The 44,576-nt window shown below is 73.4% G+C and carries 40 protein-coding genes and 2 pseudogenes; 22 read left to right on the plus strand and 20 right to left on the minus strand.

Annotated elements, in window-relative coordinates:
* A pseudogene (locus tag ACWEQL_RS18165) lies at positions 1–118 on the minus strand (acyl-CoA dehydrogenase); the annotation flags it as partial.
* Positions 119–343: 225 nt separating this feature from the next.
* On the opposite strand from ACWEQL_RS18165, the gene ACWEQL_RS18170 reads away from it, so the two are divergent.
* Entirely contained in the window at positions 344–1,681 is a 1,338-nt protein-coding gene (locus ACWEQL_RS18170) for a UDP-glucose dehydrogenase family protein (RefSeq protein WP_452151269.1), read from the plus strand.
* Positions 1,682–1,737: 56 nt separating this feature from the next.
* Positions 1,738–2,151 (plus strand): CoA-binding protein, encoded by a 414-nt coding sequence (locus ACWEQL_RS18175; protein WP_452151270.1) that lies wholly within the window; start codon positions 1,738–1,740, stop codon positions 2,149–2,151.
* Positions 2,152–2,171: 20 nt separating this feature from the next.
* Here the strand turns inward: ACWEQL_RS18175 and ACWEQL_RS18180 are convergent, their stop codons facing one another.
* From ACWEQL_RS18180 to ACWEQL_RS18190, 3 genes are read right to left on the minus strand one after another with little or no spacing between them, the layout of a single operon-like run.
* Positions 2,172–3,383: a dipeptidase gene (locus tag ACWEQL_RS18180; protein ID WP_452151271.1), complete on the minus strand. Its 1,212-nt coding sequence runs from the start codon at positions 3,381–3,383 to the stop codon at positions 2,172–2,174.
* 23 nt (positions 3,384–3,406) lie between these two features.
* Positions 3,407–3,931: a 5-(carboxyamino)imidazole ribonucleotide mutase gene (gene purE / locus ACWEQL_RS18185; RefSeq protein ID WP_452151272.1), complete on the minus strand. Its 525-nt coding sequence runs from the start codon at positions 3,929–3,931 to the stop codon at positions 3,407–3,409.
* Complete coding sequence (locus tag ACWEQL_RS18190) at positions 3,928–5,067, minus strand: 5-(carboxyamino)imidazole ribonucleotide synthase (RefSeq protein ID WP_452151305.1); 1,140 nt, start codon at positions 5,065–5,067, stop codon at positions 3,928–3,930. The genes purE and ACWEQL_RS18190 overlap by 4 nt, the downstream gene beginning before the upstream one ends.
* A gap of 246 nt (positions 5,068–5,313) precedes the next feature.
* Here ACWEQL_RS18190 and ACWEQL_RS18195 point away from each other — a divergent pair, with 246 nt between their 5' ends.
* The gene (locus ACWEQL_RS18195) at positions 5,314–5,859 is read left to right on the plus strand and encodes a GtrA family protein (protein ID WP_452151273.1); all 546 of its coding nucleotides are present in this window, start codon (positions 5,314–5,316) and stop codon (positions 5,857–5,859) included.
* 104 nt (positions 5,860–5,963) lie between these two features.
* The gene (locus ACWEQL_RS18200; protein ID WP_452151274.1) at positions 5,964–6,659 is read left to right on the plus strand and encodes an ester cyclase; all 696 of its coding nucleotides are present in this window, start codon (positions 5,964–5,966) and stop codon (positions 6,657–6,659) included.
* 47 nt (positions 6,660–6,706) lie between these two features.
* Here the strand turns inward: ACWEQL_RS18200 and ACWEQL_RS18205 are convergent, their stop codons facing one another.
* Positions 6,707–7,951, minus strand: a complete 1,245-nt coding sequence (locus ACWEQL_RS18205; RefSeq protein ID WP_452151275.1) for an ATP-binding protein — start codon at positions 7,949–7,951, stop codon at positions 6,707–6,709.
* A 67-nt stretch (positions 7,952–8,018) separates the two neighbouring features.
* The gene (locus ACWEQL_RS18210; RefSeq protein ID WP_452151276.1) at positions 8,019–8,693 is read right to left on the minus strand and encodes a response regulator transcription factor; all 675 of its coding nucleotides are present in this window, start codon (positions 8,691–8,693) and stop codon (positions 8,019–8,021) included.
* Positions 8,694–9,031: 338 nt separating this feature from the next.
* Here ACWEQL_RS18210 and ACWEQL_RS18215 point away from each other — a divergent pair, with 338 nt between their 5' ends.
* A complete protein-coding gene (locus tag ACWEQL_RS18215; RefSeq protein WP_452151277.1) occupies positions 9,032–10,540 on the plus strand; it encodes a peptide MFS transporter in 1,509 nt (502 codons plus the stop codon).
* Positions 10,541–10,640: 100 nt separating this feature from the next.
* Here the strand turns inward: ACWEQL_RS18215 and hutI are convergent, their stop codons facing one another.
* The 4 genes from hutI to hutU form a co-directional block, all read right to left on the minus strand.
* Entirely contained in the window at positions 10,641–11,810 is a 1,170-nt protein-coding gene (gene hutI, locus ACWEQL_RS18220) for an imidazolonepropionase (protein WP_452151306.1), read from the minus strand.
* A gap of 146 nt (positions 11,811–11,956) precedes the next feature.
* Entirely contained in the window at positions 11,957–13,306 is a 1,350-nt protein-coding gene (locus tag ACWEQL_RS18225) for a formimidoylglutamate deiminase (protein WP_452151278.1), read from the minus strand.
* The gene (locus ACWEQL_RS18230; protein WP_452151307.1) at positions 13,297–14,481 is read right to left on the minus strand and encodes an allantoate amidohydrolase; all 1,185 of its coding nucleotides are present in this window, start codon (positions 14,479–14,481) and stop codon (positions 13,297–13,299) included. The genes ACWEQL_RS18225 and ACWEQL_RS18230 overlap by 10 nt, the downstream gene beginning before the upstream one ends.
* A gap of 29 nt (positions 14,482–14,510) precedes the next feature.
* Positions 14,511–16,178, minus strand: coding sequence for a urocanate hydratase (gene hutU, locus ACWEQL_RS18235; protein ID WP_452151279.1), 1,668 nt, complete (start codon positions 16,176–16,178; stop codon positions 14,511–14,513).
* A 183-nt stretch (positions 16,179–16,361) separates the two neighbouring features.
* On the opposite strand from hutU, the gene ACWEQL_RS18240 reads away from it, so the two are divergent.
* Positions 16,362–16,937, plus strand: a complete 576-nt coding sequence (locus ACWEQL_RS18240; protein ID WP_452151280.1) for a Uma2 family endonuclease — start codon at positions 16,362–16,364, stop codon at positions 16,935–16,937.
* A gap of 7 nt (positions 16,938–16,944) precedes the next feature.
* On the opposite strand, the gene ACWEQL_RS18245 is transcribed toward ACWEQL_RS18240, so the two are convergent.
* Together ACWEQL_RS18245 and ACWEQL_RS18250 are read right to left on the minus strand one after the other, a co-directional pair.
* Positions 16,945–17,274, minus strand: coding sequence for a hypothetical protein (locus ACWEQL_RS18245; RefSeq protein ID WP_452151281.1), 330 nt, complete (start codon positions 17,272–17,274; stop codon positions 16,945–16,947).
* 88 nt (positions 17,275–17,362) lie between these two features.
* A complete protein-coding gene (locus ACWEQL_RS18250) occupies positions 17,363–18,247 on the minus strand; it encodes a MurR/RpiR family transcriptional regulator (RefSeq protein ID WP_452151282.1) in 885 nt (294 codons plus the stop codon).
* A 252-nt stretch (positions 18,248–18,499) separates the two neighbouring features.
* Here ACWEQL_RS18250 and ACWEQL_RS18255 point away from each other — a divergent pair, with 252 nt between their 5' ends.
* Positions 18,500–18,922, plus strand: a complete 423-nt coding sequence (locus tag ACWEQL_RS18255) for a hypothetical protein (RefSeq protein WP_452151283.1) — start codon at positions 18,500–18,502, stop codon at positions 18,920–18,922.
* Positions 18,923–18,956: 34 nt separating this feature from the next.
* Here ACWEQL_RS18255 and hutH read toward each other — a convergent pair whose 3' ends face one another.
* On the minus strand, positions 18,957–20,540 hold the full coding sequence (hutH, locus tag ACWEQL_RS18260; RefSeq protein ID WP_452151284.1) for a histidine ammonia-lyase: 1,584 nt from the start codon (positions 20,538–20,540) through the stop codon (positions 18,957–18,959).
* A gap of 180 nt (positions 20,541–20,720) precedes the next feature.
* On the opposite strand from hutH, the gene fdhD reads away from it, so the two are divergent.
* On the plus strand, positions 20,721–21,551 hold the full coding sequence (fdhD, locus tag ACWEQL_RS18265; protein ID WP_452151285.1) for a formate dehydrogenase accessory sulfurtransferase FdhD: 831 nt from the start codon (positions 20,721–20,723) through the stop codon (positions 21,549–21,551).
* A 69-nt stretch (positions 21,552–21,620) separates the two neighbouring features.
* Here the strand turns inward: fdhD and ACWEQL_RS18270 are convergent, their stop codons facing one another.
* The 4 genes and pseudogenes from ACWEQL_RS18270 to ACWEQL_RS18285 form a co-directional block, all read right to left on the minus strand.
* Positions 21,621–21,968: a hypothetical protein gene (locus ACWEQL_RS18270; protein WP_452151286.1), complete on the minus strand. Its 348-nt coding sequence runs from the start codon at positions 21,966–21,968 to the stop codon at positions 21,621–21,623.
* Between the two features lie 956 nt (positions 21,969–22,924).
* Positions 22,925–24,058 (minus strand): annotated as a pseudogene (locus ACWEQL_RS18275) (diguanylate cyclase domain-containing protein); the annotation flags it as partial.
* 448 nt (positions 24,059–24,506) lie between these two features.
* Complete coding sequence (locus ACWEQL_RS18280; protein WP_452151287.1) at positions 24,507–25,625, minus strand: adenylate/guanylate cyclase domain-containing protein; 1,119 nt, start codon at positions 25,623–25,625, stop codon at positions 24,507–24,509.
* Between the two features lie 221 nt (positions 25,626–25,846).
* Positions 25,847–26,746 carry a biotin--[acetyl-CoA-carboxylase] ligase gene (locus ACWEQL_RS18285; RefSeq protein WP_452151288.1) on the minus strand — a complete coding sequence of 300 codons (900 nt, stop codon included), beginning with the start codon at positions 26,744–26,746 and terminating at the stop codon, positions 25,847–25,849.
* 245 nt (positions 26,747–26,991) lie between these two features.
* Here ACWEQL_RS18285 and ACWEQL_RS18290 point away from each other — a divergent pair, with 245 nt between their 5' ends.
* From ACWEQL_RS18290 to ACWEQL_RS18315, 6 genes are all read left to right on the plus strand, one after another.
* A complete protein-coding gene (locus ACWEQL_RS18290) occupies positions 26,992–28,602 on the plus strand; it encodes an acyl-CoA carboxylase subunit beta (RefSeq protein WP_452151289.1) in 1,611 nt (536 codons plus the stop codon).
* 37 nt (positions 28,603–28,639) lie between these two features.
* Complete coding sequence (locus tag ACWEQL_RS18295) at positions 28,640–28,861, plus strand: acyl-CoA carboxylase subunit epsilon (protein WP_452151290.1); 222 nt, start codon at positions 28,640–28,642, stop codon at positions 28,859–28,861.
* A gap of 145 nt (positions 28,862–29,006) precedes the next feature.
* Complete coding sequence (gene mmpB, locus ACWEQL_RS18300; RefSeq protein ID WP_452151291.1) at positions 29,007–29,147, plus strand: morphogenic membrane protein MmpB; 141 nt, start codon at positions 29,007–29,009, stop codon at positions 29,145–29,147.
* A gap of 34 nt (positions 29,148–29,181) precedes the next feature.
* Positions 29,182–29,781, plus strand: coding sequence for a nucleoside triphosphate pyrophosphatase (locus ACWEQL_RS18305; protein WP_452151292.1), 600 nt, complete (start codon positions 29,182–29,184; stop codon positions 29,779–29,781).
* A gap of 112 nt (positions 29,782–29,893) precedes the next feature.
* Complete coding sequence (locus ACWEQL_RS18310; protein WP_452151293.1) at positions 29,894–30,634, plus strand: hypothetical protein; 741 nt, start codon at positions 29,894–29,896, stop codon at positions 30,632–30,634.
* A 306-nt stretch (positions 30,635–30,940) separates the two neighbouring features.
* A complete protein-coding gene (locus tag ACWEQL_RS18315; protein ID WP_452151294.1) occupies positions 30,941–32,716 on the plus strand; it encodes an acetyl/propionyl/methylcrotonyl-CoA carboxylase subunit alpha in 1,776 nt (591 codons plus the stop codon).
* A gap of 100 nt (positions 32,717–32,816) precedes the next feature.
* On the opposite strand, the gene ACWEQL_RS18320 is transcribed toward ACWEQL_RS18315, so the two are convergent.
* Together ACWEQL_RS18320 and ACWEQL_RS18325 are read right to left on the minus strand one after the other, a co-directional pair.
* Positions 32,817–33,755, minus strand: coding sequence for a DeoR/GlpR family DNA-binding transcription regulator (locus tag ACWEQL_RS18320; RefSeq protein ID WP_452151308.1), 939 nt, complete (start codon positions 33,753–33,755; stop codon positions 32,817–32,819).
* 236 nt (positions 33,756–33,991) lie between these two features.
* Positions 33,992–35,446 carry an NAD(P)H-quinone dehydrogenase gene (locus tag ACWEQL_RS18325; RefSeq protein ID WP_452151295.1) on the minus strand — a complete coding sequence of 485 codons (1,455 nt, stop codon included), beginning with the start codon at positions 35,444–35,446 and terminating at the stop codon, positions 33,992–33,994.
* Between the two features lie 108 nt (positions 35,447–35,554).
* Between ACWEQL_RS18325 and ACWEQL_RS18330 the strand changes: the two genes are divergently transcribed.
* The 3 genes from ACWEQL_RS18330 (at position 35,555) to ACWEQL_RS18340 (ending at position 38,881) form a co-directional block, all read left to right on the plus strand.
* Positions 35,555–35,992 (plus strand): gamma-glutamylcyclotransferase, encoded by a 438-nt coding sequence (locus tag ACWEQL_RS18330; protein ID WP_452151296.1) that lies wholly within the window; start codon positions 35,555–35,557, stop codon positions 35,990–35,992.
* A gap of 221 nt (positions 35,993–36,213) precedes the next feature.
* Positions 36,214–37,035, plus strand: a complete 822-nt coding sequence (locus ACWEQL_RS18335; protein ID WP_452151297.1) for a purine-nucleoside phosphorylase — start codon at positions 36,214–36,216, stop codon at positions 37,033–37,035.
* A gap of 151 nt (positions 37,036–37,186) precedes the next feature.
* Complete coding sequence (locus tag ACWEQL_RS18340; RefSeq protein WP_452151298.1) at positions 37,187–38,881, plus strand: phospho-sugar mutase; 1,695 nt, start codon at positions 37,187–37,189, stop codon at positions 38,879–38,881.
* Between the two features lie 98 nt (positions 38,882–38,979).
* On the opposite strand, the gene ACWEQL_RS18345 is transcribed toward ACWEQL_RS18340, so the two are convergent.
* Entirely contained in the window at positions 38,980–39,657 is a 678-nt protein-coding gene (locus ACWEQL_RS18345) for a PH domain-containing protein (protein ID WP_452151299.1), read from the minus strand.
* A 219-nt stretch (positions 39,658–39,876) separates the two neighbouring features.
* On the opposite strand from ACWEQL_RS18345, the gene deoC reads away from it, so the two are divergent.
* The 5 genes from deoC to ACWEQL_RS18370 all read left to right on the plus strand — a co-directional run.
* Complete coding sequence (gene deoC, locus ACWEQL_RS18350; RefSeq protein ID WP_452151300.1) at positions 39,877–40,863, plus strand: deoxyribose-phosphate aldolase; 987 nt, start codon at positions 39,877–39,879, stop codon at positions 40,861–40,863.
* Between the two features lie 5 nt (positions 40,864–40,868).
* The gene (locus ACWEQL_RS18355; protein WP_452151301.1) at positions 40,869–42,368 is read left to right on the plus strand and encodes an aldehyde dehydrogenase family protein; all 1,500 of its coding nucleotides are present in this window, start codon (positions 40,869–40,871) and stop codon (positions 42,366–42,368) included.
* Positions 42,361–43,266, plus strand: a complete 906-nt coding sequence (locus tag ACWEQL_RS18360; RefSeq protein WP_452151302.1) for an aldehyde dehydrogenase family protein — start codon at positions 42,361–42,363, stop codon at positions 43,264–43,266. The genes ACWEQL_RS18355 and ACWEQL_RS18360 overlap by 8 nt, the downstream gene beginning before the upstream one ends.
* Positions 43,267–43,531: 265 nt before the next feature.
* Entirely contained in the window at positions 43,532–43,951 is a 420-nt protein-coding gene (locus ACWEQL_RS18365) for a hypothetical protein (RefSeq protein ID WP_452151303.1), read from the plus strand.
* A gap of 41 nt (positions 43,952–43,992) precedes the next feature.
* Positions 43,993–44,576: ATP-binding protein (locus tag ACWEQL_RS18370; protein WP_452151304.1), on the plus strand; the 584-nt coding region annotated here is incomplete at its 3' end.

Consider the following 44,576-nt stretch of genomic DNA (forward strand, 5'->3'; position numbering starts at 1 on the left):
CCGCCGCGAACGGCGCGATCTTCGCCTCGGCCAGCGAACGCACCGCCTCCCGGAGCATCTCGTGCTCCTCGGAGATCCGGAAGAGATCGAAGTCCGCCGCCCCTGCGCTGCCCGCCATGTCCGCCTGCCTCGTTCGCGTGGTGAAGAGAGATGGGATCCAAGATCGGTTAATGACCGTTCAGTAGATCCTAGGGACTCCGGCCCGGCGGTGCCTAGGCTCGTCGGCCCCGCGACCTCGCATGTCGCCCGCCGCGGTCGTGACGGGATCGCGCCGACGGGCACCCCGCGCGGCCGGATAGCATCGGGTCCCGGCCACCGTCGACATCCACCTGAAGGGGAACCCGTGACCCTGCGCATCTCCGTGATCGGTACCGGTTACCTCGGCGCCACCCACGCCGCCGCGATGGCCGAGTTCGGCTTCGAGGTGCTCGGGCTGGACATCGACCCCGAGAAGATCGCCACCCTGACCGCCGGCCGGATCCCGATGTACGAACCGGGCCTGTCGGAGCTGCTGCTCAAGCACGTGGCGGGCCACGAAGGGTCCACCGGACGGCTGCGCTTCACCACCTCGATCGAGGAGGTGGCCGAGTTCGCCGACGTGCACTTCGTCTGCGTCAACACCCCGCAGCGCAAGGGCGAGTTCGCGGCCGACATGAGCTACGTCGACGCGGCCTTCGACGCGTTGGCCCCGCACCTGACCCGTCCGGTGCTGGTGGTCGGCAAGTCCACCGTCCCGGTCGGCTCGGCGGGCCGGCTGGCCGAGCGGCTGGCCGCGCTGGCGCCCGTCGGCGAGGACGCCGAGCTCGCCTGGAACCCGGAGTTCCTGCGCGAGGGCTTCGCCGTCCAGGACACCCTGCGCCCGGACCGGATCGTGGCGGGCCTGCACAGCGAGCGCGCCGAGCGGCTGCTGCGCGAGGTGTACGCGGAGCCGATCGCGGCCGGGGTGCCCTTCGTGGTCACCGACTACGCGACCTCCGAGCTGGTGAAGACCGCCGCCAACTCCTTCCTGGCCACCAAGATCTCCTTCATCAACGCGATGGCGGAGGTCTGCGAGGCCGCCGGCGCCGACGTGACCCGGCTGAGCGAGGCGCTGGCGTACGACGAGCGGATCGGCGGCAAGTTCCTCAACTCCGGTCTCGGCTTCGGCGGCGGCTGCCTGCCCAAGGACATCCGCGCCTTCATGGCCCGGGCCGGGGAGCTGGGCGCCGACCAGGCGCTGACCTTCCTGCGGGAGGTCGACTCGATCAACATGCGGCGCCGCTCCCGGATGGTCGAGCTGGCCCGCGAGCAGTGCGACGGCGGCTTCCTGGGCCGCCGGGTGGCCGTGCTCGGCGCGGCCTTCAAGCCCAACTCGGACGACATCCGGGACTCCCCCGCGCTCAACGTCGCCGCCCAGATCCAGCTCCAGGGCGCCCAGGTCACGGTGTACGACCCCAAGGCGATGGACAACGCCCGCAAGATGTTCCCGGGCCTGTCCTACGCGGAGTCCGCGATGGAGGCCGCCGAGGGCGCGCACGTCGTCCTGCACCTGACCGAGTGGCAGGAGTTCCGCGCGCTGGACCCGGCCGAGCTGGGCGCGGTGGTCGCCGAGCGCCGGCTGCTCGACGGCCGCAACGTGCTGGACGCCGACGCCTGGCGCGCGGCCGGCTGGACGTACCGCGCCCTGGGCCGCCCCAGCTGAGGCCTCCCGGGGGCCCGTCGGGGAATCCCCGGCGGCGGACCGTCGTTCCATCCGGCATGACGAGCTATGGCGACGAGGCGACGGTCCGCGACATCCTCACGGGCTCCGGGGACACCTGGGCCGTGGTCGGCCTCTCCAACAACACCGCCCGGGCCGCGTACGGCGTCGCCCGGGTGCTCCAGCGCTTCGGCAAGCGGATCGTGCCGGTCCACCCGAAGGCCGAGACGGTGCTCGGCGAGCAGGGCTACCGCTCGCTGGCCGAGATCCCGTTCGAGGTCGACGTCGTCGACGTGTTCGTGAACTCCGCGCTGGCCGGCGCCGTGGCCGACGAGGCGGTGGGGATCGGCGCCAAGGCCGTCTGGTTCCAGCTGGGCGTGATCGACGAGGCCGCGTACGGGCGGACCCGGGCCGCCGGGGTCTCGATCGTCATGGACAGGTGCCCGGCGATCGAGATCCCCCTGCTGGACTGAGCGGCGCCGGCCCGGGCCGGTCAGGCGCCGTCCAGCTCCGCGATGGTGGCGATGGACGGCCGCCGGGTGCGGCGCAGTCCGGCGGCGACCGTCTCGGCGTCGCGCAGCACGCGCACCGCGTTGTGCCAGGTGAGCTTGGCGAGGTCGGCCGGCGACCAGTTGCGGCGCAGCAGCTCGGCGATCAGGTTGGGGTAGCCGGAGACGTCGTCCAGGCCGGCCGGCAGGAAGGCGGTGCCGTCGAAGTCGCCGCCGATGCCGATGTGGTCGACGCCGGCCACCTCCCGCATGTGGTCGAGGTGGTCGGCGACGGTGGCGGCGGTGGCGACCGGGCGCGGGTTGGCCGCCTCGAAGGCGCGCTGGCAGTCCATCCCGGCGGGCGTGGTGTCGAGGTGGTCGAAGCCGTGGGCGCGCATGTTCTCGTCCGCCGCGACGGTCCACTCGATGGCCGCAGGCAGGATGAACTTGGGCACGAAGGTGGCCATCGCGATGCCGCCGTTGTCGGGCAGCTGGGCGAGGACGTCGTCGGGGATGTTGCGGGGGTGGTCGCAGACGGCGCGCGCGGAGGAGTGCGAGAAGATCACCGGCGCCTCGGTGACCCGCAGCGCGTCGCGCATGGTGTCGGCGGAGACGTGCGAGAGGTCGACCAGCATGCCGAGCCGGTTCATCTCCCGGACGACCTCCTCGCCGAAGCGGGTGAGGCCGTTGGCGCGGGGCTTGTCGGTGGCGGAGTCGGCCCACGGCACGTTGTCGTTGTGGGTGAGCGTCAGGTACCGCACGCCGAGCGCGTACAGGGCGCGCAGGGTGGCGAGCGAGCAGTCGATGGAGTGCCCGCCCTCGGCGCCCATCAGGGAGGCGATCCGTCCGTCGGCGCGGGCCGCCTCCAGCTCGTCGGCGGTCAGCGCGAGCCGCAGCCGTTCGGGGAAGCGGTCGGCGAGGGCGTGGACGAAGTCGACCTGCTCCAGGGTGGCGCTGACCGCGTGGTCGCCCGCCAGCCTGGCCGGGACGTAGACGGACCAGAACTGCGCACCGACCCCGCCCGCGGCGAGGCGGACGAGGTCGGTGTGCAGCCGGTCGCGCTGGTCGGCGGCCAGGTCGAGCGCGTCGAGGTCGTACCCGGCCTGCTCCCGCATCGCCCAGGGGAGGTCGTTGTGACCGTCCAGCACGGGGGTGTCGCGGAGCACGGCCCGGGCGCGGTCGAGCAGGGCGGCGGAGTCCAACAGCTCAGATGTCATACGAGCTGTTCTATCCGATTTGACTACTTTCCAAAGCCGAACGAGGAGGAACCCGCCACCTTGGCCCGCAGCTTCTTGCCCTTCTCGGTGGCCTGGCTGTTCAGCTCGGCCTGGAAGTCGGTCATCCGCTCCGCCAGCTCCGGGTCGAACGCCGCCAGCATCCGCACGGCCAGCAGACCGGCGTTGCGGGCGCCCGCGACCGAGACGGTCGCCACCGGCACGCCGGCCGGCATCTGCACGATCGACAGCAGGCTGTCCATGCCGTCCAGGTAGCGCAGCGGCACCGGCACGCCGATGACCGGCAGCGGGGTCACCGAGGCGAGCATGCCCGGCAGGTGGGCGGCGCCGCCGGCACCCGCGATGATCGCCTTCAGCCCGCGCCGGTGCGCGTCCTCGCCGTACGCGACCATCTCGCGCGGCATCCGGTGGGCGGAGACGACGTCCACCTCGTAGGGGATCTCGAACTCGTCGAGTGCCTGGGCGGCGGCCTCCATGACGGGCCAGTCGGAGTCCGAGCCCATCACGATGCCAATGAGCGGAGTCGTCATTCGGTGATCGTTCCTCGCAGGTAGGCGGCCGCGTGGCGGGCGCGCTCGCGGACGTCGTCGAGGTCGTCCCCGAAGACGTTGACGTGACCGACCTTGCGGCCGGGCTTGACGTCCTTCCCGTACATGTGGATCTTCAGGCCCGGGTCGCGGGCCATGCAGTGCAGGAAGGCGTGGTACATGTCCGGGTAGTCGCCGCCGAGGACGTTGACCATGACGGTCCACCGGGCGCGCGGCCGGGGGTCGCCGAGCGGCAGGTCGAGGACGGCCCGCAGGTGGTTCTCGAACTGCGAGGTGACCGCGCCGTCCTGGCTCCAGTGCCCGGAGTTGTGCGGACGCATGGCCAGCTCGTTGACCAGGATCCGGCCGTCCCGGGTCTGGAACAGCTCGACCGCCAGGTGGCCGGTGATGTCCAGCTCGCCGGCGATCCGCAGGGCGAGCTGCTGGGCCTCGTCGGACAGCGCCGGGTCGAGGTCGGGCGCGGGCGCGGTGACCTCGGCGCAGACCCCGTTCTCCTGGACGCTCTCCACCACCGGGTAGGCGACGGCCTGGCCGCTGGGCGAACGCACCACGTTGGCGGCCAGCTCGCGGACGAAGTCGACCTTCTCCTCGGCCAGGACGGGCACGCCGGCGAGGAACGGCGCCTGCGCCTGCCCCTCGTCGTCGACCACCCAGACGCCCTTGCCGTCGTATCCGCCGCGGACCGTCTTGAGGACCACCGGGTACCCGGAGCCCTCGTTCGCGAAGGCCGTCACGTCGGCCGGGTCGGCGACGATGCGGTGGCGCGGGCAGGGCACGCCGATGGAGTCGAGCTTCGCCCGCATCACGCCCTTGTCCTGGGCGTTGACCAGGGCCTCCGGGCCGGGGCGGACGGCGATGCCGTCGGCCTGCAGGGCCCGAAGGTGCTCGGTCGGCACGTGCTCGTGATCGAAGGTGATCACGTCGCAGCCGGCCGCGAAACGGCGCAGGGTGTCGAGGTCGCGGTAGTCACCGAGGACGACGTCGGACACCACCTGCGCGGCGGAATCCTGGGGCGTGTCGGCGAGGAGTTTGAACCTGACCCCGAGCGGGATGCCCGCCTGGTGTGCCATGCGGGCCAGCTGCCCGCCGCCGATCATGCCCACCACTGGAAAATTCACATTGCCCGGGGAAGTCACCCCGCCAGGATATCCGGGCCGGTGGGAGGCCCGGGAACCGCTCCGCCCGGCGGCGCGGCCCGACCGGCGGTTGGCGGCCCGGGGCTGAGCCGAACGGAGGAAACGGGTAGCCTGGATGGCCAGGTCCTCGTACGCGTGATCCGATCATGTGCGTGCACGCAGGGCTGAAGGGCCGCAGCGCGATCGCCGCGGCCCTTTCGTCCGGCGGGCAGATGGAGGCAGCACGGCATGGCGAACGGCATGGCGACGACCGCCACCGAGAAACCCTCGCTGGTCCAGCGGGTGCGCGAGATCCGCGGCGAGGTACTGAAGTTCGCCCTGGTCGGCCTCAGCGGGGTCGCGGTCAACTTCGCCGTCTTCTGGCTCTGCATCAACGGCCTCGGCCTGGCCTCGCTGCGTTCCAACGTGGTCGCCACCCTGGTCGCCATCACCACCAACTACCTCGGCTACCGCTACTGGCTGTACAAGGACCGCGACGCCGCCTCCCGCAGGCGGGAGATCACCCTGTTCCTGGTGTTCAGCGGCGCCGGCATGCTGATCGAGACCGGCCTGCTGGGCTTCTCGGTGTACGTGCTGGGCCTGGACTCGCACTTCCAGCAGCTCGCCGCCAAGGTGATCGGCCTCGGGGTGGGCACGGTGTTCCGCTTCGTCTCGTACCGCACCTGGGTCTTCAAGGCGCTCCCGGAGCCGGCCGAACCGGTCGCCGCCGAGGTGGTCGCCCGGGCCGAACACGTGCTGGCGGCCGCGGAGAACCGGCTCGCCAAGGCCGAGTAGCGGCCCCGCTTGCCGCGCCCGGCGCGGCGGGAGGAGAGTGGTAGGCGAGGGCGAGCACGGTCGGCGGACGATCGGGACCGAGGGGGGCTCCCAGGAGGCTCGTCATGGCGTTCGTCCAGATCATCGACTGCAAGACCGACAAGGTGGACGAGCTCAACCGGCTCATGGACACCTGGGCCGAGCAGACCCGCGGAAAGCGGACCGCCAGCCACTCGGTGGTCGGCACGGACCGCTCCGACCGCAACCACGTCGTGGAGATCGTCGAGTTCCCCTCCTACGAGGAGGCCATGAGGAACTCCAACCTGCCCGAGACCGACCGGATATTCCGGGAGATGGTGGCGCTCTGCGAGGAGCCGCCGACCTTCACCGACCTGGACGTGGTCCGGGACGCGCAGTTCAACAAGACGTCCGCGGCCCGGGTGTTCGAGGAGATGGGCAAGGGCAACACCGCGGTCATCGAGCAGATGTTCGCGACGGACTACCACGACCACGACTTCGCCAACGAGACCGACAAGATCGGCATGGCCGCGATCAAGGCCGAGGTCGAGGAGTACCTGGCGGGCTTCGACTTCACGTTCACCATGGACGGCATGGTCGCCGAGGGCGACCAGGTGTGCTGCCGCTGGACGTGGAACGCCCGGCACACCGGCGAGTACCGGGGCATCCCGGCCACCGGCAAGGACATCGTCAGCCACGGCACCACGACCTTCCGCTTCGAGAACGGCATGATCAAGGAAGGCTGGTGGCACTGGGACGTCATGAGCGTGATGCGCCAGATGGGCGTCATGCCGGAGGGCTGAGCGGCCCCGGAGCGTTCGGTCCCGGTGGCCGCCGGTCCCGGTGGCCGCTAGTCCCGGTGGCTGCGGCCGAGGAAGAGCGCGAACACCGGCGGCCGCAGCGAGAGCAGTTCCAGCCGGCCGCCGTCCGCCTCCGCGAGGTCACGGGCGACGGCCAGGCCGATGCCGGTGGAGTTGCGGCCGCTGACCGCGCGCTCGAACACCCGGTTGCCCAGTTCGGCGGGGACACCGGCGCCCTCGTCCTGCACCTCGACGACCACCGAGGTGCCGGAGGGCCGGACCCGCAGGGTGATCAGGCCGGAGCCGTGCATCAGCGAGTTCTCGATGAGCGTGGCCAGCACCTGGGCGACCGTGCCGGGGGTGCCGACCGCCGTCACCCCGCGCAGGCCCTCGACCTGGAGCACCCGGTGGGTGCCGCGCAGCGAGGCGCCCCACTCCTCGACCTGCTGCTTGATCACCTCGTCCAGGTCGAAGGAGACCGCGGACGGGCTGCGCGGGTCGCGCTGGTTGGTGAGCAGCCGCTGCACCACGTCGGTGAGCCGCTCGACCTGCTGGAGGGCGATGCTCGCCTCCTCCTTGACGGTCTCCGGCTCCTCGGCGAGCGCGGTGATCTCCTCCAGCCGCATGGAGAGCGCGGTGAGCGGGGTGCGCAGCTGGTGGGAGGCGTCGGCGGCGAGCCGGCGCTCGGCGGTGAGCATCCGGGCGATCCGCTCGGCGCTGGCGTCCAGCACCTCGGCGACCCGGTCGAGCTCGGGGACGCCGTAGCGGCGGTCACGCCGGCGGGGGTCGCCGGAGCCGAGGCGCTCGGCGGTCTCGGCGAGGTCGGTGAGCGGACGGGCGAGCCGCTTGGCCTGCCAGACGGCGAGCGCCACGGCGGCCTGGACGGCCAGCAGGGCGACCACGCCGAGCAGCAGCAGCATGTTGCCGATCTCGTGGTCGACGGCCTCGCGGGACTGCTCGACGGTGACGGTCTCGCCGCTGAGGCCCTGCTCGACGGCCTGCAGCGGATGGTCACCGGGCGGCGGGGTGCCGATGGTGACGGTCGGCTGCCCGGGGATCGCCACCTCGACGTAGGTGCCCTCGGCGACCTGGTTGGCGAACTTCTCGCCGGTGACCGGCTCGCCCGCGGCGAGCCGGCTCTCCACCAGGGCGAGCACCCGGACGGCGGACGCGTCCACCCGGTCCTGGGCGGAGTTGACGATGGTGCGCTTCTCGACCAGGGCGAGCGGTACGCAGAACACCGCGACCACCACCAGGACCACGCCCAGCAGTGAGTTGATCATCCGGCGCTTCACGCGGCCGCTCCCGCCCTGTCGTACCCGGCTGGGTCGTTGCTCTCGGAGTTACTGGTTCTCGGAGTCGCTAGTTCTTCTCGAAACGGAAGCCGACACCGCGCACGGTGGCGATGTAGCGGGGGTTGGCGGCGTCGTCGCCGAGCTTCTTGCGCAGCCAGGAGATGTGCATGTCGAGGGTCTTGGTGGAGGTCCACCAGGTGGTGTCCCAGACCTGGCGCATGATCTCCTCGCGGGTGACCACCCGGCCGGCGTCGCGGACCAGCACCCGCAGCAGCTCGAACTCCTTGGCGGAGAGGGTCAGCTCCTCCTCGCCGAGCCAGGCCCGGTGCGACTCGATGTCGATCCGCACCCCGTGCGCGCCGGTGGTGAGCTGGTCGACGTTGCCGCGCCGCAGCAGCGCCCGGACGCGGGCGAGCAGCTCGGCGAGCCGGAAGGGCTTGGTGACGTAGTCGTCGGCGCCGGCGTCCAGGCCGACGACGGTGTCCACCTCGTCGGCACGGGCGGTGAGCACCAGGACGGGGCAGCTGCGGCCGTCCGCGCGCAGCCGGCGGCACACCTCCAGGCCGTCCATCTCGGGCAGTCCCAGGTCCAGGACGACGAGGTCGACGTCCTCCCCCAGTCCCGCGGCCAGTGCGGTCGGCCCGTCCTCGCGGACGAGCACCTCGTATCCCTCGCGTCGCAGGGCACGGGCGAGCGGTTCGGAGATCGCCGGATCGTCCTCGGCGAGCAGCACACAGGTCATGGGCCGATGGTAGTCCGCCGGGGTATGCCCCTCGGTGCTGTGAGGTAGTTCACAGAGAGTGATCGGCTCCACGGACGGCCCCTCGCGGCGCGCCGTTCGGCCCGTTTTGCCGATCACCAAAGGATCTCCCGTTTGATCTTGGATCCGAAGGAATTTGCGCGGCACTACCATGGATTGCTCGGGGTGGTCCGTCGGAAACTTGACCATCGCTATACCTAATTGGTGGGTTTTGTCAGCTGATGCCGCCAAATATCGCCACGTACAGTGGTTCCGTCCCCGTCCGGCCTCCACCCCCCTTGGCCGGCTCGGGCCCAGATCAGAGCAAGGAACCACCACTCATGGCGTCATCGACCCTGGAGGCGGGCGTACAGCGCCCCTCCTCCCCCGGCGGCAAGACCTTCCTGGGACACCCCCGCGGTCTGGCCACCCTCTTCATGACCGAGATGTGGGAGCGCTTCAGCTTCTACGGCATGAAGGCACTGCTCGTGTTCTACATGGTGGCCGAGACCGCCGAGGGCGGCCTGGCCATGCAGGTCGGCGCCGCCACGGCCGTCGTCAGCGTGTACAACGCGATGGTCTACCTGCTCGCCCTGCCCGGCGGCTGGATCGCCGACCGCTTCCTGGGCGCGCGCCGCACGGTCGCCGTGGCCGGCGCGGTCATCATGCTCGGCCACTTCATGCTGGCCGTCCCCTCGAAGGCCGCCTTCTTCGCCGGCCTCGGGGTCGTCGCGATCGGCTCCGGCCTGCTCAAGGCCAACATCTCCACGATGGTCGGCCACCTGTACGACGGCCCGAACGACCCTCGCCGGGACGGCGGGTTCACCGTCTTCTACATGGGCATCAACCTCGGCGCCTTCCTCGCGCCGCTGGTCATCGGCACCGTCGGCCAGAAGGTCGACTGGCACCTGGGCTTCGCCCTGGCCGGTGTCGGCATGGCGCTGGGCCTGGCCCAGTTCCTGCTCGGCAGCCGCCACCTGAGCGAGCGCAGCAGCGTGGTCAACAACCCGATCACCGCGGACGAGAAGCGCCGGGTGCTGCGGATGGCCGCCGCCTGGCTGGCCGCCGCCGCCGTCTTCTACGGCACCGTCGTGCTGTCCGGCTCGTTCACCCTGCAGTGGGTGCTGCTGCCGCTGTCGATCCTCGGCATCGCCATCCCGGCCGTGTACTTCGCCCGGGTGCAGCGGGACAAGGACCTCAGCGCGGACGAGAAGTCCAAGATGCGCGGCTACATCTGGTTCTTCGTGGCCGCCGCCCTGTTCTGGATGATCTACGACCAGTCGGGCTCGACCCTCAGCATCTTCGCCGAGGAGAAGACCTCCACCACGCTGCTCGGCTTCGACTTCCCGACCAGCTGGTTCCAGTCGCTGAACCCGCTCTACATCATGGCGCTGGCCCCGGTCTTCGCCTGGCTCTGGGTCTGGCTCTCCAAGCGCGCCAAGAACCCGAGCACCACCGCGAAGTTCGCCTTCGGCCTGCTGGCCATCGGCTCCTCGTTCCTGGTGATGATGGTCGCCATGGCCGTCGCCTCCGGCGACACCAAGGTCACCCCGCTCTGGCTGGCCGTGGTCTACCTGGTCCAGACCGTCGGTGAGCTGACCATCTCCCCGGTCGGCCTCTCGGTCACCACCAAGCTGGCCCCGGCCAAGTACGCCAGCCAGATGATGGGCGTCTGGTTCCTCGCGGTCACCGCGGGCAACTGCGTCACCGCGCTCACCCAGATGGTCGTGGGCGACGCCACCGGCTCCACCTGGTACTTCGCCGCCCAGGGCGCCCTGGCCATCCTGGCCGGCGTGGCGCTGGCGCTGTACCGCAAGAAGGTCAGCCGCCTCATGGGCGACGTGCACTGACGTCGTCGGACACCGCACCACGCGGCGAGGGCCGGTACGGGGATCCCGTACCGGCCCTCGGGCGTTCCTCCGGCTCCCGCCGTCGTGCGTCGCGGCCCGGTCAGACCTCGCGCACGCCCGCCCGCCAGACCGCGGCGGTCAGCGGCACGCCCGGCCGGTAGGCCAGGTGCACGTGCGAGGGCGCGTCCAGCAGCAGCAGATCGGCGCGGGCGCCCACGGCGACCGTGCCGACGTCGCTGCGGCGCAGCGCGTGGGCGCCGCCCGCGGTGGCGGCCCACACCGCCTCGTCCGGGGTCATCCCCATCTCGCGGACGGCGACGGCCAGGCAGAACGCCATCGAGCTGGTGAAGCTGGAGCCCGGGTTGCAGTCGGTGGAGAGCGCGACGGTCACGCCCGCGTCGAGCAGCCGGCGCGCGTCCGGATAGGGGGCGCGGGTGGAGAACTCCGCGCCCGGCAGCAGGGTCGCCACGGTCGCCGAGCCGGCCAGCGCCGCCACGTCCTCGTCGGTCAGGTGGGTGCAGTGGTCGGCCGAGGCCGCGCCCAGCTCCACCGCCAGTTGCACACCGGGCCCGTACGAGAGCTGGTTGGCGTGCACCCGGGGGGTCAGGCCGCGCTCGACGCCGGCGGTGAGGACCGCCCGGGCCTGGTCGCCGTCGAAGGCGCCCCGCTCGCAGAACACGTCCACCCAGCGGGCGTACGGCGCGCAGGCGTCCAGCATGTCGCCGGTGACCAGGTCGACGTACCCGGCCGGGTCCTCGGCGAACTCGGGCGCGACCACGTGGGCCCCGAGGTAGGTGGTCTCGGGGGTGTACGAGGCGGCGATCCGCAGCGCGCGGGCCTCGTCGGCGACGGTCAGCCCGTAGCCGGACTTGCACTCGATCGTGGTGGTGCCCTGGCGCAGCGCCTCCCGGACGAAGCGGGCCAGGTTGGCGTCCAGCTCGGCGTCCGAGGCGGCCCGGGTGGCGGCGACCGTGGTGCGGATGCCGCCGGCGGTGTACGACTGGCCGGACATCCGGGCGTTGAACTCGGCGGTGCGGTCGCCGGCGAAGACCAGGTGGGCGTGCGAGTCGACGAAGCCCGGCAGCAGGGCGCGGCCGGCCGCGTCGAAGCGCTCGTCGGCGGCGGGCGCCCCCTCGGCGGGGCCCACCCAGGCGATCTCGCCGCCGTCGATCACCACGGCCGCGTCGGTGAGCAGGCCCAGCGGCCCGGTCCCGTGTGCGGGGTCGTTGGTGACCAGGCTGCCGATGCCGGTGATCAGGGTGCTCGGGATGCTCACGTCCAGCCTCTCGGAGGGGGTTTCTCACGGCCCGGGGGCGGGCGGCGGGATCGGCCCCCGCCGCCCGCCCCCGGGAGGTTCACTCGGATGGGTCCGGCGGCCCCGCCCGGCCGTGGCAGGACGGGCCGCCGGGCGCCCGTTCAGCAGCTCAGCGCCGCGATCGAGTCACGCAGGGCCGCCGGGACGTCCGGCACCAGCTGGTGCACCCCGTCCTTGACCACGTGCCGGCCGCCGACCACCACGTGCCGCACGTCGGCGGCCGAGGCGGCGAACACCGCGATCTCGGCGCCCAGGTGGGAGGGCGGGCCGGCGGTGCGCACCGAGTCCAGCCCGATCACGGTGAAGTCGGCCAGCGAACCGGCCTCGATCCGCCCGGCCTCCGGCCAGCCCAGCGAGGCGTGACCGTCCTCGGTGCCCGCCCGCAGCAGCGAGTTGGCCGTCCAGTGGCCGCGGGTGCGGGTGCGCAGCCGCTCGTCCAGCTCCAGCGCCCGGGCCTCCTCGAAGGGGTCGATCACCGCGTGGCTGTCGCTGCCCAGGGTGACCGGGCAGCCGGCCGAGGCCAGCTGGCGGGCCGGGCCGATGCCGTCCGCGAGGTCCCGCTCGGTGGTGGGGCACATGCAGATGGTCGTGGAGGAGTCCGAGAGGAGCTTGATGTCCTCGTCGGTGAGGTGGGTGGCGTGCACGGCCGAGGTGCGCGGGCCGAGCGCGCCGTGGTCGGCGAGCAGCCGGGTCGGGGTGACGCCGTGCGCGGTGAGGCAGGCGTCGTTCTCGGCGGTCTGCTCGGAGAGGTGGACGTGCAGGGGCGCCTTGCGCATCGAGGCCCAGTGCGCGACGGTGCCCAGCTGCTCGGCCGGGACGGCGCGCACCGAGTGGACGGCCGCGCCGATCCGGGCGTGCTCGCGCGGCCGCAGGTCGGCGGCGCGGGCGGCCCAGGCGTCGGCGTCGCCGTCGCTGAAGCGCCGCTGCGGCTTGGTCGGCTCGGCGCCGAAGCCCGAGGACAGGTAGCAGGTGTCCAGCAGGGTGATCCGGATGCCGGCCCGGGCGGCGGCCTCGATCAGCGCCTCGCCCATCGCGTTGGGGTCGTCGTAGCGCACCCCGCCGGGCGCGTGGTGCAGGTAGTGGAACTCGCCGACCGCGGTGATCCCGGCCAGCGCCATCTCCGCGTAGACGGCGGTGGCCAGCGCCAGGTAGCTGTCCGGGTCGAGCGCCCCGGCGAAGCGGTACATGGTGTCCCGCCAGGTCCAGAAGGTGCCCGAGCCGACCTGGACGCTGCCGCGCAGCGCCCGGTGGAAGGCGTGCGAGTGCGCGTTGGCCTGCCCGGGGACCAGCAGGCCGTCCAACCGGACGGCGCCGGGCGGGCAGGGTCCGCTGTCCGGCGTCACCTTGGCGATCCGCCCGCCGGGGGCGGTGGCGATCAGCACGTCGTGCTCGACCACCGGCCCGTTGACGTGCGGCAGCCAGGCGTACCGCGCCCAGTAGGTTACTGACACGCCAGGTCCTCCAGTACGTCGGCGAGCGCGGCGACCCCGGCCAGGCAGTCGGCGGTCTCGGCGCGTTCCGCCGGGGAGTGCGAGACGCCGCTCGGGTTCCGTACGAACAGCATGGCGGTCGGGATCGCCGATGCCAGGATCCCGGCGTCGTGTCCCGCCCCGGTGGGCAGCACCGGGACCCCGCCCAGCCGCTTCGCCAGGCGGTCGCGCAGCGGGCCGTCGAAGTCCACCACCGGGGTGTACGACTCGCGGGTCAGCTCCACCCGTACGCCGTCGCGCCCGCCCCGCTCGTGGGCGGCCCGCTCGATCGCGTCGACCAGCCCGGTGAGGATCCCCTCGTCGGCGGCCCGCGAGTCCAGCCAGCCGCGGACCAGCGAGGCGATCGCGTTGGTGCCGTTGGGCTCGACCGCGACCTTGCCGAAGGTGGCCAGCGCGCCCGCGAGGGCCGCCTTCTCCCGGGCCGAGAGCACGGTGTCGGCGAAGGTCAGCATCGGGTCGCGGCGGTCCTCGATCCGGGTGGTGCCGGCGTGGTTGGCCTCGCCGTGGAAGTCGAAGCGCCAGCGGCCGTGCGGCCAGATCGCCGAGGCCACGCCGACCGGCTGCCCCTCGGAGAGGTAGCGGCCCTGCTCGACGTGCAGCTCGACGAAGGCGCCGATCCTGGCCAGCCGGTCCCCGTCCGCGCCGATGGCGGTGGGGTCCTGGCCGGCCCGCTCCATGGCGTCGGGCAGCCGGACGCCGTCGGCGTCGCGCAGCCCGTACGCCTGCTCGCGGCTCAGCACGCCGGCGCTGAGGCGCGAGCCCACGCAGGCCACGCCGAACCGGGCGCCCTCCTCGTCGCCGAAGTTGACGATCGCCAGCGGCCGGGTGAAGGCGGCGTTCCTGGCGCGCAGTTCGTCCAGCGCGGCGAAGGAGGACACCACGCCGAGCGGGCCGTCGAAGGCGCCGCCGTCCGGGACGGAGTCCAGGTGCGAGCCGGTGACGATCGCGCCCTCGCCGTTCGGGTCGCCGAGCCAGGCCCACTGGTTGCCGTTGCGGTCCAGCTCGTAGGTCAGGCCGCGGTCGCGGGCCTGCTCCTCGAACCAGGCGCGGCACTCGGTGTCGGCCGCGTTCCAGGCGAAGCGGCGGTAGCCGCCGGAGGAGGCGGAGCGGCCCACGGGGAGCAGCTCCGCCCACATCTCTTCGAAGGAGGTCCCGGCGAAGGAGGTCACAGCTCGCCCATGGGGATGCGGACCCCGCGCTCCGCGGCGACCTCGTCGGCCCGGTCGTAGCCGGCGTCGACGTGCCGGATGACGCCCATGCCCGGGTCGTTGGTGAGCACCCGGCGGATCTTCTCGCCCGCCAGCGCGGTGCCGTCGGCGACGGTGACCTGGCCGGCGTGGATCGAGCGGCCGATGCCGACGCCGCCGCCGTGGTGGATGGAGACCCAGGACGCGCCGGAGGCCACGTTGACCATGGCGTTCAGCAGCGGCCAGTCGGCGATCGCGTCGGAGCCGTCCAGCATCGCCTCGGTCTCGCGGTACGGCGAGGCGACCGAGCCGCAGTCCAGGTGGTCGCGGCCGATCACGAGCGGCGCGGACAGCTCGCCGGAGGCGACCATGTCGTTGAAGCGCTCGCCGGCCTTGTCGCGCTCGCCGTAGCCGAGCCAGCAGATGCGCGCGGGCAGGCCCTGGAAGTGCACCTTCTCCTGGGCCATCTTGATCCAGCGGGCCAGCGACTCGTTCTCCGGGAACAGGTCGAGGACGGCCTTGTCGGTCTTGTGGATGTCCTGCGGGTCGCCGGAGAGCGCCGCCCAGCGGAACGGGCCCTTGCCCTCGCAGAACAGCGGGCGGATGTACGCCGGGACGAAGCCCGGGAAGGCGAACGCCCGGTCGTAGCCGGCCAGCTGGGCCTCGCCGCGGATGGAGTTGCCGTAGTCGAAGACCTCGGCGCCGCGGTCCAGGAAGCCGACCATCGCCTCGACGTGGCGGGCCATCGACTCGCGGGAGCGCTGGGTGAACTCGGCGGGCTTCTCGGCCGCGTAGGTCGCCATGTCGTCGAAGGCGACGCCGACCGGCAGGTAGCTCAGCGGGTCGTGGGCGCTGGTCTGGTCGGTGACGATGTCGATCGGCGCGTCCATCGCCAGCAGCTGCGGGAACACCTCGGCGGCGTTGCCCAGCAGGCCGATGGAGAGCGGCTGCCGCTTGTCGCGGGCGGCGGTGGCCAGCTCCAGCGCGTGGCCGAGGTCCTTGGCCTCGACGTCCAGGTAGCGGTGCTCGATCCGGCGGGCGATCCGGGACGGGTCGCAGTCGACGCAGATCGCCACGCCGCCGTTCATGATGACGGCCAGCGGCTGGGCGCCGCCCATCCCGCCGAGGCCGGCGGTGAGGGTGATGGTGCCCTCCAGGGTGCCCTCGAAGCGCTTGTTGGCCACGGCCGCGAAGGTCTCGTAGGTGCCCTGCAGGATGCCCTGGGTGCCGATGTAGATCCAGGAGCCGGCGGTCATCTGGCCGTACATGGTGAGACCGAGGCTCTCCAGCCGGCGGAACTCCTCCCAGTTGGCCCAGTCGCCGACCAGGTTGGAGTTGGCGATCAGCACGCGCGGCGCCCACTCGTGGGTCTGCATCACGCCGACCGGACGCCCGGACTGGACCAGCATGGTCTCGTCCTGCTTCAGGTTCTGCAGCGTGCGGACCATCGCGTCGAACGAGCGCCAGTCACGCGCCGCCTTGCCGGTCCCGCCGTACACCACCAGCTTCGACGGGTGCTCGGCCACCTCGGGGTCGAGGTTGTTCATCAGCATCCGCAGGGCGGCCTCCTGCTGCCACCCCTGCGCCGTCAGCCCCGTCCCGCGCGCCGCACGTACCTCACGCGGCCCGCTCGTCTGCTGCACCATGCTCCCGGCCTCCCTACGGATGGATTCATTCATGATTGACAGGACTGAATATATCCAATCATTCAGCCTGCGACCAGACCTCGGACCCATCCGATCAGCCCCGACCCCCCGACCCGCCGAGCGCTACCCTGAACCCGGCGAACACCAACCACTCGGCCCAGCGCCGACGAACGGAGGAACGCGATGACGGCCATCGCCGTGCGTCCGGGCAGACTCCGGGACGCCGCGGAGGAGATCGAGCGGAGCACCGGCCTCCGGGTGCAGATCATCGGAGGAACCCTGGTGATGTCCCCCACCCCTCGCGGCAAGCACGCGGGGACCGTGCGGCGGTTGCGCAGGCAGCTCGAACCGGAGCTCCCCGCCGACCTCGGCGCCTACGAGGTGTCGTCCGTGTTCATGCCGGGCAACGAGGAGGACTACTCCACCCCCGATCTGGTGATTCTCCCCATCGACTGGGACGACGACGACGAGTGGCTCGCCGACCCGCGCGATGTCGCGCTGGCCGTGGAGGTCATCTCCAGCTCCGAGCGCGTCAGCCATATCGGCACCAAGACCGAGTGGTACGCCACCGCAGGCGTGCCCGCGCTCCTCGCGGTCGACCCCCGCAAGGGCGCCTGGACACTCCACACCCACCCGCGCGACGGGGTGTACCAGGGCGTGCTGCACGGCACGTACGGCGAACCGGTGCCACTGGCCGCCCCGCTGCCGGAGCTGAACACCTCGGAGCTTCCGCTGTACGCGCCGGTCAGCCGCAGCTGACCAGCCGTCAGGCCGCGGACTCGCCGTCCCAGTCGATGCCGATCTCGGCGAGCCAGCGGCGGTCCTCGGCGTCCGGGGTGGCCGGGGGCGGGGGGCCGGGCGGGCGGGGGATGTCCTGGACGGGGCCGAGGCCGTACTTCTCGGCGGCCGCGGCGGCCCGCGGGTCGGGTTCGATGACCCCGACGTGGACGACGGTCTCGTCGCCCGGATCGAGGACGGCGAGTTCGGGTTCGGGCAGCCGGCGGACGGTGACGCGGCGTCCGCAGGCCGGGCAGGACCACTCGTCGGCGCCGGAGGCGAGCCGGCCGACGAACTTCATCTCGTGGATCACGCGCATGAGGGCACCCCCTGAAGAGGGCATTCCCGCTCCGGGCCGGTCACCAACGTCCCGGCGCGGCCAACCGCGCCCGGCCGCCGCGGCGCGGCTACTCCAGGAACAGCCCGCGGGCCGCCGCCGACTGCTCGATGGCCTCCAACCGCGCCTCGGCGCCCGGGAGTTCGTCGCACATGGTCTGCAGCAGCACCCGGCCGAGCATCATCGGCGCGCAGGCGGTGTCGAAGACCAGGCCGGTGCCGACGGCGGCCGGCAGCATCAGGTCGGAGAGCTTGGCCACCGGCGCGAAGGCCGAGTCGGCGACCGTCAGCACCGTCAGACCGCAGTCCCGGGCCACCGTCAGAGCGTCCATCAGCTCGCGCGGGTAGCGCGGCAGCGCGAAGCAGAGCAGCGCGCTCGCCCCGGCCGCGGCGGCCTGCTCGATGCGGTCGGCGAGCATGCTGCCGCCCTCGTCGAGCAGTCTGATGTCCGGGTGCACCTTGGCGGCGAAGTACGCGAAGCCGCGGGCCTGCGCGGAGGCGGCCCTCAGCCCGAGCACCGGCAGCGGCCGGGAGGCGGCGAGCAGCCGGGCGGCGCGGACGATCGGCTCGGGGTCGGCGAGCAGTTCGGCGAGGTGGCGCAGGTGCGCGATCTCGGCGAGGACGGCCTGCTGGTGCTCGTTGCGCACGGCGTCGTCGGGGGTCTCCGGCGCGGCCGGTTCGCCCGCGCCGAGTTCGCGCAGCTGCTTGCGCAGCGCCGGGTAGCCGTCGTAGCCGAGCGCCACCGCGAAGCGGGTGACCGAGGGCTGGCTGACGCCGGCGAGCTCGGCGACCTCGACGCTGGAGAGGAACGGCGCCTCGGTGGCGTGCCGGACCAGCGAGTGCGCGATCCGGCGCTGGGTGGGGGTCAGCCGGTGGCCCTCGAAGAGCTGGAGCAGCCGGGCGGAGGGCCCGACCGCGCCGGTGTCACCGGTGCCGGTGTCGTCGGTGGCGGTCATCAGCGGTACCTCCGGGCTCGGACTGTCCGGACGACTGTGCAGCAGTCCGGTCGTGTGGGCAACGACGTCTCGTACGCCGGAACGGCCGGCGGGACGTCCGGCGGTTCCGGCTGGTGGCCGGGGCGGGCGGCCCGGCCGGGTGGCGGCACCGGCCCGGGCCGCCTCGGGGGAACCCTGATTTCCCCCTGAGCCGACCCGGAATGCGCGGCCCGCCGGTGGACCGATGCCCCCGCCCGGGCCCAGTCTTGGTCCATGGAAAGTCGTCAGGACGAATTGAAGCGTGATCTCGACGCCGCGTTGCAGACCCGCAAGGAGCTCGGCAAGGAGTACGAGGCCGAGATCGTCGACTCCTTCCTGTCCCGGCTCGACGCCCGGCTGGACGCCCAGGTGGACGCCCGGGTCGAGCGGCGGCTCGCCGAGCACGGGGTCGGCGAGGGCCACCCGTACGGCCGTGGCCACCATCACCGGGGAGGGGGCGGACGGCCGGGCTGGATGCACGCGTTCACGCTGATCATGGCCATCCCGCTGTCCGGGGTCGCCGCCGGCACCTCGGGCCTGATGGGCCTGGTCGTCTGCTGGGCCGGACTGGTCGGCGTGAGCGCCTCCACGGCGATCGCCGAGCGCGTCCAGGAGCAGCGCCGCACGGCCCGGCCGCCCCGGAGCGAGTGGGAGTGATCCCCCACCGCCCCGGGGCGGCTCGCGCGAGGACCTAGGCCAGCGGCCCGGTGACCTTCTCCACGGCGCGCACCAGCTCGCCGGAGGCGACCAGCGCGGCGGCGGCCTCCAGGTCCGGCGACAGGAAGCGGTCGCGGCCGGCGCCGCCGACCCCGGCCTCCCGGGCGACGGCCATCGCGGCGGCGGTGGCCGGGGCGATCGTGCCGCCGGAGTCGGCCTGCTGACGGATCTCCAGGGCGCGGGCCGAGGCGGTCAGCTCGACCGCGAGGATCCGGCCGAGGTTGTCGACGGCCTGGCGCAGCTTGCGGGCGGCGGACCAGCCCATCGAGACGTGGTCCTCCTGCATCGCGGAGGACGGGATCGAGTCGACCGAGGCGGGGACGGCGAGCCGCTTGTTCTCGCCGACCAGGGCCGCCTGGGTGTACTGGGCGATCATCAGACCGGAGTCCACGCCCGGGTCGTCGGCGAGGAAGGCCGGCAGGCCGTGCGAGCGGGCCTTGTCGAGCAGCCGGTCGGTGCGGCGCTCGGAGATCGAGCCGAGGTCGGCGGCGGCGATGGCGAGGAAGTCCAGCACGTACGCGACCGGGGCGCCGTGGAAGTTGCCGTTGGACTCCACCCGGCCGTCCGGCAGCACCACCGGGTTGTCGACCGAGGCGGCCAGCTCGCGGGAGGCGACCAGCTGGGCGTGGGCCAGGGTGTCGCGGCCGGCGCCTGCCACCTGCGGGGCGCAGCGGATCGAGTAGGCGTCCTGGACGCGCGGGGCGTCGTCCTGGTGGTGGCCGGTCAGGCCGGAGTCCTTGAGGACGGCCAGCATGTTGGCGGCGGACAGCGCCTGGCCCGGGTGCGGGCGGATCGGGGCGTGCAGCTCGGGGGCGAGCACCTTGTCGGTGCCGAGCAGCGCCTCCAGGGTCATCGCGGCGGTGATGTCGGCGGTGGTGAACAGCCGCTGCAGGTCGGCGATGGCCATGACCAGCATGCCGAGCATGCCGTCGGTGCCGTTGATGAGGGCCAGGCCCTCCTTCTCCAGCAGCTCGACCGGCTCGATGCCGGCGGCGGCCAGCAGCTCGGCGACGGGCTTCTCGACGCCGTCCGGGCCGGTGGCCGTGCCCTCGCCCATGAGCACCAGGGCGCAGTGCGACAGCGGCGCGAGGTCGCCGGAGCAGCCGAGCGAGCCGAATTCGCGGACCACCGGGGTGATCCCGGCGTTCAGCAGCGCGGCCATGGTCTGGGCGACCAGCGGGCGCACGCCGGTACGGCCGGAGGCGAGCGTCTTCATCCGCAGGAACATCAGCGCGCGGACCACCTCGCGCTCGACGGCCGGGCCCATCCCGGCGGCGTGCGAGCGCACCAGCGAGCGCTGGAGCTGGGCGCGCAGCTCGGGGCTGATGTGGCGCACGGCCAGCGCGCCGAAGCCGGTGGAGACCCCGTAGACGGGACGCGGCTCGGCCGCGAGGGCGTCGATCCGGGCCCGGGCCGACGCCATCTCGGCGAGCGCGTCCGGACCGATCTCGACCCGGGCGTTGCCCCGGGCGACGGCCAGCACGTCCTCGGCACTGACGTCGGCCTTGCCGACCTGGACGAGCGGCGCGTCGGGGGCCACAGCACTGTGCATATCCATATGCATTATCAGACCAGGTGAATGAAGATATGACAACCGTCGGTACGCCTTCGGGGTGCACCGGCCCCGGACCGGACCGACCGGACCGGCCGCGCCGACGCCCCCATCCTCACCGATTTCGGCTCCGGCGGCCCGGTGACGCAGGCTGGGGTGGCACGGGAACGACGGAGGTAAAGGCCGATGACACGGGCGACGGCGCGGCGACGGGTGATACGGCTGCGCGGGGACGGGCGCAGCACCCGCCCGGACGCACTGGCGGCGGAGGAACCGCTGGAGATCCGGCTCGGCGGGCAGCCGCTCACCGTCACCATGCGCACGCCCGGGCAGGACTTCGACCTGGTGGCGGGCTTCCTGGTGGGCGAGGGGCTGGTGCACTCCGGGGACGACCTGGCCGCCCTGCGCTACTGCGCCGGGACGGACGCCGACGGCGCCAACACCTACAACGTCGTGGACGCGACCCTGCGCGGCACGGCCGCCGCCCTGCCGCTGTCGGCCCACCGCAACCTGCTCACCACCAGCGCCTGCGGCCTGTGCGGGCGGGACACCGTCGACGCCGTCCGCACCCATGTGCGCTGGCCGGTCGCCACCGACCCGCTCACGGTCGACCCCGCGCTGCTGTACGGCCTGCCGGACCGGCTGCGGGCCGCCCAGCGGACCTTCGACTCCACCGGCGGCCTGCACGCGGCCGGCCTCTTCGACGCGGCGAGCGGCGAACTGCTCTGCGCCCGCGAGGACGTCGGCCGGCACAACGCGGTCGACAAGGTGGTGGGCTGGGCACTGCGCGAGGGCCGGCTGCCGCTGACCGGGCACGTGCTGCTGGTCAGCGGCCGGGCCTCGTTCGAACTGACCCAGAAGGCCGCGCTGGCGGGCGTGCCGCTGCTCGCGGCGGTCTCCGCGCCCTCCTCGCTGGCGGTGGACCTGGCGGAGGAACTCGGCCTGACCCTGGTCGGCTTCCTGCGCGGCGAGAGCGCCAACGTCTACACCCGGGCCGACCGGATCTCCGCGGCCTGATCGCCGTGGGCGGATCGCCGTGGGCCGGGCGCGTCGGCGGGGCGCGTCGGCGGTCGGCGGCCCCGGCGGTCAGCTGTTGCGGCGGCGGAGCACCATCACCAGGATGATCACCACGGCGACCACCAGCACCAGGCCGATCACGGCGAAGATGATGCCGAGCGCCGAGCCGAAGAAGCCCTTCTTCTTTTTCTTCTTCTTGTCCTTGGCGGCCAGCTGGGTGCCGTGCACGGCGGCGGCCGGCGCCGGGGCGGCCTGCGCGGCGGCGGCCGGGGCACCGGGCGCGGCCTGGGCGGGGGCCTGGGCGACGGTGCTGACGGCGGCCGCGCGGGGCGCGGCCTGCGCGGGCGCGGCGGCCACGGCGGCACCGCCGAAGGCCAGGAGCGCGGACAGGACGAGGCTCGTCGCACGAGCACGCATGTGGGGACCCCCGATTCAGGTCCGGCCACGATGGCCGGGGACCGGCGCTCACTGTCCCACGTCACCACCGCCGCGCCTAGGTCCGCGCCCGCGGCGCGACCCGGTCACAACACCCCGGTCACCGAACCGGCACATCCCCCACCCCCGGCCGGACCGCTCACCACAGCCCGCCGCTCACCCCTCCGGAGCCGGGGCCGGGGCCGGGCCCGCGAGGACGACCACCACCCGCCGTTTCCCCCCTCCGGAGCCGGGGCCGGCCCTACGAGGACGACCACCACCCGCCACCCCTCCCCTGCCTCACCCCTCCGGGCCCAAGACCGAACCGGCGAGGACGACCACCACCCGCCACACCCTCCCCTCCCCCTCCCTCACCCCTCCGGGGCGGAGGCCGGGCCGGCGAGGGCGACGGCGACCAGGGTGCGGAGGGCGCAGGCGATCTGGCCGAGGGGCAGGGTGGCGTCGTCGGCGAAGAGTTCGACCAGCCAGCCGCCCGCGACGTTCTGCCCGCCGGCGGCGACCATGCCGCGGTAGCCGCTGACCACCAGCATGGCCTCCTCGGCCGGGTCGTTGCCCGCGGCGCCGGCCCGCAGGGCGAACGCACCGCCGCGGACGGCCCGCCGGGTCATCGGGTAGTGACGCAGGTCGAAGACCGCGTCGGGGGCCTCGATCTGGGCCCGCTGGGTCTCCGCGCGGGAGCTGCTGGGCCCGCTGGTCATCCGGTAGACGGCGTGCCGGGCGGTGCGCATCAGCTGCGAGCCGGGCGGCACGTACGAGACCCACCAGCCGACCGCGTCCAGCAGCCGGGCGGCGGTCTCGGCGACGACGGAGAGCTTGCCGATGGTGTCGGCGGGGTGGACGGAGCGGGCCTCGCCGTGGCGGTCGAGCGCGGCGAGCACGGCGGCGAGCAGCTGCCCGGGGTCGGCGCTGTGGGCGGCGCCGCGGAAGCGGCGGCGGTCGCCGGCGCCGGCCCGGCCGCCGCGGCCGCGCGCGTCGGCGCGGTGGTGGGGGTCGGCGGCGTCGGCGAGCAGCAGGGTGGGGTCGGGGCTGAAGCCGGGGCCGTGGCTTCGGCCGGCGACCACGGGGTGGGCGGCGCGGGCGGCCTTGGCGCGGTACTGGGCGGCGTCGGCGAGCCGGAACAGCCGGTCGGGGGTGGTGACCGGGCCGATCGAGTCGCCGGTGGAGGCGACCCCGCAGGCGACGCCCTCGCCCTCGGCGAGGGCGAGGGCCCGGGCGCAGAGCTCCTCGGCGACGGCGACCACCTCGTCGGCCTTCTGGCCCTCGGCGAGCAGGCAGAACTCGTCGCCGCCGAGCCGGGCGGCGAGACTGCCGGGCAGCTTGGCGGCGGCCAGCGACAGCTGGTGGGCGAATCGTTCCAGCAGCCGGTCGCCGACCTCGTGGCCGAGCTGGTCGTTGACCCGCTTGAGCCCGTTGACGTCGCAGACCACCAGCGAGACCACGGTGTTGTCGCGGTTGTGGGCCTCCAGCGCGCCCTCCAGCCGGGCGTCGACGGCCCGGCGGTTGGCGAGGCCGGTGAGCGGGTCGGTGAAGGCGAGCCTGCGCAGGTCGGCGAGGCGTTCGGTCTGGGCGAGGCCGGCCGAGATCTGGGCGGCCAGCAGGGTGGCGTAGTCGGCGTCGGCCTCGGTGAAGACGGGCATTCCGGCGGTGCGGGCCAGGTAGAGCTCGCCCCAGGCCTGCCCGTGCAGCACGATCGGCGCGACCAGGCAGCAGGCCCGGCCGCGGCGCCGCAGTCCGGCGGAGCGTTCCTGGCAGAACGCGCCGGCGCCCGGGTGCGCGTACCCGGCGTGCGGGGTCGAGCTCTCGGCGGTCTGGACCCACGCGCGCGGGAGCCCGCCGCTCGTCCAGCGCTCCTCCAGATAGGTGACGATCTCGGGGAAGTCCGCGACGGGGTACGACTCGTCCTCCGGCAGTTCCTCCTCGCCGGGTGCCAGCTCCCCGTGGTTGACCAGCACCCGCAGCCGCCCGGACTCGCGGTCCCAGACCGAGACGGCGGCCATGGTGGCGTCCAGCGCGGCGGTGGCCCGTACGGCGGCGGCGCGGACGGCGTCCAGCGGGGTCAGCGTGCCCGCCATGTCCTGGGCGAGCTCGACCACGGCGTGCAGTCGGGGGTCGGAGGTCGGGCCCTTCCGCCCCGCGGGCCGCCCTCCGTCACCGGGACGCTCGTCGCCGGGACGGTCGTCCTCGGCGTCGTGGTCGCGGCCGCGGGCCGTCATGGTCGCCTCTGTGCTCACCCGGCTCGCCTCGCTCCCTGTGCTCGGTCCTGCCGGGATCCCCGTGGCGCGGGCGGCGCACGTCGCACGCCCGGCGCGCAGCACGTCGCGGAACCACAGCCCTCCGGCCGCTTGCACCAAGACTATGGCGGTTTCGTTCGGTTATGCCCTGATTGCCGATATTGATCAGCCCGCCCCGACGGGTTTCAGCCGTTGCGCGTAGCTCTCGGCCACCGTGCCGCGCCCCGGGGTCGGGCCGGGCGCCTCCGGGGTCGCCCCGGCCTTCGGACGCGCGCGGGCGGTCCGTGGTTCAGGCGTTGGGCCGCCGCGACAGCAGCCACGGCTCGACCAGCCCGAGGCCGCGCACCGGGCGCCGCCACATCGGCTGCAGGTTGAAGCGGTGCCCGGCCTCGGGGCCCGGCACCGGCAGCCCGGGCTGGGCACCGGCCAGCGAGCCGAGCGCCTCGGACAGGCCCGGCCCGTCCAGGTCGGGCGGGGCGACGCTGCCGTTCTGCTCCAGCGCGGCCGCGAACTCGCCGTCGATCAGCACCGCGTCCTTGGGCGCGATCGAGGTGAGCCGGCTGGCCAGGTTGACCGTGGTGCCGAAGACGTCGCCCATCCGGGAGGTCACCGTGCCGAAGGCCATACCGACCCGCAGCGCGGGCATGGTGTCGTCCTCGGCCAGCACCTCGACCAGCCGCAGGGCGATCTCGGCGGCGGTGATCGGGTCCTCGGAGACGTAGAGAATCTCGTCGCCCAGGGTCTTGATGACCCGGCCGCCGCGGCCGGCGATCAGGTCGGAGCAGGTGTTCTCGAAGCTCTCGACGAGCTCGCCGAGCTCCTCCTCCTCCAGCCGGCGCGACAGCCGGGTGAAGCCGACCAGGTCGGCGAAGCCCACCGCGAGCCGGCCGCTGGTGATCTCGGTGTCCTCGGCGGCCTGCACCACCCGGCCGGTGACGGCGGCCAGCTGCCGTCGCCAGACGTACACCAGGAACTGCTCCAGCTCCGGCAGCAGCAGCTCGACCAGCGGGTACGCGACCTCGGCGCGGGTGAGGCCGGGCTCGACGGACTGGGTGAGGTTCTCCAGGAAGGTGTCCATCTGCCAGCCGGCCAGCCGGGCGGTGGTCTGCCCGGTGGAGCGGGCCACCTGGATCGCCATCGACTCGCTGAGCAGTCCGGACTCCACCAGGCCGGCGAGGCGGCGCAGCGCGATGACGTCCCCGTCGGTCAGCGCCCGGGACTGCCCGATGTCCGGGAATCCCATCGCGCGCCAGAAGCGGGTGGCCAGCTCCATCGGCACATCGGCGGCGCGCGCGGCCTGGTACGGGGTGTAGCGGCGGGGCGCGTCCAGGATCAGCCGCTCCAGGTCCAGCGCGACCGTCTGGTCGTCGGAACCCGCCTTGCCGCCGCTGCTGCCGTCCTCTGCCACCGGTCCGTCCCCGTGCGGTCGCCGCACTCGCCTCGTGTCCTGCCTGTCCGCGCCCGCACCCGGCGGGCAGTGGCGCGCCTCACACCGTCGCCAGGTGGAATGTTCGCACGGAATCGCGCAATCCGGGGCATCCGGCCGGGTCGGGGCCGGACGAGGACCCCGGTCCCCGCCGTCCGCGCGGACGGGCGGACCGGTGACCGGGCCGCCCGCCCGCCCGCCGCTCAGCGCGGTTCGGGCCGCACGTGCACCACGTCGCCGGCCCCCACGGCCTGCCGGGCGCCGTCGGCCGTACGGACCACCAGGCGGCCGTCCCCGTCGATCGCGACCGCCTCACCGGTCAGCTCGCGGTCGCCGGGCAGGAGCACCTTCACCGCCCGCCCGAGGGTGGTGCAGCGGTCGGCGTACGCGGGCAGCAGGCCGCTGGCGTGCGGGTCGCCGGCGGCGGCGGTCCACTCGGCGTACAGGCCGGCGAACTCGCGCAGCAGGGCCCGCAGCAGGATGGCCCGGTCGGTGACGGCGGCGCCGGCCAGCGCGAGCGAGGCGGCGGCGGGGACGGGCAGCTCGGACTCCCGCAGCGAGACGTTGATCCCCAGGCCGACGACCACCGCGCCACCGCTGAGCTCGGTGAGGATGCCGCCGATCTTGCGCTCCACGCCGTCGATCCCGACCTGGAGGTCGTTGGGCCACTTCAGGCCGACCTCGATCTCGCCCACCCGGCCGAGCGTGGACGCGGCCGCCACCCCGACCAGGATCGGCAGCCAGCCGTACCGCTCGACGGGCACCTCCTCGGGCCGCAGCAGCATCGACAGGAACAGTCCGGAACGGGCCGGGGCCGTCCACTGCCGCTCCAGCCGCCCGCGGCCGGCGCTCTGCGCCTCGGCCACCAGGACGGCGCCCTGCGCGGCGCCCTCCCGGGCGCGGGCGGCCAGGTCGCTGTTGGTGGAGCCGGTCTCCCGGACCACGTCCACGGAGGTCCAGAGCCCTCCCGGCACCACCAGGTCCCGGCGCAGCGGCCCGGCGTCCAGCGGCGGGCGGTCGAGGTCGGTCCAGGGCGAGGGCCCGGCCTGGCCGAAGCCACGCAGGCCGGACCGGCGGGGGGTGACGGACTCGGATTCGGTCATGAGAACGACCCTAGGGCCTGTCCCGCGGGCCGGCCCGCGGGCCCGGGTGGAGCCCCCGGACGGGCCTTCCAGGCCGTAGGCCGCCCAATCGTCCCGCAGAACGCGCGTTAACACACTGTGTCGCTGGCCATAACGGGAAACCCTCCGCGCTGGTTACGCTACCCAACGGTAGTTCGTAGCGCCGCCCTGCCCTCGTGCGCCGGTCCCGTTCCCGACCCGCGCGCCACCCGAACAGGACGCGGCACATGATCAGGGAGAGCCACCGGATGACCGAGGCGCCGTACGACCCCCACACCACCGCCGGCAAGCTCGCCGACCTGCGGCGCAGGATCGACGAGGCGGTGCACTCCGGCTCCGCCAAAGCCGTCGAGAAGCAGCACGCCAAGGGCAAGCTGACGGCGCGTGAGCGCGTGGCCGAGCTGCTCGACGAGGACTCCTTCGTGGAGTTCGACGAGTTCGCCCGGCACCGGTCGACCAATTTCGGCCAGGAGAAGAACCGCCCGTACGGTGACGGCGTGGTGACCGGCTACGGCACCATCGACGGCCGTCAGGTGGCCGTGTTCGCCCAGGACTTCACCGTGTTCGGCGGCTCCCTCGGCGAGGTGTTCGGCGAGAAGATCGTCAAGGTCATGGACTTCGCGCTGAAGACCGGCTGCCCGGTCATCGGCATCAACGACTCCGGCGGCGCCCGGATCCAGGAGGGCGTGGTCTCCCTCGGCCTGTACGGCGAGATCTTCCGCCGCAACGTGCACGCCTCCGGGGTGATCCCGCAGATCTCGCTGATCATGGGCCCCTGCGCGGGCGGCGCGGTCTACTCCCCGGCGATCACCGACTTCGTGGTGATGGCCGACCAGACCTCGCACATGTTCATCACCGGCCCGGACGTCATCAAGACGGTCACCGGCGAGGACGTCGGCATGGAGGAGCTGGGCGGCGCCCGGACCCACAACACCAAGTCCGGCAACGCGCACTACCTGGCCTCGGACGAGAAGGAGGCCGTGGAGTACGTCAAGAGCCTGCTGTCGTACCTGCCCTCCAACAACCTCTCGGACCCGCCGGCCTTCCCCGAGGAGGCGGACCTCACGGTCACCGACGAGGACCTCGAACTCGACACCATCGTGCCGGACTCGGCGAACCAGCCGTACGACATGCACAAGGTGATCGAGCACGTCCTCGACGACGGCGAGTTCCTGGAGACCCAGCCGCTGTACGCGGGCAACATCATCACCGGCTTCGGCCGGGTCGAGGGCCACGCGGTGGGCATCGTCGGCAACCAGCCGATGGACCTGGCCGGCTGCCTGGACATCGCCGCCAGCGAGAAGGCCGCCCGCTTCATCCGCACCTGCGACTCCTTCAACATCCCGGTGCTGACCTTCGTCGACGTGCCCGGCTTCCTGCCCGGCACCGAGCAGGAGTGGGACGGCATCATCCGCCGCGGCGCCAAGCTGATCTACGCCTACGCCGAGGCGACCGTCCCGCTGATCACCGTGATCACCCGCAAGGCCTTCGGCGGCGCGTACGACGTCATGGGCTCCAAGCACCTGGGCGCCGACCTCAACCTGGCCTGGCCGACCGCGCAGATCGCCGTGATGGGCGCGCAGGGCGCGGTCAACATCCTGCACCGGCGCGAGATCGCCGAGGCGCAGGCCGCCGGGGACGTCGACGCGAAGCGGGCCGAGCTGATCGCCTCGTACGAGGACACCCTGCTCAACCCGTATCTGGCCGCCGAGCGCGGCTACGTGGACGCGGTCATCGCGCCCAGCGAGACCCGCCGGCACATCGTGCGGGGCCTGCGGGCGCTGCGCGGCAAGCGCGAGGTGCTGCCGCCCAAGAAGCACGGAAACATCCCCCTGTAAGCGCCGCTGTAAGCGCCTCTCGCGAGAGGATTGAGCCATGGCCCCGATCCATGTGCTGCACGGGCAGCCGACCCCCGAGGAGCTGGCCACCGTCCTGGCGGTGGTCCAGTCCCGGGCCGCCGCCGCGCAGGCCGCCGCCGAGGCGTCCCGACGCGCCGGCGCCGGCCCGGCCACCCCGTGGAACGACCGCGCCCGCCGGCTGCGGCAGACGCCCCGCCCCGGCGTCGACGTCTGGCGCACCTCCGGCTGGGCCGGATAGCACCCGGGAGGGGAGGCCGGTCCGACCGGCCTCCCCTCCGCACGTCCCCGGGCCCCGCCCGGACCGCCCCGGGACCCCCGAACCACCCGGAACCTGAGTACGGGTACTCAGGCGGCCGGGCCCGGTCGCGGCGCACCCTGGAGACGTGCTCTGGTCAGACCCCCGCGACGAACCCTCGCCCGAGGCCCAGCAGATGCAGCAGCGGATGCAGCGGGCGGGCCGGGTGCTCGCCGCCATCATGCTGGTGGGCTCCGTCCTGCTCATGGTGAGCCGCTTCTTCACCTGAACGGCGGGCACCGCGACCCCCTACCCTGGTGGGCATGACCGCGCGCCGCACCCTCGTCCTCGCTTCCGCCTCCCCCGCCCGCCTCGGGCTGCTGCGTCAGGCGGGCCTCGACCCGCGCGTGGTGGTCAGCGGCGTCGACGAGGACGCGATCACCGCCGCCACCCCCGCCGAGCTCGCGCTCGTCCTCGCCGAGGCCAAGGCCAAGGCGGTCGCCGCCGAGCTGACCGGCGGCGAGCTGGTGATCGGCTGCGACTCCGTGCTGGAGCTGGACGGGCAGGCGCTCGGCAAGCCGGCCGACGCCGAGGAGGCGCTGGCCCGCTGGCAGGCGATGCGCGGACGCGCGGGCGTGCTGCGCACCGGCCACTGCGTGATCGACACCGTGACCGGTGAGCAGTCCTCGGCGACCGCCTCCACCACCGTGCGCTTCGGCACCCCGGACGACGCCGAGATCGCCGCCTACATCGCCACCGGCGAGCCGCTCCACGTGGCGGGCGCCTTCACCCTGGACGGGCGCTCGGCACCGTTCGTGGACGGCATCGAGGGCGACCACGGCAACGTCATCGGCCTGTCCCTGCCGCTGCTGCGCTCCCTGCTCGCCGAGCTGGACGTCCGCATCACCGACCTCTGGGTCTGACCGCCCTCCCCCTCCCCCGAGCCGACGGCCCGTCAGGGGTTCCGGCGGCGCCCGGGCCTCCCCCCGGTGACCCCGCCCCGCTACGCTGACCGGATTTCCGCGGGGAGGGCTCATGACGGACGGTCTGCTCAACGTACTGCTCGGTCTGGTGGCCAGTGCCATCAGCGCCGCTCTCGGCTGGCTCGCGCAGAACCTGCGGCGCCGGCGCCGGCTGGAGCGGGTCCGCGCGTTCTTCGGCCTGCCGGCCGGCACCGAGTGCCTGCTGGTGGTGAACCGGCACGCCGGCGCGTCCAGTTCGAAGAGCGTCTCCCGCGACGACGTCTTCGCGCTGATGGAGCTGGCCGCCCTGGTGAAGGAGTGCGGCGCGCAGGCCGAGCTGGTCGCGCACGACGAGGTGCGTCAGGGCCTCGGCCACAAGGCCGAGTTCTGCCTCGGCGGGCCGACCAGCAACGAACGCACCGCCGCCCACCTGGCCTCCTGGCTGCCGGGCGTCACCATGACCGCGGACGTGTCCGGGCCGGTCCCCGTGCTGGTCACCTCGGTCGGCGGCAAGGAGTTCACGTACGAGCACGCCGCCGCGGCCTCCGGCGGGCAGGCGTACGCGCTGCTCGCCCGGCTCCACCCGCAGGAGGGCGGGCGCCCGGCCTTCCTGATAGCCGGGCAGACGGCGGTCTCCAACCACGCGGCCGTCCGCTACCTCACCGCGCACCACGACCGCCTCGCCCGCCGGCGCGGCAGCTTCGCCCTGGTGCTGAAGGTGGTCAACCCCAAGGCCTACGGCCCCGACGTGGTCGAGGTGGCCGCCGACGTCACCGCCGACGCCTTCGAGCGGCCGTCGACGCCCGCGGACTGAACCGCGCCCGGACCGCCCCCACGACACCCTGGACGGGACCTCGACACCGTCCCGCGACACCCGGGACCGGACCGCGGCGCCGAACGTGTGGCCAAGGCCACCGCCCCGCCACGCCGCCGCGCTACCCTCCGCTACCATCCCCCGCTCCCGGGTGGTACCGGGCACCACCTGCGAGGACGTCCGGAGGGGGGCGCGCGGGACCGCTCCGCGCATCACCCTCCGTGTGGGATAGTTCACAACGTGGGGCTACTCGCCGGTACCGCCCAGAAATCCATAAACTCGTCGAGGTTCAAGAAGGGAGCCACAGTGCGCAAGGTGCTCATCGCCAACCGCGGAGAAATCGCCGTCCGCGTCGCCAGGGCCTGCTCGGACGCCGGAATCGCCAGCGTCGCCGTCTACGCCGAGCCGGACCGGGACGCGCTGCACGTCCGCGTGGCCGACGAGGCTTACGCGCTGGGCGGCGACACCCCCGGCACCAGCTACCTGGACATCGCCAAGGTGCTGCAGGCCGCCGCCGACTCGGGCGCGGACGCCGTCCACCCCGGCTACGGCTTCCTGTCGGAGAACGCCGACTTCGCCCAGGCCGTCATCGACGCGGGTCTGACCTGGATCGGCCCGCCGCCGCAGGCCATCCGCGACCTCGGCGACAAGGTCACCGCCCGGCACGTGGCGCAGCGCGCCGGTGCCCCGCTGGTGGCCGGTACCCCGGACCCGGTCTCGGGTGCCGACGAGGTCGTCGTCTTCGCGCAGGAGCACGGCCTGCCGGTCGCCATCAAGGCGGCCTTCGGCGGTGGCGGCCGCGGCCTGAAGGTCGCCCGCACCCTGGAGGAGATCCCGGAGCTGTACGAGTCCGCGGTGCGCGAGGCGGTCGCCGCCTTCGGCCGCGGCGAGTGCTTCGTCGAGCGCTACCTGGACAACCCGCGCCACGTGGAGACCCAGTGCCTCGCCGACAAGCACGGCAACGTGGTGGTCGTCTCCACCCGTGACTGCTCGCTGCAGCGCCGCCACCAGAAGCTGGTCGAGGAGGCGCCCGCGCCGTTCCTGACCGCCGAGCAGAACGCGGAGCTGTACCGCGCCTCCAAGGCCATCCTCAAGGAGGCGGGCTACGAGGGCGCCGGCACCTGCGAGTTCCTGGTGGCGCTGGACGGCACGATCTCCTTCCTGGAGGTCAACACCCGTCTGCAGGTCGAGCACCCGGTGACCGAGGAGGTCACCGGCATCGACCTGGTCCGCGAGATGTTCCGGATCGCCGACGGCGAGGAACTGGGCTACGGCGACCCGGAGGTGCGCGGTCACTCCTTCGAGTTCCGCATCAACGGCGAGGACCCGGGCCGCAACTTCCTGCCGGCGCCCGGCACCGTCACGCTGTTCGCCCCGCCGTCCGGCCCGGGCGTGCGCCTGGACTCGGGCGTCGAGACCGGTTCGGTGATCGGCCCGGCCTGGGACTCCCTGCTGGCCAAGCTGATCGTCACCGGCACCACCCGCAAGCAGGCCCTGCAGCGGGCCCGCCGCGCGCTGGCCGAGTTCAAGGTGGAGGGCATGGCCACCGCCATCCCGTTCCACCAGGCGGTCGTGGCCGACCCGGCGTTCGCGCCGGAGGTGCACGGCAGCGACGAGCCGTTCAAGGTCTTCACCCGCTGGATCGAGACCGAGTTCAACAACACCATCCCGGCGTTCTCCGGTGCGGCCGGCGAGGCCGAGGAGGCCGAGGGCCGCGAGACCGTGGTGGTCGAGGTCGGCGGCAAGCGGATCGAGGTCTCGCTGCCGTCCTCGCTCGGCGTGTCGGCCGCCCCGGCGGCCGGTGCGGCCGGCGCCGCCAAGGCCAAGCGCCGGGTGGGTGCCAAGAAGGCCGGTTCGGCGGTCAGCGGTGACACCCTGGCCTCGCCGATGCAGGGCACCATCGTCAAGGTCGCCGTCGAGGAGGGCCAGGTCGTCGCCGAGGGCGAGCTGATCGTCGTCCTGGAGGCGATGAAGATGGAGCAGCCGCTGAACGCGCACAAGGCGGGCACGGTCGTCGGCCTCAAGGCCGAGGTCGGCGCCAGCGTCAGCAGCGGCGCCGCGCTCTGCGAGATCAAGGACTGACGTTCACGTCCCGACAGCCGGTCCGTACACCCCCCGGGGTGTGCGGACCGGTTGCGTTTCACGCCCGCCGTCCGTGCGGCCGCCGGCCGCCCCTCGGGCCCTAGCGGCCGCGCGGCAGGCCCAGCTCCGCCAGCCGGCCCGGCATCGGGCCGCCGGGGCCGGCGTGGGCACCCGGACGGCGCTGGCCGGGCAGCGGGGCCCCGGGCGGCAACGCGGCGACGCGGCGGGGGCCGGGCTGGGTCTGGTGGACGGGCCCGCTGCCGGTGCCGTGCACGGGGGTGTCACCGGCCGGGCCGAGCGGCGCCAGGTCGATCTGCACCCCGCAGTCGGCGAGCGCGTCCAGCTCACGGGCGGTCGGGTCCTCGGCGGTGGCGTGCTCGTCGGTGACCAGCCGGGTGATCGCCTCGGTCGGCACGGTCTGGAACATGGTGTCCGCGCCGAGCTTGGTGTGGTCGGCGAGGACGATGACCTCGGCGGCCGACTGCACCAGAGCCCGGTCCACGCTCGCGGAGAGCATGTTCGTGGTCGACAGGCCGCGCTCGGCCGTCAGCCCGCTGCCGGAGATGAACGCCTTGCACACCCGCAGCCCGTGCAGCGACTGCTCGGCGCCGCTGCCGACCAGGGCGTAGTTGGAGCCGCGCAGGGTGCCGCCGGTCATCACCACCTCCACCCGGTTGGCGTGCGCCAGCGCCTGGGCGACCAGCAGCGAGTTGGTGACCACGGTCAGGCCGGGCACCCGGGCGAGCCGGCGGGCCAGCTCCTGGGTGGTGGTGCCGGCGCCCACCACGACGGCGTCGCCCTCCTCCACCAGGCCGGCGGCGAGGTCGGCGATGGCGCTCTTCTCGGCCGCGGCGAGGTGGGTCTTCTGCGGGTAGCCGGGTTCGCGGCTGAAGCCGCCGGGGAGCACCGCGCCGCCGTGCCGGCGGTCGAGGAGCCCTTCTGCCTCCAGGGCCCGTACGTCGCGGCGCACGGTCACTTCGGAGGTCTGGACGACGCGGGCCAGTTCGCGGAGCGACACGGCTCCGTTGGCGCGCACCATTTCGAGGATCAACTGGCGACGTTCTGCAGCAAACACAGAACCGACGGTAACCCGCGTGACCGTCTGCTTTCAGGCGTTTGCAGCTGGTAGCCGGAATTGCTCACCCCGGGGCGGCGCATGACCGTACAATACGCGCCGTCAGCAAACCGGAACTGCGCCCGCCGTCCGGGTGATGCCCCCTGCCGCGCGAAGGGCGGCCACCGTACGGCAGCCGCCCTCAACTGTGCGCCCGAGGCTCAGGATTCGCCCTCGGCCCGCTTGCGGATGTGCAGCTGCCGGGCGGCCTCGGCGGTCGAACCGGAGACCGAGGGGTAGACGGTGAAGGCGCTGGCCACCTGTTCGACCGTCAGATTCGCGTCCACCGCGAGCGAGATCGGGTGGATCAGCTCGCTGGCGCGCGGCGCCACCACCACGCCGCCGACCACGATGCCGGTGCCCGGGCGGCAGAACAGCTTCACGAAGCCGTCCCGGATGCCCTGCATCTTGGCGCGCGGGTTGCCGCGCAGCGGGAGCTTGACCTCGACGGCGTCCATCTTGCCGCACTTCACGTCGGCCGCGGTGTAGCCGACGGTGGCGATCTCCGGGTCGGTGAAGACGTTGGAGGCGACGGTCTTCAGGTTCAGCGGCTGCACCGCGTCGCCCAGCGCGTGGTACATCGCGATCCGGCCCTGCATGGCCGCGACCGAGGCGAGCATGAAGACACCCGTGCAGTCGCCGGCCGCGTACACGCCGGGGGCGGTGGTGCGGGAGACCCGGTCGACCTGGATCTGGCCCCAGTCGTTGAGCTTGACCCCGGCCTCCTCCAGGCCCATGTCGGCGGTGTTGGGGATCGAGCCGACCGCCATCAGGCAGTGGCTGCCCTCGATCACCGTGCCGTCGGAGAGGGTGACCTCGACCCGGTCGCCGATCCTCTTGGCGCTCTCGGCGCGGGAGCGGCCCATCACGTTCATGCCGCGGCGACGGAAGACCTCCTCCAGCACCTCGGCGGCGTCCGGGTCCTCGCCGGGCAGCACCCGGTCACGGCTGGAGACCAGGGTGACCTTGGAGCCGATCGCCTGGTACGCGCCGGCGAACTCGGCGCCGGTGACGCCGGAGCCGACCACGATCAGCTCGGTGGGCAGCTCGTCCAGGTCGTACACCTGGGTCCAGGTGAGGATCCGCTCGCCGTCCGGCTGGGCGTCGGGCAGCTCGCGCGGGTGGGCGCCGGTGGCGATCAGCACGGCGTCGGCGCGCAGCGCCTGGACGGTGCCGTCGGGGGCCTCGACCAGCACCTCGCGGGAGCCGTCCACGGCCTGCCCGCCGGCGCCGAGGCGGCCCTTGCCGCGCAGCACGGTGACGCCGGCCCGGGTCACCGACTGGGTGATGTCGTGGGACTGCGCGATCGCCAGCCGCTTGACGCGTCGGTTGACCTTGCCGAGGTCGACGCCGACCACCCGGGCCGGGCTGTCGATGTGCGGGGTGTCGTCGGCGACGATGATGCCCAGCTCCTCGTACGAGCTGTCGAAGGTGGTCATCACCTCCGCGGTGGCGATGAGCGTCTTCGACGGCACGCAGTCCGTGAGCACCGCCGATCCGCCCAGACCGTCGCGGTCGACGACGGTCACCTCCGCGCCGAGCTGGGAGGCGACCAGCGCCGCCTCGTAGCCGCCGGGTCCGCCACCGATGATCACGATCCGAGTCACGTCCACCATTGTCCCGCACGCCCGGCCCACCGCCACGCCGGGGTCGGCGCTCACCGCGCGGGCGGCGGACGGCCCGCGCGCCCCCCGCCGATCCGGGGACGGATTAGGCTGACCCCCATGCCCTTCTACGCCGCGTATGCCACCAACCTCGATGCCCGGCAGATGACCCGCCGCGCCCCGCACTCCCCGCTGCGCGGCTCCGGCTGGCTGGACGGCTGGCGGCTCACCTTCGGCGGTGAACAGCTGGGCTGGGAGGGCTCGCTGGCGACCGTGGTCGAGGACGAGAAGGAGCGGACCTTCGTCACGCTCTACGACGTCGCGCCGATGGACGAGGAGGGCCTGGACCGCTGGGAGGGCGTCCAGCTCGGCATATACCGCAAGATCAAGCTGCGCGCGCAGACCCTGGACGGCTCGATCCCGGTCTGGACGTACGTGCTCAACGACTACGAGGGCGGTCTGCCCGCCGCCCGGTACCTGGGCCTGATCGCGGACGCCGCGGAGAGCGCGGGCGCGCCGGACGACTACGTGCTGGACCTGCGCCGCCGTCCGTGCTGATCCGGCGCGGCGCGCCCGTACGGCCCCGACGGCGGCGGCGCGCACCCGCGACCACGTCCGCGCAGGCGCGCCCGTACGGCTGCGACACGCTTGGAGCTCCGTACGGCCGGACGGTCGGAAACCGGCCTCCGGCCTGTGGCTTTGGGGCATCCGGGTAACGATTGGCACGTCGCACCCGGATTTTCTACGCGCGTAGCCATTTCCCGTCTATCCTCGGTGCTGTGAACGCATCTCCTCAGTCGGTCGTCTCCGCCGACCCCTACGCCGCCGCCCAGGCCGCCGCCGAGCGCCTGCGCGAGCTGACCGGTGCCGAGCGCCACGACGTCGCCCTGGTGATGGGCTCCGGCTGGGTGCCGGCGGCCGACGCCCTCGGCGAGACCGTGGCGGAGTTCCCGGTCACCGACCTGCCGGGCTTCCCCGCCCCCGCCGTCGCCGGCCACGCCGGCACGATCCGCTCGGTGAAGATCGGCGAGAAGCGCGCCCTGATCTTCCTGGGCCGCAACCACTACTACGAGGGCCACGGCGTGGCCACCGTGGTCCACGGCGTGCGCACCGCCGCCGCCGCGGGCTGCGGGATCATCGTGCTGACCAACGGCTGCGGCGGCCTGCGCCAGGGCTGGACCCCGGGCCAGCCGGTCCTGATCAGCGACCACATCAACCTGACCGCCGACTCCCCGATCGTCGGCGCCAACTTCGTCGACCTCACCGACCTCTACTCCAAGCGCCTGCGCGAGCTGTGCCGCGAGGTCGACCCGACCCTCGACGAGGCCGTGTACGTGCAGTTCCGCGGCCCGCACTACGAGACCCCGGCCGAGGTCAACATGGCCCGGGTGATCGGCGGCGAGCTGGTCGGCATGTCCACCACCCTGGAGGCCATCGCCGCCCGCGAGGCCGGCTCCGAGGTGCTCGGCATCTCCCTGGTCACCAACCTGGCCGCCGGCATGACCGGCGAGCCGCTCAACCACGCCGAGGTGCTGGAGGCCGGCAAGGCCTCCGCCGAGCGCATGGGCGCCCTGCTGGCGAAGGTCCTGGAAAGGATCTGAGCCTCGACGGCGCGTGCACGACGGGGTCCCCGGCCGGCTGTGATCCGCTGATCGCACCCGCCCGCGGGCCCCGTCCGCGTGCCCACCCCTCGACCTGACGGACGCACCCTCCGGCCGACAACCGACGCACTCCCCGATGGAGCTGGCAGCCATGACGCAGGCAACCACCACCGACCTCCTCGCCCGGGCCCGGGCCTGGCTGGCCGAGGACCCCGACCCGCAGACCCGCGAGGAGCTCGCCGCGCTGCTGGCGCAGGCCGAGGGCCCCGACGCCGAGTCCACCGGCCGCCTCGCCTGGTCCCAGCTCGCCGAGCGTTTCGCCGACCGCCTCCAGTTCGGCACCGCCGGCCTGCGCGGCGAGCTCGGCGCCGGCCCGATGCGGATGAACCGCGCCGTGGTGATCCGGGCCGCCGCCGGCCTGGTCGCGTACGTCCGCAAGCAGGGCCTCGGCGACCTCGTGGTGATCGGCTACGACGCCCGCCACAAGTCGTACGACTTCGCCCGGGACACCGCCGCCGTGGTGGTCGGCGCCGGCCTGCGCGCCGCCCTGCTGCCGCGCGCGCTGCCGACCCCGGTGCTCGCCTTCACGGTCCGCCACCTCGGCGCCGCCGCCGGCGTCACCGTCACCGCCAGCCACAACCCGCCGCAGGACAACGGCTACAAGGTCTACCTGGGCGACGGCTCGCAGATCGTCCCGCCGGCCGACGCCGGGATCGCCGCCGAGATCGACGCGGTGGCCTCGCTCGCCGACGTCCCGCTGGCCGAGGACGGCTGGGAGGTGCTCGGCGAGGACGTGGTCGAGGCCTACCTGGAGCGCGCCGTCACCATCGTCGACCCGCACACCCCGCGCGACCTGGACGTCGTCTACACCCCGATGCACGGCGTCGGCCGGGACGTACTGGTCGCCGCGATGCGCAAGGCCGGCTTCCCCGCCCCCACCGTGGTCGCCGAGCAGGCCGAGCCGGACCCGGACTTCCCGACCGTGGCCTTCCCCAACCCGGAGGAGCCGGGGGCGATGGACCTCGCCTTCCGCACCGCCGCCTCGGTCGGCCCGGACATCATCATCGCCAACGACCCGGACGCCGACCGCTGCGCGGTGGCCGTGCCGGACGACGGCGGCTGGCGGATGCTGCGCGGCGACGACGTGGGCGCGCTGCTCGGCGAGGCCCTGGTCGCCAAGAAGGCCACCGGCACCTTCGCCACCACCATCGTCTCCTCCACCCTGCTCGGCCGGATCGCCGCCGCCGCGGGCCTGGGCTACGCCGAGACGCTGACCGGCTTCAAGTGGATCTCCCGCGCCGACGGCCTGCGCTACGGCTACGAGGAGGCGCTCGGCTACTGCGTCGACCCGCAGGGCGTACGCGACAAGGACGGCATCACCGCCGCCCTGCTGGTCGCCGAGCTGGCCGCCACCCTCAAGCAGTCCGGCCGTACGCTCACCGACCTGCTGGACGACCTGGCGCTGGAGCACGGCCTGCACGCCACCGACCAGCTCTCCGTCCGGGTGCAGGACCTCTCCCTGATCTCCGACGCCATGCGCCGGCTGCGCGAGGTGCCGCCGGGCGAGCTCGCCGGGCTGAAGGTCACCCGGGCCGACGACCTGACCGCCGGCTCGGCCGACCTGCCGCCCACCGACGGGCTGCGCTACTACCTGGCCGGCGAGGCGGTCCGCTCGGCGCGGATCGTGGTCCGCCCGTCCGGGACGGAGCCCAAGCTGAAGTGCTACCTGGAGGTCGTCCTCCCGGTCGCCACCGCCGCCGACCTGGCCGGCGCCCGGCAGCGGGCCGCCGAGCTGCTCGCCGCGGTCAAGCGCGACCTGGCGGCGGCCGCGGGCATCGAGGCCTGAGCCGCCCACCGACCGAAGGGGGCCCCGCCGATTCCGGCGGGGCCCCCTTCGGTGCGTCCCGGTGGCCCGGGGCGTCCGCTTCCGTACGTCCGCGCGGCTCAGGAGGCGATGACCGCGATCAGCGCGATCAGGCCGGCCACGGTCGGCGCGATGATCCACCAGCACCAGCGGACCTGCACCGGCCCGCTCGCCTCCGGCCGCCCGGCGTTGCGCTCGGCGAGCTCCTGGAGCACCCCGACCACCTGGTCGGACCAGGCCCGGTTGGGGTCCGGCGAGCCCTCGACCACCGGCAGCGTCGGCCGCCCGAAGGTCGTCCCCAGGCGGGAGGCGTGCTGCTCGCGCCCGCCGCGCTCCTGGATCCGGCCGGCCCGCTTGCGCTGGCGCAGCGAGACCGGCACCGCCCACACCTGGTACTTCTTGCCGCCGGCCAGCAGCTCCACCGAGTAGCCGGCCCGCAGCGCGTCCACCGACGCCCAGGGCGCCACGACGGTGCGCAGCGGGTTGCGCACCACCAGCCGCCGGTCGTTGGCCAGCACCGCCGGCCGCAGCGTGTACGCGATCACCGGGAAGACGAACACCGGCACCGCGGCCAGCGACACCCACGGGGTCTTCCCGCTGCCGTTCAGCACGGCGTCGCCGATCAGCCACCCGGCCACGGCCAGCAGCAGCACGCCGGAGATCACGCCGGGAATGGAGCGGTACACGCGGTCCGCGTACACCGGCTCGCCATCAGGGGCGGCGGAACCCTGGTGGGGCGCGCCGTCGGAATCGGTCATGCCCACGATTCTGCCGCATGGCCCCCACGATCTACAGGGCCACGGCCGCCCGGCGGGGCGCCGGGGGCTGCGGGGACCGGGCCGGCGGGGGCGCGGTGGCAGCCGGCGCGGGGTTGCTGCGGCGGCCGACGCGGGTCCCGGGCCACATCTCGGTCCGGCATCGAAAAGGCGGGATCCGTAGCCGATGGCTACGCGCGTAGATATGCTGGTCTGGTGACTATGTCCACTCTTGCAGCCAACGCCCCCAACGCTGCGGGTAGCGGTCTCCAGGACGTCGCGGCGTCCGAGGCCTCGCTCCGCCGATTCCTGCACGGCCTGCCCGGCGTCGACCAGGTCGGCCTGGAGGCGCGTGCCGCCACCCTCGGCACCCGCTCGATCAAGACCACGGCCAAGGCGTACGCCATCGACCTGGCCATCTCGATGATCGACCTGACCACGCTGGAGGGCGCGGACACGGTCGGCAAGGTGCGCGCCCTGTGCACCAAGGGCAGGACCCCCGACCCCACCGACCCGACCACCCCCCGCGTGGCCGCCATCTGTGTCTACCCGGACATGGTCGCGACCGCGAAGGCGGCCCTCGCGGGCACCGCCATCCAGGTCGCCTCCGTCGCCACCGCCTTCCCGGCCGGCCGCGCGGCCCTCCCGGTCAAGCTCGCGGACACCGCCGACGCGGTCGCCGCCGGCGCCGACGAGATCGACATGGTCATCGACCGGGGCGCCTTCCTCTCCGGCCGGTACCTGGACGTCTACAACGAGATCGTCGCCGTCAAGGAGGCGTGCAAGCGCGCCGACGGCAGCTACGCCCACCTCAAGGTGATCTTCGAGACCGGCGAGCTGCAGACGTACGACAACGTGCGCCGCGTCTCCTGGCTGGCGATGCTGGCCGGCGCGGACTTCATCAAGACCTCCACCGGCAAGGTCGCCGTCAACGCGACCCCGCCGGTCACCCTGCTGATGCTGGAGGCCGTCCGCGACTTCCGGGAGCAGACTGGAGTCCAGGTCGGTGTGAAGCCCGCCGGCGGCATCAAGACCACCAAGGACGCCATGAAGTACCTGGTCATGGTGAACGAGACCCTCGGTGACGACTGGCTCACCCCGCACTGGTTCCGCTTCGGCGCCTCCAGCCTGCTCAACGACCTGCTGATGCAGCGTCAGAAGCTGACCACCGGCCGGTACTCCGGTCCCGACTACGTGACGGTGGACTGAGAATCATGGCCAAGAACAAGAAGATCGAGGAACCCGTCGACGTGAAGCCGAGCGGCGGTCTGTTCGAGTACGCGCCGGCCCCCGAGTCCCCCGCCGCGGCCGGCGACATCGCCACCTCCTACGGGCACTTCATCGGCGGCGAGTTCGTCGACTCCTCCGGCAGCGAGGCCCTGAAGACGGTCAACCCGGCCACCGAGCAGGTGCTCGCCGAGTTCGCCCAGGGCACCGACGAGGACGTCGACCGCGCCGTCGCCGCCGCCCGCAAGGCCTTCGCCGACTGGTCGGCGCTGCCGGGCAGCGAGCGCGCCAAGTACCTGTTCCGGATCGCCCGGATCGTCCAGGAGCGCAGCCGCGAGCTGGCCGTGCTGGAGTCGATCGACAACGGCAAGCCGATCCGCGAGACCCGCGACTTCGACATCCCGACCGTCGCCGCGTGGTTCTTCTACTACGCGGGCTGGGCCGACAAGCTGGACTACGCGGGCTTCGGCCCCAACCCGCGCCCGGTGGGCGTGGTCGGCCAGGTCATCCCGTGGAACTTCCCGCTGATGATGCTGGCGTGGAAGATCGCCCCGGCGCTGGCCACCGGCAACACGGTCGTCCTCAAGCCGGCCGAGACCACCCCGCTGACCGCGCTGCGCTTCGCCGACATCTGCCGCCAGGCGGGTCTGCCGAAGGGCGTCGTCAACATCATCACCGGTGACGGCCGCACCGGCGCCGCGCTCACCGCGCACCCGGACGTCAACAAGGTCGCCTTCACCGGCTCCACCCCGGTCGGCCGCGCGATCGCCCGGCAGGTGGCCGGCACCCGCAAGAAGCTGTCGCTGGAGCTGGGCGGCAAGGCCGCCAACATCGTCTTCGACGACGCGCCGATCGACCAGGCGGTCGAGGGCATCGTCAACGGCATCTTCTTCAACCAGGGCCACGTCTGCTGCGCGGGCTCGCGCCTGCTGGTCCAGGAGTCGGTGCAGGACGAGCTGCTGGACGCCCTCAAGCGCCGGATGTCCACCCTGCGCGTCGGCGACCCGCTGGACAAGAACACCGACATCGGCGCCATCAACTCGGCGGCCCAGCTGGCCCGGATCACCGAGCTGACCGACGCCGGCGAGGCCGAGGGCGCCGACCGCTGGTCGCCCGCCTGCGAGCTGCCCGGCACCGGTTTCTGGTTCAAGCCGACCATCTTCACCGGCGTCAGCCAGGCCCACCGGATCGCCCAGGAGGAGATCTTCGGCCCGGTGCTCTCGGTGCTGACCTTCCGCACCCCCGCCGAGGCGGTCGAGAAGGCCAACAACACCCCGTACGGCCTCTCCGCCGGCATCTGGACGGAGAAGGGCTCGCGCATCCTGTGGACCGCGAGCCGGCTCAAGGCCGGTGTCGTCTGGGCCAACACCTTCAACAAGTTCGACCCCGCCTCGCCGTTCGGCGGGTACAAGGAGTCGGGTTACGGCCGCGAGGGTGGCCGCCACGGTCTGGAGCCCTACCTGAATGTCGAGGCCCGAGATGTCTGAGACCACCATCGCGCGTCTTGACGTCCTCAAGACCTACAAGCTGTACGTGGGCGGGAAGTTCCCGCGCTCCGAGAGCGGGCGGGTGTACGAGGTGACCGACTCCAAGGGCCAGTGGCTCGCCAACGCCCCGCTCGGCACCCGCAAGGACGCCCGTGACGCCGTCGTGGCCGCCCGCGCGGCCGTGAAGGGCTGGGCCGGCACCACCGCGTACAACCGCGGCCAGGTGCTGTACCGCGTCGCCGAGATGCTCCAGGGCCGGCGCGAGCAGTTCGCCGCCGAGGTCGCGCTCTCCGAGGGCGTCGGCCCGAAGAAGGCCGCCGCCCTGGTCGACGCCGCGATCGACCGCTGGGTCTGGTACGCCGGCTGGACCGACAAGGTCGCCCAGATCGCGGGCGGCGCCAACCCCGTCGCCGGCCCGTACTTCAACCTCTCCACCCCGGAGCCCACCGGCGTGGTCGGGATCGTCGCCCCGCAGGCCGGGTACGGGCACTCGCTGCTCGGCCTGGTCTCGGTGATCGCCCCCGCCGTCGCCACCGGCAACACCGTGGTGGTCGCGGCCGCCGCCGACGCGCCGCTGCCGGCGCTGTCGCTCGGCGAGGTGCTGGCCACCTCCGACGTCCCCGGCGGGGTCGTCAACGTCCTGTCCGGCCGCACCGCCGACATCGCCCCCACCCTGGCCTCGCACCAGGACGTCAACGCCGTGGACCTCACCGGGGCCATCGCGGCGGACGGTCCCGGCGCGGCGCCCTCGCTGGAGGCGCTCGCCGCGGATACCCTGAAGCGAGTGGTCAGGCCCGCGCTCGACCCGTTCGCCCAGGACTGGACCCGGGCGCCCGGAACGGACCGGCTACTCTCGTTCCTGGAGACCAAGACGGTCTGGCACCCGATGGGTATCTGACCTCCCGGTCCCCCGCCGCCCGGCCCGCCGGGTGACAACTCCACAGACTGGCCGTCCCCAGTGCCCTCACCCCCCCAGGGCCCGGACGGTCGATGACGGACCCGCGCCTCTCCCCCCCCTGGCGCGGGTCCGTCGACCTTCGGCGCCCGTGCCGCGCTCCCGACGTCGACTTTCGTCGCCCCGGCTTCCGCCTTTCGGCGCTCCCGCCGCCGCGCGGGCCCGACGAGAATCGTCCACAGGAACGACCGAGGGGGAGACGGGCGACGTGGGCGAGATCGTGGGCGAGCTGATGGCACTGTTCGCGGACGGGTTCGTCCGCAGGCTGGCGGTCGCCCGGGCCCGCCGCCGCTTCGAGGCCGGCCGGCCCGTGCGGATCCGCTGCTCGGCCCGCTCACGGCGGCCCGGCTGGCCGCGGCGGACGTACGCCAACGGCGCCCTGCGCATCACACCCGGGGCCGCCACCGTGACCTTCGGCTCACGTGTCCTCGGCCACACCCCGCTCGCCGTCGGCGGCACCTTCCAGGACCCCGAGCCCGACGACTGGTACGACCAGGACTGGGGCTCCACCGCCTACCTGCCGCCCGACGGGGGCCACCCGGTCCACCTCCAGGTCGACAGCCGGCACCTCCCGCTGCTCCACCTCGCCCTGGCCGGCGCCCCGGTGGAGCAGGAAGTCACGTCCTGACGGTTTCGGCATCGCGCCCCGATGCGTCAGACTGGTGTCCCGTGAGTGACTCCCCGCTGAACCCTGAGTCGATGACCCGTGCCCGGGTGGTCCTGCTGTCCGGCCCCTCCGGATCGGGGAAGTCCTCGCTGGCCCAGGCCAGCGGTCTGCCGGTGCTCCAGCTCGACGACTTCTACAAGGACGGCGACGACCCCACGCTGCCCCGGCTGCCCGACGGCGCCGTGGACTGGGACTCCCCGCTGGCCTGGCACGGCGACCAGGCCGTGGCCGCCATCCGGGAGCTGCACGAGCGCGGCCGCGCGATGGTCCCGGTGTACTCGATCCCCGACAACGGCCGGATCGACACCCGCGAGCTGGACCTCGCCGGCGCCCCCGCGTTCATCGCCGAGGGCATCTTCGCCGCCGAGATCACCTCCCGCTGCGCCGAGGAGGGCCTGCTCGGCGACGCGATCTGCCTGCGCAACCGCCCCACCACCACCGCCTGGCGCCGGCTGCGCCGCGATGTGCGCGAGGGCCGCAAGTCGCTGCCCGTCCTGCTGCGCCGGGGCTGGCGGCTGATGCGCGCCGAGCGCGGCATCGTCGGCCGGCAGGTCCGGCTCGGCGCCCACCCGTGCGGCGGGCCGGA

This window comes from Kitasatospora sp. NPDC004240 (assembly GCF_053603215.1).

Bases quoted from the DNA above. Each gene is read 5' to 3' on its own strand.
- ACWEQL_RS18245 (WP_452151281.1), bottom strand. From the start codon at position 17,274: ATGCGCGTGATCCACGAGATGAAGTTCGTCGGCCGGCTCGCCTCCGGC.
- ACWEQL_RS18305 (WP_452151292.1), top strand. From the start codon at position 29,182: ATGACCGCGCGCCGCACCCTCGTCCTCGCTTCCGCCTCCCCCGCCCGC.
- ACWEQL_RS18290 (WP_452151289.1), top strand. From the start codon at position 26,992: ATGATCAGGGAGAGCCACCGGATGACCGAGGCGCCGTACGACCCCCAC.
- ACWEQL_RS18175 (WP_452151270.1), top strand. From the start codon at position 1,738: ATGACGAGCTATGGCGACGAGGCGACGGTCCGCGACATCCTCACGGGC.
- ACWEQL_RS18240 (WP_452151280.1), top strand. From the start codon at position 16,362: ATGACGGCCATCGCCGTGCGTCCGGGCAGACTCCGGGACGCCGCGGAG.
- purE (WP_452151272.1), bottom strand. From the start codon at position 3,931: ATGACGACTCCGCTCATTGGCATCGTGATGGGCTCGGACTCCGACTGG.
- ACWEQL_RS18345 (WP_452151299.1), bottom strand. From the start codon at position 39,657: ATGACCGATTCCGACGGCGCGCCCCACCAGGGTTCCGCCGCCCCTGAT.
- hutH (WP_452151284.1), bottom strand. From the start codon at position 20,540: ATGGATATGCACAGTGCTGTGGCCCCCGACGCGCCGCTCGTCCAGGTC.
- ACWEQL_RS18180 (WP_452151271.1), bottom strand. From the start codon at position 3,383: ATGACATCTGAGCTGTTGGACTCCGCCGCCCTGCTCGACCGCGCCCGG.
- hutU (WP_452151279.1), bottom strand. From the start codon at position 16,178: ATGGTGCAGCAGACGAGCGGGCCGCGTGAGGTACGTGCGGCGCGCGGG.
- ACWEQL_RS18310 (WP_452151293.1), top strand. From the start codon at position 29,894: ATGACGGACGGTCTGCTCAACGTACTGCTCGGTCTGGTGGCCAGTGCC.
- ACWEQL_RS18285 (WP_452151288.1), bottom strand. From the start codon at position 26,746: ATGACCGAATCCGAGTCCGTCACCCCCCGCCGGTCCGGCCTGCGTGGC.
- ACWEQL_RS18320 (WP_452151308.1), bottom strand. From the start codon at position 33,755: ATGGTGCGCGCCAACGGAGCCGTGTCGCTCCGCGAACTGGCCCGCGTC.
- ACWEQL_RS18340 (WP_452151298.1), top strand. From the start codon at position 37,187: ATGACGCAGGCAACCACCACCGACCTCCTCGCCCGGGCCCGGGCCTGG.
- ACWEQL_RS18230 (WP_452151307.1), bottom strand. From the start codon at position 14,481: ATGTGGGCGGAGCTGCTCCCCGTGGGCCGCTCCGCCTCCTCCGGCGGC.
- ACWEQL_RS18255 (WP_452151283.1), top strand. From the start codon at position 18,500: ATGGAAAGTCGTCAGGACGAATTGAAGCGTGATCTCGACGCCGCGTTG.
- ACWEQL_RS18200 (WP_452151274.1), top strand. From the start codon at position 5,964: ATGGCGTTCGTCCAGATCATCGACTGCAAGACCGACAAGGTGGACGAG.
- fdhD (WP_452151285.1), top strand. From the start codon at position 20,721: ATGACACGGGCGACGGCGCGGCGACGGGTGATACGGCTGCGCGGGGAC.
- ACWEQL_RS18250 (WP_452151282.1), bottom strand. From the start codon at position 18,247: ATGACCGCCACCGACGACACCGGCACCGGTGACACCGGCGCGGTCGGG.
- ACWEQL_RS18360 (WP_452151302.1), top strand. From the start codon at position 42,361: ATGTCTGAGACCACCATCGCGCGTCTTGACGTCCTCAAGACCTACAAG.
- ACWEQL_RS18355 (WP_452151301.1), top strand. From the start codon at position 40,869: ATGGCCAAGAACAAGAAGATCGAGGAACCCGTCGACGTGAAGCCGAGC.
- ACWEQL_RS18215 (WP_452151277.1), top strand. From the start codon at position 9,032: ATGGCGTCATCGACCCTGGAGGCGGGCGTACAGCGCCCCTCCTCCCCC.
- ACWEQL_RS18325 (WP_452151295.1), bottom strand. From the start codon at position 35,446: ATGGTGGACGTGACTCGGATCGTGATCATCGGTGGCGGACCCGGCGGC.
- ACWEQL_RS18195 (WP_452151273.1), top strand. From the start codon at position 5,314: ATGGCGAACGGCATGGCGACGACCGCCACCGAGAAACCCTCGCTGGTC.
- deoC (WP_452151300.1), top strand. From the start codon at position 39,877: ATGTCCACTCTTGCAGCCAACGCCCCCAACGCTGCGGGTAGCGGTCTC.
- ACWEQL_RS18330 (WP_452151296.1), top strand. From the start codon at position 35,555: ATGCCCTTCTACGCCGCGTATGCCACCAACCTCGATGCCCGGCAGATG.
- ACWEQL_RS18295 (WP_452151290.1), top strand. From the start codon at position 28,640: ATGGCCCCGATCCATGTGCTGCACGGGCAGCCGACCCCCGAGGAGCTG.
- ACWEQL_RS18210 (WP_452151276.1), bottom strand. From the start codon at position 8,693: ATGACCTGTGTGCTGCTCGCCGAGGACGATCCGGCGATCTCCGAACCG.
- ACWEQL_RS18270 (WP_452151286.1), bottom strand. From the start codon at position 21,968: ATGCGTGCTCGTGCGACGAGCCTCGTCCTGTCCGCGCTCCTGGCCTTC.